The organism is Terriglobia bacterium, assembly GCA_020072785.1.
Lineage (GTDB): Bacteria > Acidobacteriota > Terriglobia > Acidiferrales > UBA7541 > Acidiferrum.
On the sequence record JAIQGG010000005.1, the window covers coordinates 1 to 57,541 of the forward strand.

The window sequence follows — 57,541 nt, forward strand, 5'->3', positions numbered from 1 at the left end:
GCCTGTACCCCGAGCACGACCTGTTCATCCAGCTCATGAAACTGAAGAATACCCTGCGCTGGATGATGGGCGCAGACCTCATCACCCACCTCGGCCAGGAATACTACGACTAGAACGCATCGCCAAGCGAAGAGAGATTTTTCACCCCGCAAGAGAATCCTGAGCGCAAAAACCGCGCTTCGCCAGGAATGACGGAATTAGATAGAGCAGGGGCGAACCTCCGCCCCTGCTCTCCTATCCGCACACTACCCGCGGCAATCTGGCGCTGACCCTACTTTGCCGGGCCGCCGGGTTCCGCGGCGTATTTCGCGATCATCTTGCCGGCGATGCGGCCACCTTCGTATTCCGGGATGATGACTTCGTTGGCGCCAGAGGTGCGCATGGCCGCGGCGTAGCGCTCATGTCCGGCGCGGGTGATGATGACCAGCCTGGGGTTCAAGGCTTTGGCGGTGATGGTGATGTAGAGGTTGTCGGCGTCGTTGTCGATGACCACGCAGATGCCGCGGGCGCGGCGGATGCCCGCCTCCTCGAGGACGCTGTGACGCTTGGCGTCGCCCTGGATCACCAGCACGCCCTCCTGCAGGAGCTGGCGGTACAAGCCATCGTTGGTTTCCAGAAGGACAAAGGGAATTTTGGAGCGCGTCAGTTCCTCGATCAGCGTGCGGCCCACCTGGCCGTAGCCGCAGATGATGAAGTGATCGCGGACCAGTTCGAGATTGAAGTCGTTCATCATGCTTTTCCACACCTCCCGCCCCTGATGGCCGAAAAAGGATAGAAGGATGCGCTCCGCGAACCAGATCTGGAAGGCGAAGACGCCACCGTAGACGAACAGCGAGAAGAGTTTGGTGCTATCGCGCGTCTGCCGGGGTTCAATGGCATGCGGATGAATGGTCCAGAAGAGGGCATCCACCCAGCGCAGATGCTCGAGGCGCACGTAGACCCACACACAGACCAGAAGAAAAGCCGCAAAAAGCAGCGCCGGTGTCAGCAGCCGGCGGAAGAGCAATCGGAGTGCACGATACATACTTTTTCAGACCTTACTTTTGCGGAGCCGCCTCGCCGGCGCTCGCCGGCTCCGGCAGAGCGAAGGTGAGCAGGGCGCTGCCTGCGGCGATGGCCACGTACTGCTTGCCATCCACGGAATAGGTCATCGGGGAGGCGTAGAGCGCCGCACCGGTGGGAAAATGCCACAACATCTTGCCGGCGCGGGCATCGAAGGCGATGAGGTTGCCTTCGACGTCGCCGGCGAAGACCAAGCCGCCCGCGGTCGCCAGGGTCCCGGCCCAGGGCGCGGAAAAATGATCGAACTGCCATCGTACTTCGCCGGTCTTGGGATCGATGGCCTGGAGCGCGCCGCGGTCTTTTTCGCCGCTCGCGGGAATGTACATGCTCCCGAGATAGGCGTGACCGGGGACTAGCGCCTGGGGTTCCGCGGTGAAGATATCGCACTGCTCGCGGGTGTTGACGTAGAGCAGCCCGGTCTGCGGGCTGTAGGACGGGGACATGAAGTTGGTCGCGCCGATCGCTCCGGGGCAGACGTGCACGCCCACCGCCGTGGGCTCCGCGCCAGGCGACTGGATCGCCCGCCCCTTGTCGTCGAGGCCTTTGGCCCAGGTGAGCTTCACGAATGGCTTACCGAGGATAAATTTACCGGTGGTGCGGTCCAGGACGTACAAAAAGCCGTTGCGGTTGGCGTGCACGAGGGTCTTGCGCAGCTGGCCGTTGAGTTCCATGTCCAGGAGCACGGGAATTTCCGTGGAGTCCCAGTCGTGCAGGTCGTGCGGGGTGAACTGGAAATGCCACTTCAGCGCGCCGGTGTCCGGGTCCAGAGCCAGCATGGAATTACTGTAGAGGTCGTCGCCGTGGCGCTGCGATCCGTCGTTGGACGGCGAAGGATTTCCCGTCGGCCAGTAGAGCAGGTTCAGTTCGGGATCATAGGAGCCGGTCAGCCAGGCGGGGGCGCCGCCGCGGGTCCAAGAATCGCCTTCCCAGGTTTCGTGGCCGGGCTCGCCCGGGCCAGGGATGGTGTAGAAGCGCCAGGCGCGCTTGCCGGTCTTGGCGTCGTAGGCGTCGATGAAGCCGCGCACGCCGTATTCGCCGCCGCTCACTCCAACGATGACTTTGTCCTGCACGGCCAGGGGGGCCAGGGTAAAGCTGTAGCCCTTGGAATAATCGCCGGCTTGCACATCCCACAGAACGTTGCCGGTCTTGGTGTCCAGGGCCAAGACGTGGGCATCGAGGGTGGCCAGGAACAGGCGGTCGCCGAGGATGGCAAATCCGCGGTTCACATGGCCGCAGCAGAGGCGGAGTTTTTCCGGGAGTGCGCGCTGGTAATGCCAGATGGTGCGGCCGGTGCGGGCATCGAGGGCGAAGGCGTGATTGTCCTGCGCGGTGACGTACATCACGCCGTCCACGACCAGAGGCGTGGTCTCGAATTTTCCCGGCGCGGGGCTCTGGAAGACCCACTGTGCCGCGAGGGTGGCCGCATTTGCGGCGGTGATCTGCTGCAGCGCGCTGAAGCGGCGCCCGTCGTAGCTTCCGGAGTAGGTCAGCCAATTCTGCGGCTCGCCGGCCGCACGTTCGATGCGCTCCGGGGTAACCTGCGCCGCGAGGCGTGCAGTGCCGGGGAAGGCCAGCAGCGCGAGTACAAGACTCTTCAGCATAGCGGTCTGCATGCTCTTCATCGCTGGCTCTCACTCTCCACGGAGGGTCTCGAGATACGCCAGAAGGCCGCGGAGTTTGGCATCGGGAAGCTCGGCCGGTCCGTAGGCCGGCATGAAGGACTTCCCTTCGTGCACCACACTCTTCAGGTCCTTCTTGAGAAGGAGATGAAGATTTTCGCGGCCGTCCATCAATTGGATGGAAAAGGAGTCTTCGTTCCTGGCGATGCCCGTGAGCTTGGCCCCGTCAGCCAGGGTCACGGTCACGATTTCATAGGTCATGGGAAAATCGCGGCCCGGCTCGCTGAGTCCCTCGGAGATCTGCCTGTCCGGCTCGCGGAGCGACTCGATGATGTATTCCTGAGAACGCGCTTCCGCGACGCGCGAGAGATCCGGCCCGACGCGCCCGCCGCGGCCGCGCACCATGTGGCAGGCGGAGCAGTAGCCCTCTCCGAAGAAGAACTTGCCCCCTTCCGCGGGGTCGCCGGTTGCGGCCGGGCGGGCTTTCGGCTGCAGGGTGCGCAGGTAAGAGATAATTTCCCAGGTTTCGTCGTCGGAGAGGTCGTTGGCAGGCATGAGCGTGCCCAGAATGCCGCGGAGAATGAGGTTGTAAAGGGCTTCGTCGGAAGAACCGTGGATGAGGCGCCCGGTCACCAGGCTGGGCCCGCGCAGACCGCCCGTGGCGGCGCTGCCGTGGCACATCGCGCAATTGATCCGGAAGTTTGCCCGGCCGTCGCGGATGGCCTCCGGCTTGCCTTGCACGGGATTGCGCTGGGCTTTCGCACCTTGCTCCTGGGCGGCACACCAGGTGTACCCGCTCAGCAGCCCCAATCCCAGCGTGACCACAAAGAATTTCCCGGCACGTTTCACTGGACACCCTCGCGCTTTGCCGTGCGCGAATGCTATGCGCCCTGAGCGCGGGAGTCAACCGGCGGCCGCAAAAACAAAAAGAACGGGCAGCCTTGCGCCCGGGGCGGCGCTCGGTGCGATTGTTCCGGTTCTAGGAGAGCTTGCGCAGGCGCTTGCGGTGCTCCGACAGAATGCAGGCGTCCATGATCACGATGATTCCCGCCGCGCGCGCCTTCTCCCCGGCCTCGCGATTCTGGATCCCCTCCTGCATCCAGACAACCTTCGCACCCTTCTGGATGGCTCCGTCCACCACCGGAGGCACGTCCTCGGCCTTGCGGAAGATGTCTACAATGTCGACCTGCTCGGGGATGTCTTCCACGCGGCTATAGCAGTGCAGTCCCTCCACTTCCTTCTCGTTGGGATTGACGGCGAAAACTTGGTAGCCCACACCGCGGAGATAGCCCGCAACGCCATTGCTGGGACGGAACTTCTTGGGGGAGATTCCGACCACGGCGACCTTCTGGCATTCCTTGAGAATGTCCAGCACCGGATCCGCGGAGGGTTCTTTGCCTGGGGGAAGCAGTACGATCATGGTCTCGTCAACTCTTTCTTCGGGGCTGGTCCTGATCCTGCCGCGGCATGCGGCGGCCACACCCGGGCCATGGTCGCCAGGAACGCTTCATTTTCCTCCGGAATGCCCACGGAAACGCGCACGGCCTCCGGAAAACCCATCCAGCCCAGCGGGCGCACGATGACTCCACTGTGCAGTAATTCTCCGCAGAATATCTCCGACTCCGGGCCAAGCTCGAGGAAAAGAAAATTTGTTTCCGAAGGCACCGGCCGCAACCCCAGCTTCTCGAGACCCGCCACGAGCCGCGCGCGCCCGGCGTGGTTCGTCTCCACCGAGCGCCGCACGTGCTCGGCATCGTCCAGCGCGGCCAGCGCCGCGGCCTGGGCCGGGCCCGAGACGTTGAAGGGCGTGCGCAGCTTATTCATCGCGCGGACAATCGGTTCCTGGCCGATGCCGTAGCCCAGGCGCAGCCCCGCAAGTCCATACACTTTCGAAAAGGTCCTCAGGATCAGCAGGTTGCTGTGCCGGCGGAACAAATCCTCCGAGCGCGGCATGTCCGCCCGGCTGGCGTAGTGGATATACGCCTCATCGAGCACGACCACCACGTCTCCGGGAACGCGCGAGAGAAATTGCTCCAGCTCTGCCATCCCGAACGCCGTTCCCGTGGGATTGTTCGGATTCGCCAGATATACGACGCGCGTTTCCGGCGTAATCGCCTCGGCGATGCCGCCCAATTCGTACGCGTACTCGCGGAGCGGCGTTTGCACCAGCGCAGCGCCGCTCGCGCGAATGGCGATGGAAAATGGCGCATACGTTCCTTGCGAGGTCCCTCCCTGCAGGCCCGGCCGGAGAAGTATGCGGGAAGCCAGGTCAATGATCTCGCTCGAGCCGAGCCCAATGAAGATCTCTTCTGGAGAGACATTGTGCCGCGCCGCCAATGCCTGGCGCAGTTGCTTGCTGCCGCCGTCGGGATAGCGGTTGGAGCCCGGAAGCGCGCGCAACACGGCTTCCATCGCTTTCGGCGAAGGTCCCAGGGGATTTTCGTTGGAGGCCAGCTTGATGGCGCGAATCTTTAGCTCGCGTTCGACTTCTTCGACAGGTCTTCCGGGAACGTAGACGGGTAGCCCCCGAATGTAAGCGGGAATCAGGTTTTCGATCGAGCGCGTCATCGGACTTCGACCGCTGCCGCGCGACGCTTCGGCCGGCGCGCGGGTTTTGCCGTGCTGCGGCTCAGCGTGCGGCGCAGCACGTCCAGTTCACCGGCGGTGAGCGGGCGGTACCTGCCCTGCGCCAGCCCCTCCAGCATAAGCGGTCCGATGGCAATGCGCTTCAGCTTCTCCACGGGATGTAACCGGCTGAACAATATGCGCCGGAGGAGGTCGCGGCGCGCTTCCGGCAGTGTGACCTCGTACCAGAAATTCAAGGCGTGGCCGCGGGTGGCGTCCGGCTGGCGGATGGGTTTTACCACCGCGCCGGTCTGCGCGGTGATGTCGCTCATCAGGGTGGAGGGCAGCTTCCCCTTCACTTTCACGTGATAGGACTGCAGCAGATTGCCCCATGCGCGGAGCATTTCCGCGGCCAGGTCGCCGTCGTTGGTGAGGAAGACCAGGCCCGAGGCATCGTAGTCCAGGCGGCCCACCGGGTAGACGCGCTCCGGCAACCCGCGCAGGCAATGGCGCAGAGTCTTGCGGCCCTCCGGGTCGGCCATGGTAGAGACGACCTCCGGGGGCTTGTGCAGGAGGAGATAGACCTTGCGCTCTTCGGCCTGGATCAGCCGGCCAGCGACTTCGATGCGGTCCTTCCCGGAGTCGGCCTTGGTGCCCAGTTCGGTCACCACCTGGGCGTTGACGCGCACCTGGCCGCTGACAATGAGCTGCTCGGCGTGACGCCGCGAAGCGATGCCCGCGCGGGCGATAATTTTCTGGAGTCGTTCTAGCATGGTCTCCGTGGGACAGAGATTCCTGTCTGTCCTCTTTCTTGGCGGCAAGGAAAGGCGGACAGGCAAGAATGCCTGTCGTGCCAGGATGCTTACTCTCCGGCTGCAGCCGTTTTGGATTCGTCGCCGTTGCCTGGATCAAGTTCCGCGGCCATCTCCGTGGCGGCTTCCGGCCTGGCGCTCAAGTCGTTTTCCGGGGCCATGGCCGCCGGTTCTTCCGCTGCAATGCCCTCGTCGCCACCCAGCGCCTCGCGCGCCAGGGCCTCGAACTCCTTCAGGCTCGGGAGCTCTTCCAGATCGCTGAGGCCGAAGCGCATCAGGAACTCTTTGGAGGTCTTGTAGAGAATCGGCCGCCCGATCACTTCCTTGCGCCCGGCGGTGGTGATGAGCCTCTTGTCTAGCAGGGTCTTGAGGACGCCGGACGTGTTTACGCCGCGGATCTCCTGGATCTCCGGGCCGGTCACGGGCTGCTTGTAGGCCACCACCGCCAGGGTCTCAAGCGCGGGCATGGTCAGGCGCAGCGGCGGGCGCAGGCTCTTGATGAAGCGACGCACGACCTCATGGTGCTGGGGCTTGGTGTACATCTTGTAGCCGCCGGCCACGGCGCGGATTTCTACGCCGCGCTCCTCGCCGGCGCAGCCCGCGACCATTTCGTCCAGGGCGGCCTGCACCGCGAGTTTTTCCTCGCCGAGCGCCTGAGCCAGCTGCTCGAGTGTCGCCGGCTCGTCCGCCGCGTAGATCATTGCTTCGAGTGCTGCTTTGCGTTCTTCGTTGGTCATTGTCTTTGTGAGACCGCTAAACGGTTATTGGTATTGCTCGTCAATCTGGCGGATTTCGCCCTTTTCGTCGAACACCGCGTCGAACATCTTGTGTTTGCGCACCACGATCTCGCCAAACTGCTTGTCCTGCGCCAGGGCCACGGCCTGCAGCTTGACCATCTCCAGGACCGCCAGGAAGGCCACGATCATGGCGTGGCGCGAGGGGCACTCCTCGAAAAAGCGGATGAGGTTGACCGCGCCATTTTCGCTGGCCACGATCTGGCCGCGCAGCTGGGTGATCATCTGGGCTACGGTGAACTGGTCGTGGCGCAGCTCGATACGCGAGACTTCCTTGCGGCGCTCCAGGACCTGCTGGAAGACCTTCACCAGATCCACCAGCGAGACCACCAGGTCCGCTTCCGTTTCTTCGCTCTCGTACAGCGTCTTGTCCGGCTTGGACCAGACGTGCTCTTCGATCTGCTGCTTCTGGTAGAGGAGCTGCGCGGCGTTCTTAAATTTCTCGTGCTCCACCAGGCGTTGCACCAGCTCCGCGCGCGGGTCCCCGGCCTGCTCCTCGGGGGAGGCCAGCGGATCGGGCGGGAGAAGCATCCTGGACTTGATGTAGATAAGCGTCGCGGCCATGTAGATGAAATCCGCGGAGACGTCAATGTTCAGCTCTTCCAGCTTGTGAATGTATTCGAGGTACTGCGCCGTGATCTTGGCGATGGGGATGTCGTGGATATTGATCTCCTGCTTCTTGATCAAGTCCAGAAGCAGGTCCAGCGGTCCCTCGTAGACCGCGATGTGAATTTTGTACGGCGACGCCATCAGCGCTTCCCTCTTCGTTCTGTCCTTACTTCCCTACTTCCGCGCGCTTCTTTTCCCAGCCGAATACGGCTTCGCGGACGCGGGCCATGGTCTCTTGAGCCACTTTACGCGCTTTTTTCGAGCCTGCATCCACAATTTCCAGCACCCGGCCGGGGTGCTTCTCGTATTCCTGGCGGCGGGCGCGCACCGGTTCGATCCAGCGAATGAGGTGGTCGGCCATCTTGGCCTTGCATTCGATGCAGCCGATCCCCGCAGTGCGGCAGCCCTCGGCGGCCCAAGCCAGCGTATCGGGCGGCGAGAAGAGCTTATGCCAGTCGTAGGCCGGGCACTTCTCCGGGTCGCCGACGTCGGTGCGGCGCTTGCGGGCCGGGTCGGTCATCATCGTCTTGGTTTTGGCGCGGATGCTCTCGTCGCTTTCGCTCAGGGAGATGAAGTTGCCGTAGCTCTTGGACATCTTGCGCCCGTCCGTGCCGGGGATGCGCGGCGTCTGTGTCAGCATCGCCTCCGGCTCCGAGAGGACATGGAGTCTTTCAAAAAAGACGGCATCTGCACCGATACGCGCGAGAAAATTTTGAATTCCCTCATCAGCCGCCGCTCTTCGAAGCCTCCCGAGGAAGTGCGAGTTCCAGTAATCGCCAACCAGGGTGTTAATGTCCACGCCCGCACCATAACTAACCCAACCACCAAGGCACCTTCCCAATGATGCCCGGTTACGCAACTCAAAGATTTCGGGTCGAACTCCAAGCCCATAGAATACGTCAAACCTTCTTACGATTTCGCGGCTCAACTCGACGTGCGAAACCTGGTCCTCTCCGACGGGCACGAAGAGCGGCGTGCCTTCCTCGCTGTAAATCACGATGTCCGCGCACTGCAGCACGGGATACCCGAGGAATCCATAGTTGTGCAGGTCTTTGTCCTTAATATTCTCCAGCGCCTCTTTATAAGTCGGCACGCGCTCCAACCACCCCAGCGGCGTCACCATGGACAACAACAAATGCAACTCCGCATGCTCCGGCACCAGCGACTGCAGGAAGATCACGCTCTTCTCCGGATCGAGCCCCGCCGCCAAGAAATCGATTGTGATCTGTATTGTGTTCTCGGCGATCGCACTTGTGTCCGCGTAATCGGTCGTCAGCGCGTGCCAGTCCGCGATGAAGTGGAACGAATCGTACGAAGGATCTTCCTGCAGCTTCACCCAGTTCTGCAGCGCACCGAAGTAATGGCCGATGTGCAGGCGGCCCGTGGGGCGCATGCCGCTGAGTACGCGCTTCCTTTTTTTCGTTTCTGCCAAGTCAGTTGCCCCTTGTTGCGTCGCTGTTTTCCGTACTCCGTGACTCCCGGGCCAACTATTTCTTCACGCGCTCTTGCCGAGCAACTCCCGGGCAATGATGATGCGCTGAATCTCGCTGGTGCCCTCGTAGATGGAGACCACGCGGGCGTCGCGGTACATGCGCTCGACGTCCATCTCGCGGGAATAGCCGGCGCTGCCGTGGACCTGCACGGCTTTGTAGACCACGCGGTTGACCATCTCGCTGGCGTAAAGCTTGGCCTTGCTGGCCTGCGCGCCCATGCGCCCGCCGGAATCCTTCAGCCAGGCGGCATAATGCACCAGGCCGCGCGCGGCTTCGATCTCCGTCTGCATGTCCGCGATCATCCACTGGATGGCCTGAAACTCGCTGATGGTCTTGCCGAAGGCGCGGCGCTGCTTGGCGTACTTCACGGCCTCGTCCAGCGCGCCCTGCGCCAGGCCCACGGCCAGCGCGCCGACGCCGATGCGGCCGCCGTCGAGCGCGCTGAGGGCGATCTTCAGACCCTGGCCTTCCTCGCCGAGAAGATTTTCCGCCGGGACGATGCAGTCGTTCAGGACGACTTCGGAGGAGGGCGACGCGCGCTGCCCCATCTTCTCTTCGTGGCGGGTGAGGCGGAATCCCGGAAAGCCCGGCTCGACGAGAAACGCGGAAATCCCTTTTCCGGCCGCGCCGGGATCGGTCTTGGCAAACACGATGTAGACGCCGGAAACGCCGCCGTTGGTCACCCAGGTTTTCGTGCCGTTCAGTTTATAGACGTTGGCGTCGCGCACCGCGCGGGCCTGGATAGCCGCAGCGTCCGAGCCGGCCTGGGGCTCCGTGAGGCAGAAAGCGCCGATGAATTCTCCGGAGGCCAAGCGGGTCAGGTATTTTTTCTTTTGCGCGGCGGTGCCGAAGGTGAGGATCGGCACGCTCACGGCGGAGTTGGTCACCCCCAGGGCCACGGCCGTGGCGGCATCCACACGGGCGACCTCCTCGAGCATCAGGACGTAGGACACGGCGTCCATGCCCGCGCCGCCCCACTCTTCGGGGACCAGCATGCCGCAGCAGCCCATTTCGCCGAGCTTGCGGATGGCCGCGGCGGGGAATGTCCCCTCGCGGTCATTCTGCTTGACGAGGGGGCGCAGCTCCGTCTCCACAAATTGGCGGACGGTGTCGCGGATCAGTTTTTGGTGGTCTTTGAGCGAGAAATCCATCGTGTCCGGTGTACACGAAGCCTGCGCGAAGTGTACACGGGATGCTAACACACCCGGCCGCATGTCTTGTAGCGGAGGGCTACAGCTTGAAGAGTTCGCGCAGACGCTTGGTCTGGGCGCGGCTGACGGGGATTTCGGTCTGCTTCTTGTCGCTCATTTTGAGCATGTAGCTGGATTTGAACCAGGGGACAACTTCCTTGATGTGATGAATGTTCACCAGGAAGGAGCGGTGGGGGCGCCAGAAGGCGTCGGAATCGAGGGCTTCGTCGAGCTCTTCGAGGGTGCGGTAGTTGGAGGTGCCCTCGACGTCGCGGCCGGCGACGGTGATGAGGCCGTCCTCGATGCCGGCATAGATGACGTCTTCGGAATCGACGAGCAGAAGGCGCTGCTGGGACTTGACCAGGAGCTTCACGGGCTGCGCAGCCTGCTTGCCCGCCCCCAGCTGGCTGACCAGCTGCTCGAGGCGCTCCGTGGGGCTGGAATGGGTCTCCACCGCCCGGCGCGCGCGCTGCACGGCCCTGGCGATGCGGCCCTTGTCGAAGGGCTTGAGGATGTAGTCCACGGCGTTGACTTCGAAGGCCTGCACCGCGTAGTTGTCGAAGGCGGTGGCGAAGACGATGTGCGGAACCTTGATTTTGCGCTCGACGAGCTTCTTGAGCACGCCGAAGCCGTCGAGTCCGGGCATCTGCACGTCCAGAAAGACCAGATCCGGGGCGTGCTCCTTGATCAGGGAGACGGCTTCCAGTCCGTTTTTTCCCTGCCCGATGACATTGATCTCGGGAAAACCTTTGAGCAGGAAGGCCAGCTCTTCCCGCGCGGGCTTTTCGTCATCCACGATGAGAGTGTTGATGGGCATTTGCGTGCCGCGGCAAGTATAGGCGCAGGGCGCGCAAGCTGGCAATTGCCTGCCGGTAGCACAGAGGGAAGCGTGCGTGTTGTGTTCGCGGCACGACCGAGTAGCACAGGCTGAAGCCTGCGCTATTAGGAGCCCCATCTTTCTGGGTATCATGTCTGTCGGCGGAGGGACCATGGACGCGAAAAGCTTTACCCGCGAAATCGAGACGCATATTCGGCCGGCGACGTTTCCCGTGGCGGTGAAGCTGCTCACGGTGGAGCAGGCGCTGCCGGAGAAAGCCAAGCGGCCGCAACGGGACATGAAGATCCAGATCGCGACCTGCCAGGCCATTGCCATGGCCCGGCGCTATGGCTGGAGCATCGCGCTCGGGGAGGAAGATCTTAACTGCCCGCTGACGAAGACGGCGTTTGGGTTTGCGCCGCTGACCAAGCACTACAGCGAAGGCCACTTGGCCTGCGGCATGTACGTGGAGACGCTGGAAGCGGGAGCGCGCAGCGAAGCCGCCACGGACACGCTGCCGCAAGGAAAATACAAGCACCTGGTGGTGGCGCCCGCCGCGCGGGCGGAGTTTGCTCCCGACGCACTGATCATCTACGGCAACGCAGCGCAGGTCATGCGCCTGGTCACGGGGGCGCTGTGGAAGCGCGGCGGGGCGCTCACCAGCTCGTTCACCGGGCGCGTGGACTGCTCCGACGAGGTGATCCGTACCATGCTCAGCGGGGACTACCAGGTCATACTCCCCTGTTATGGGGACCGCGTATTCGCGCACACGGAGGATGCGGAGATGGCTTTTTCGCTGCCCGGCGCGAAGATGGCGGAGCTTGTCGCGGGACTCGAGGGCACGCACAAGGGCGGGATCCGCTATCCGATCCCGGGCTTTCTTCGCTATGCGCCGCAGTTTCCCGAACACTACTACGAGCTCGAGCGCATCTGGGCCGCCGGGGAAGGAAAACAGGGATGAAGCACCGCAGCGGCTATCTGCAGAGCCCGTCAGGCAACCCAGCGCGCCATACGGCGCGCATCCTGCGCAGCAGCACCTTGCACCACGGGAAAGTCTTCGACCTGCGCCGCGACGTGGTGGCCGAGCCGGGCGGACTGCGCACCACGCGCGAAATCATCGTCCACCCCGGGTCCGTCGTCGTCCTTCCGGTTCTGCCCGACGGGCGCATCGTCCTGGTGCGGCAATATCGCCACGCCGCGGGGCGGTTCCTGTGGGAGCTGGTGGCCGGACGCAAGGAGCCCGGGGAGAGCCCGGTGCAGGGGGCGCGCCGCGAGCTGCTGGAAGAGACCGGCTATCGGGCGCGCCGCTACCGCGTATTTCTCGATGTGTATCCTGCCCCGGGCTTTCTCAGCGAGCGGATGTACATCCTCCTCGCGGAGGGGCTCACAGCCGGCGCGGCGCAGCCTGAAGACGACGAGAAAATCACTTCGCGTGCCTTTTCCGTGACCGAATTGCAGAAGATGATCCGCAGCCGCCGCTTGCGCGATGCTAAATCTGTCGCCGGCATTCTGTTCTATCTCCGTTTTCTGCGGCGGGGCTGAACCGGGCATTTCCGCTACGCTTGTCCGGAATTACTGCGCCCCATGCCACAACAGGCTTCTTGGCCTGCTTCGTGTGGACATAATTCTCTGAGAACAGGCCGAAGTTTGTTCTCTTGACTGCTTTTCCCGTTTTGGTACACTTCCCGCAACTTACACCACATATTGTGGTTACGGAGTCTTTCTCTGTCGCTGCAGGCTCGTTCGTGGTGGCGAATCGCAGGAGGAAAACAGGTGCAAGGGAAAGTAAAGTGGTTTAATAACTCCAAAGGGTATGGCTTTATCGGGCGCGAGGATGGTCCGGATGTGTTTGTGCACTATTCTGCCATCGTAGGGGATGGCTACCGCACCTTGCAGGAGGGAGATGCGGTCGAGTTCGAGATCGTAGAGGGCCCGAAGGGCCCGCAATCTGCCAACGTCACGAAAATGAGCTGATCCGATATCGGAGTTGCCCACGACGGGCAGAGGTCACATCTTTCTCGCCCGCCGTTGTCTTGCCCAGCGCCTTCACCGGAGCCTTCTCCGGGTGTACTCCCGGCTTCCCTGTCCGCACCATTCCCCCCGCTGCCGGCGCGCTGAATTCGCTCTATAATCTCCCCCATGGACAACCGACAGATCGCCCGCATCCTGCGCGAGACGGCGCAATTGCTGGAAATTGACGGCGCCATCATCGGGCGTTACCGCAGCTACGAGAAAGCCGCGGAGCTGGTCGAGACGCTCCCCGAATCCATCGCCGCCCTCGTCAACGAACCGGAGAAACTCAAGGAGCTGCCGGGGATCGGCGAGCGCCTGGCCGAGCACCTGAAGGAGATCGTGGAGACGGGCGACTACAGCCTGCGCAAGAAGCTGCTGAAGAAATATCCGGAGACCCTGCTGCAAGTGCTGGACGTGCAATCACTGGGGCCAAAGAAGGTGGCGCTGCTGTGGCGGACGTTCCATGTGGCCACGGTCGCGGACGTGGGAAAGCTGGCGCGCGAGGGCAAGCTGCGCGATCTGCCGGGGTTCGGGGAAAAAAGCGAACAGAACATCCTGAAGGCCGTGGAAGTCTTCCAGAAGTCGTCAGGGCGTTTTCACCTGCACGTCGCGGAGGCCGCGGCCGCCCGGCTCGTCGCCTATATCGAAAAGGCCGGCAAGGGGGTGGCCTCGGTCGTCCCCGCGGGTTCGCTGCGCCGTGGCAAGGAGACGGTGGGCGACCTGGACCTGCTGGTAACGCTGGGCGAGGGGCATAGCGCGAAGAAACAGGTGGATGCGCTGGCCGCGCACATTCTGAAATTTCCCGGGATCGAACAGACCCTGGCGCACGGGGAAAACAAGGTCAGCTTCAGACTGGACGACGGGATGCAGGTGGACGTGCGCCTGCTGCAAAAAGAGCATTTCGGCGCGGCCCTGCTGTACTTCACCGGGTCGAAAGAGCACAACGTGGCCTTGCGGGGCCGGGCCAACGACATGGGCTACACGCTGAACGAATACGCGCTAGCGACGCTGAAGGGCGAAAAGCCCGTTGCCAGCCGCAGCGAGGAAGAGATTTACACGAAGCTGCACTTGGACTTCATCCCTCCGGAGCTGCGCGAGAACACCGGAGAGATCGCCGCGGCGGAAAAGCATCATCTGCCGAAGCTGCTGCGCCTTGCGGATATCCAGGGCGATCTGCAGATGCACACGACGGCGAGCGACGGAAAAAACTCGATCGCGGAAATGGCCGGGGCGGCGCGGGCGCTGGGCTACGCGTACATTGCCATCACCGACCACAGCAAGGCCGTGACCGTCGCGAACGGGCTGGATGAAAAACGCATGGCCGCGCACATCAAGAAGATTCATGCGGCGGACGCCGAGGGGCTGGGCCTCCGCGTCCTGGCGGGCGCGGAGGTGGACATCCTGAAGGACGGCTCGCTCGACTACAGCGAGGATTTGCTGGCGCAACTCGACGTGGTGGTCTGCTCGGTACATAGCTACATGAACCTGGAGCGCGCGGCCATGACCGAGCGGATGCTGGCGGCGATCGAGAATCCCTACACGCAGATCATCGCGCACCCCACGGGGCGGCTGCTGCTGCGCCGCGACGCCTTCGACTACGACATGGAGAAGATCCTGGAGGCCTGCGCGAAGCACGGCGTGATCATGGAGTGCAACGCCTATCCCGACCGCCTGGACCTGAAGGATGTTTATCTGCGGATGTGCAAGGAGCGCGGGGTCAAAGTAGTGATCTCCACCGACGCGCACAGCACGCTGAACCTGCCCTACATGCGCTACGGGGTGACCATGGCCCGGCGCGGCTGGCTGGAGAAGGGCGACGTCATCAATACCCTCCCGCTGGAAAAGCTGTTGGCCGCGCTGCGCGGCAAACCCGGCGCCAAAGCCCATAAGCGTGCGGCCACCCGGGGCCGCCATTAAGGGACGGATTGCGGGGAACTTTCTGCCCCGGGAGGTCGTATCTGAGAACAGGAAGCCACTTTACGAGGTGGATTGACGATGAAACTCCCGGCACCCAAGATTTCTTCCCATGCCCATTCCCTGGCCGCCTATCTGAGTCTTGCCGCGGCAGTGCTGCTGGCCGTCAGCACGCTGGCGGCGCCGGCGCAGGCCGAGGAATGGACCAAATCGTATACCGTCTCCGGACGCCCGCAGGTGCGGGTGCAGACCAACGACGGCGCGGTGCGCGTCCTTACCGCCGACAGCAAGCAGGTGGAAATCCGCGTGGAATATCACGGCTATGAACTGAACAAGAATCTGCGGATTGACAGCCGGCAGGAGGGCGGCCGCGTGGAGCTGGAGGCCCGCCTGAGCAGCCGCTTCTGCATCTTCTGCGTGAACATCAACCGCGGGCTGCGCATCGAGGTACGCATGCCGCGTAATGCCGACTTGACGGTGGAGAGCGGCGACGGCTCGGTGGAGACGCAGGCCCTCGAGGGTCACCTGGACATTCGCACCAGCGATGGGCACATCACGGTGCAAGGGGCCAAGGGTGAGATTCGCCTGCGCACGGGCGACGGGGCCATCGAAGCGAGCGACGTGGACGGCTCGATGGAGGCCACCACCGGCGACGGACATATCCGCATGGAGGGCCGTTTCGACGCGCTGAGCCTCAGGACCGGCGACGGCAGCATTCAGGCCCGCATCAATGCGGGGTCGAAGATGGCCGCACCGTGGAACATCCACACCGGCGACGGCAGCGTGGACCTAACCCTTCCCGATGGTTTCCAGGCCAACTTGGAGGCTGATACCCGCGACGGGCGCATCAGCCTGGGCTTCCCCATCACCGTCGAGGGCGGCTTCAGCACCTCGCAAATCCACGGCAAGCTCAACGGCGGGGGGCAAGCGCTCACGATCCACACCGGCGACGGTTCGATCCGCCTCGGCCGGGCCTGAGGTTACTGCCGCGGAAAACGATTGCACCCACACGGGTGCGCACCTCCAGGTACGCCTGCCCTCTGCAATGACTTCAAGAAATGAGAGTAGGCCCGGAGGCCCGGCTGGAACCTGTCCCGAGGTAGTCGGAAGCGCGCAGGAGTTTTCTTGTATCGCGCACACCTGAAAATTTCCAAACACAAAGAAAAGGACCCCCTGCTTCGACTCCACGCACCCGAGGTCTGAAGATAAGGGCTCCAGCGGAGTGACGGACAAGGAGAGCCGGCGAGCGGCCGGGTGGCGGAGTTGTGTAGGTAGGTGTACTGGTGTACTGGTGAAATTGACAAGGGAATAAAATAGGGGTAAATATGGACAGAGCTGGCCTGGGAACCAGCCAGACGTCCCTCCCCTACCCTCGAGAGAGAGACCATTCAGCTTACCTGAACGCGGAGGATCATCATGATCAATCGAAGGACGAGCAGCACTGCTCTGCTGGTGGCCCTGCTGTTTTCCAGTTCGGCTATCGGCGCAGCACAGGAAAAGGAAAAAGTAATCAAGAAAACCCCGATCCAACACACATCGCCGGCAAAGGGCGAAGAGATGTACACGTCCTATTGCGCGGCCTGCCATGGGAAGGACGGCAAGGGGGCTGGCCCAGCCGCTTCCGCATTGAAAGTCCCGCCGCCCGACTTGACCACGCTGTCCCAGCGGCACGACGGGAAATATCCGAGCAGCCACGTCGCCACCATATTGCGCCACGGAACCGAAGCGCCGGCGCATGGCACCAGCGACATGCCGGTGTGGGGCCCGCTGTTCCGGTCGGTCAGCAAATCCGATGACGCAATCGTAATGATGCGCATCGCGAATCTGAACTCGTATCTGGAGTCCTTGCAGGCCAAGTGAACGAGGCGGCGTCGGCAGGCGCAGCGAATCGGGCTGCTCCTGCCCTGCACCGCAGGGCTTGTACAAACCACGAGAATCCGTGTGGCCAGGCTCGCAGGGCGAGCGAACAGCCCCTCGGAAGAATAGGGCTGCCTTCTGGGCCTGGCGCCGGAAACGGACAGGTGTCCGGTTCTGGCACGTTCTTTCCTGTTTGGAACTTCAGATCTCGTTGAAAAGAAGGCCTCGGCCATTGCCATCGTACTTGCCCCTGTGATTGCTGTTTGGGAGGTACTGGCATGGTCGTTTATGTGCTCAGCTTCGCCATCGTGATCCTCGTGGCTTTTACCTTCGCAAGTTCGATCTCCAAATCGAGAGGGCGCCGAAACTGACCCGCGCTCCGGCACAGACCGGCGCCTGCCCTACGCTCCCCTGTGGCCTAAAGACTCCGCAGATTCTTCTTCGCCTGCTGTCCGGCCTGTGGCGCCACGACGCGTTCCGGCCGCGATTCCCTGGGCGCCACGGCTGCTGAGTCCCAGACGGCGATGCGTGGCGCGGCAGGCGAAGGGATGTGCTAGAATCCCCGCGTGATGGCGGCACATTCTGCGGTAGAAATTGTACCTTCCATTCTGGCAGCGGATTTCTCGGCGCTCGGCGAGGCGGTGCGCGCCGTGGAGCGCGTCGGGGCCAAACTCATCCACGTGGATGTCATGGACGGGCACTTCGTGCCCAACATCTCCATCGGGGTACCGGTGGTGGCCTCCCTGCACAAAGCAACCCAACTCCCCCTGGACGTGCATCTCATGATTGAGAAACCCGAGCAGTACATCGGGGCGTTTGCGAAGGCTGGTGCCGCTTGGATCACGGTGCACCAGGAAGCGACGGCGCATCTGAACCGCACGATCTGCCAGATCCGCGAGCAGGGCTGCCGCGCGGGGGTGGCCGTCAATCCGGCGACCCCGGTGAGCACGCTGGCGGAGATTCTTCCGGACGTGGACCTGGTGCTGGTGATGTCGGTGAACCCGGGCTTCGGGGGGCAGCACTTTCTGCCTAGCGCGACGCGCAAAATCGCTGAACTGCGGGAACTGCGTTCACGCTATACTCTTAATTTCGTGATCGAGGTGGATGGGGGAATCGCGCCGGAGACCGTTCCGCAGGTGGTACAGGCGGGAGCGGAATTTCTGGTAGCGGGCACCTCGGTGTTTCACCAGCAGGATCCGGGCAAAGCGCTGCAGGAATTGCAGCGGCTGGCCTCGGATGCATTCCTGCAGCGGGCTTGAAGGCGGTTCCCCGGGCCGCTAGGTCCCCAACCGGGCCCCGCGACGGGGCCCCAGAACAAAATCGAGAGGTGATCGCTTGCGTCGTGGGTTACTGCTGCTGGTTGCTGCGCTGCTGGGCCTGAATTTGTTTGTCAACGCGGGCACCAGCTACGCGCAAAAGAGAAAGCACTCGAAGAAGACCGCGCCGACGACGGATAGCTCCGCTGAACCGGACAAGGTGCTCTACAACCGCGCCATGGACGACATCAAGCACGGGCGGCATGAGATCGGGCGGCTGACTCTGCAAACGCTGATCAACACCTACCCGGACAGCGAGTATCTGGCCAAGGCCAAGCTGGGTATTGCTGATTCCTTTTATAAGGAAGGCGGGACGGCCAACATGGCCCAGGCCATCGCCGGGTACAAGGATTTCATCGTGTTTTTCCCGTTCCTGCCGGAAGCCTCCTACGCGCAACTGCAGGTGGGCATGGCGCACTTCCGGCAGATGGAGAAGCCGGACCGCGACCGCACGCACGCCCGGGCCGCGGAAGACGAATTCCAGACGTTTTTGCAGAAATACGCAAACGATCCTCTGGCGCCGGCGGCCGAGCAGCGCCTGCGGGAAGTGCAGGAAATGCTGGCGGAGGGCGACTTCCGCATCGGCAATTACTACTATCTCAAGCAGTCCTACCGCGCGGCAGCCGCGCGGCTGCTCACGCTGACGAGCCGCTATCCCCTCTATAGCCGCGCGGACCGCGCGCTGTGGATGCTGGGAGTGATCTTCGAGCGCGGCGAACGCAAGGACATCGCCGCCAACTACTACGCCAAAATCGTACGCAATTATCCGCTCTCGGGCCTGGCGGATGATGCCAAGAAAAAACTGACGGCGCTGGATGCGCCCATCCCGCAGCCCGATCCGCAGGCCTTGGCACGCATGCAGCAGGAGCGCAGCATGGAGCGCGGGCATGCCAGCGTGCTGCACAAGGCCACCGGTATTTTTCGCTCCGGACCGGATGTGCGCAGCGCGGCGCGCGTGGGCAAGCCGAACCTGGAGCCGGAATCGAATTCGCTAGCGGGCATAGACATCCTCACGCCGGGCGGACAGAACCGCGTGGGTGGTGGCGCGGGAACCACCGCCGTAGTGGCCACGGTGACTCCGGGCTCCTCCGGCGGCAGCACCGCCACGGCGGGAGCGGAGTCCGCACCGGCGGCGGCAAGCACGGAAAGTGCCCCCGGGCCCGAAGCCGCTATCCCAGCGGCCACGGACACCGGAACCCCGGCGAACCCCGAGAAGACTGCGGGAGCGCCGGCGGAAAACGCCGCTGGGAATGACACTGCCGCCACTGATCCCGGGTCTGCGCCCCCGGCGAAGGTCGCGAATCCCTCCGGCTCATCCAGCGAGGCGGGCGCGGGAAAAACGCCTGTGGACAAAAAGAAAGAGTCCACCAGCAAGAAGAAAAAAGGTCTGCGAAAAATTATTCCCTGGTAACGGTACGGGGCTGAACCTGCCAGCACCCCCCTCCAGCCTGTCCAAAGGGGCAGGTTGCTATCCCCGGTGACTGCCATATCCCCTTCGGACACATAGCCCTAGCCTTTGCGTTGACGCTTTCTGGCACCGGTGCTCCAATAGCGGTTGTAGATTCGCAGATCGCGGATGGGATTCCGCGGAGGGCACCCGGTGACCAAGATTCTGGTTGCTGACGATAACAGCAACATTCAAAAGATGGTCGGCCTTGCTCTGAAAGACCAGGGCATTGACGTCATCGCTGTAGGCAATGGCGAAGCCGCGGTGCGCAAGATTTCCGAGTTGCGCCCGGACCTGGTGCTGGCCGACGTCTTCATGCCGGTGCGCAACGGCTATGAGGTGTGCGAGTACGTCAAGACCGACACTGCCCTGACGCACATTCCCGTGATTCTGCTGGTGGGCGCCTTCGATCCCCTGGATGAACAGGAAGCGCAGCGCGTGGGTGCTGACGGCGTCCTGAAGAAACCGTTTGTTCCGCCGGAACCGCTGATCTCCATGGTGAAGTCGGCACTGGCGCGCGCGGTAACCGCGGCGGTCGCAACCCCTCAGCCCGCAGCGCCGGTTCCGGCTCCCGCTGCGCCGGCGGTGCCCGCAGCCGCACCCGAAGAGCTTCCGGACATCTTTTCCCTGCAACCCGCTTCCGTAACCGTTCCGGAGGGATCGGGGGCGATGGCGTTTGGAAATCTGCTGGAAACGGAAACTCCTGCGGTGGCCGAAGCTGCGCTACCCGCAGAAGAACAGCACGTCTGGGGCAACGCGCCGGCGGCGAGTGCCGTGACCGAGGAAGTCGCCGAAGGAGCCGCGCCGGAATGGAACTGGCAGAGCAAGTCCCCCGAAGAGACTGCGGATGGACTTCCACCCGCGGGCGCGAAGGATTGGCGGGACAGCGAGCTAGCCATCGAACAGGCGACGACCAAGGAGCACGCGGAATCGCCCTCTGCCTACGCCGCAACCGGTATCGAAGAAGAAGCCGCCGCCGTACCCGAGGTTTCCGGCCACGCCTGGACAGAAGCAGCACCCGCGCCCGAGGAGACCCTGACTCCCCCGTGGGAGCGCGCCACTCCGGCAAGCAGCCCTTCGTCTTTTTTTCAGGAAGCAGAGCCGGCGACACAGATCGCCGCGCCAGCCAGCGCATGGGACACGGAAGCACAGAAGGCCGGACAGTTCGCGAAGTCCTGGGATTCGGCCCAGACAGAAACACCTGCCGCCGCGCATGAAATAGAAACCGAGGCGGCGGCCGAGAGCGAAGAAGCCGCAGCGCAGCACAACTTCTACGCGCCCGAGGCGTCCACCGAAGAACTCTTGCTGGCTCGCCAGGAAGAGCAGCCTGTTGCTTTCTCGGAAGAAGCGCCCGCGCAAGCGGTTTTCTGCGGCGCCCCGGCGGGAGAAGAACCACTTCCTGCGGCCGAGGAAGAAGCGGAAGTGGCAGGCGCGGAACCCGAGCCCGCGGCGATGGAATTCGCAGGCTCCCCCGCCCTTTCCAAGCTGGTGTCCGAAGCGGTGCCCAGTATTCCCGTCGGGGCGAGCGCGGCGGCATCCGCGCCGGATATGGACGCGATGGTGGCCAAGGTGCTGGAGAAAATGTCCCCCGAAGTGATTCAGGCCGTGACGCGGGAGATGGTGAAGCCGATGATCGAGGCCATCCTGCGCGGCGAACTCGACAAGAAGAAATAGCAGTTCCCCACTCTTCTCCCTTTTCTGCTAGTTACCGGCGGATTGACGCACGCGCATCCTCGCCCGTATAGTCAAGTTTTCGTCTCCACACCATTGCCGCGCGCGAGTCGCGCGATCTCGAGAAAAGGCAGGACGGAACCGTCGCATGGCGCGCGAAATCGCAAAGGCCTACGAACCACAACAGATCGAACCCCGCTGGGCGGAGGCCTGGGTGCAAGAAGCGCTGTTCCGCGCCGACGCCGCGGCCCCGGGCCCGGCCTTCTCCATCGTCATCCCGCCGCCCAACGTGACCGGATCGCTGCACATCGGCCACATGCTGGACCACACGGAGATCGACATCCTCACGCGCTGGCACCGCATGCGCGGGTACAACACGCTGTACCTGCCGGGCACGGACCATGCGGGCATCTCCACGCAGCGCGTCGTGGTGCGGCAGTTGGCCGAGCAGGGCGTGGATTACCGCAAGCTGGGGCGCGAGGAGTTCGAGAAGCGCGTGTGGAAGTGGAAGGAAGAGTCCGGGGGCACGATCACCGGACAGATGCGGCAGATCGGGGAGAGCTGCGACTGGTCGCGGGAGAAGTTCACACTGTCCCCGGAGTTGTCGCGGGTGGTGCGCGAAGTCTTCGTGCGGCTGTACGAAGAGGGGCTGATCTACCGCGCGCACTACCTGATCAACTGGTGCCCGAGCTGCCTGACGGCGCTGAGCGACCTGGAAACGGTGCACGAGGAGCGCCAGGGACATCTGTGGCACATCCGCTACCCGGTGATCGGGACGGAGGAGCACATCGTGGTGGCCACCACGCGGCCGGAAACCATGCTGGGAGACACGGCGGTAGCCGTGCATCCCAAAGACGAGCGCTACAAGCACTTGGTGGGGAAAAAGATCCTGCTGCCGCTGATGAACCGCGAGATTCCCCTGATCGCGGATGAAATGGTGGACCGGGAATTCGGCACGGGCGCGGTGAAAATCACCCCGGCGCACGACCCCAACGACTTCGAAGCCGGCCGGCGCCACAACCTGCCGGAAATCGATGTGATGACCGACAACGGACACATGAGCGCCGCCGCGGGGCCGTATGCCGGGCTGGACCGCTTTGCCGCGCGCAAGCGCGTGGTGGAGGACCTGAAGGCGCTGGGGCTGCTGGAAAAGATCACCGATCACACGCATGCCATCGCGCACTGCGAGCGCTGCAAGACGGTGGTGGAGCCGCGAGCCTCGACGCAGTGGTTCTGCAAGATGAAGCCGCTGGCGGAGCCGGCGTTGGCCGCCGTGGAGAGCGGCCAGATCCGCATGGTTCCGGAAAACCGGCGCGAGGAATATTTTAACTGGATGCGCAACATCCGCGACTGGTGCATCTCGCGGCAGTTGTGGTGGGGCCATCGCATCCCGGCGTGGCACTGCGCGGAATGCAAGGGCGTGACCGTGGCGCGGGAGACGCCGGCGAAGTGCGCGAAGTGCGGCGCGGAGAAGCTCGCGCAGGACCCCGACGTGCTGGACACCTGGTTCAGCTCGGCGCTGTGGCCGTTTTCGACGCTGGGCTGGCCGGAGAAGACGCCGGACTTCCAGAAATACTACCCCACGACCCTGCTGATCACCGGCTACGACATCATTTTCTTCTGGGTCGCGCGGATGATCATGATGGGCATGCATTTCACGGGACAAGTGCCCTTTCGCAACGTCTATTTTCATTCCCTGGTGCGCACGGCGGAAGGCGCAAAGATGTCCAAGTCCAAGGGCACCGGCCTGGATCCCGTGGCGCTCAACCAGCAGTACGGCACGGACGCGATGCGCTTCTGCCTGGCCTCCATGGCCGCGCCGGGGACGGATATCGTGCTCTCGGATGACCGCCTGCTCGGGGCTCGGGCTTTTGCCAACAAGATCTGGAACGCGGCGCGCTTCTTGTTTCTGAACCTGGACAAGTTCGAGCAGCAGGGCGGGGCGCAGATGGAAGAACTGGCCGCACCGCAAACGCGCGCCGGGGCGCCGTACCCCGTGGCCGGGAGCGTGCCGCTGGCCGATGCGTGGATCTTTTCGCGGCTGGCGCACACCGCGGCGATGATCGACGACGCGCTGGCCAACTACCGCTTCCACGAGGCCGCGCAGGGCGTGTACCAGTTTTTCTGGGGCGATTTCTGCGATTGGTACATTGAGTGGGTAAAGCCGGAGCTGACCGCTGCGGACCAGGCGCGCGCCACGGTGGCGTGGCAGAACCTGTTCGCGGCGTTCGAAGCGGCCCTGCGGCTGCTGCACCCGTTCATGCCCTTCCTGACCGAGGAGCTGTGGCACCAGTTGCCCCAGCGCGCGGGTTCCAAGTCCATCGCCATGGAGCCCTTCCCTGCCGCGAAAAAGGAATGGCTCAATGAGCCGGCCGACGAGGCCCTGGCGCTGATCCAGGAGATCATCGGGGCGTTGCGCAATGTCCGCGCGGAGATGAAGCTGGACCCCAGGAAGAAGATTGCGGCGGACTTTTCCAGCGGCGATGCGGCTGTCCGCGAACTTATCGCGCGCAATCGCGAGCCGATTCTGCGTTTGGCGATCCTTTCGGACCTGCGTATCTCGGCCGCGTCGCTGCCCACGGCGGGAGGCACGCTGCGTTCCACGGCGCGCTTTGATGTGCGCGTCGCGTTTGCCGAAGGCCTGGACGCGGCCTCCGAGATGGCCAAGCTGCGCAAGGAAAAAGAGCGGCTGGAGAAGGACATCGCTGGGAAGCAGGGACGCCTGGCCGATGAAACCTTTCGCAGCAAGGCGCCGGAACAAATCGTTCGAGGCCTGGAAGCCACGCTGGCCGAGCGGCGCATCGAATATGAGAAGGTGGCGCAACGGCTGGCGGAGCTGGAGCGCGGGGCGTGAGATAGGATGGACTGGAACTCCCAAGCGATTACGGAGCTGATTCGGCAGGCCCTGGCCGAGGATATCGGGACGGGCGACGCCACCTGCGCGGCTACGATTCCGGAGCGCGCGACGGCGCGCGCGCACATCCTCGCGCGGGAAGCGGTAGTGTGCGCGGGCTTGCCGCTGGCCGGGCGCATCTTTTGCGCTCTCGATCCGCAGATGAAGATCGAAGCGCTCCGCAAGGACGGCGAGAACGCCGAGGCGGGGAGCGACCTGTTGCGCCTGCAGGGCGGCGCGCGGGCGATCCTGACCGGCGAGCGCACGGCCCTGAATTTCCTGTGTCACCTTTCTGGAATCGCCACGCTGACCAGCGCCTTCGTCCGGCAGCTCGAGGGGACCAGGGCAAAGATCCGCGATACGCGCAAGACCACGCCGCTGCTGCGCGCCCTGGAAAAATACGCGGTGCGCATGGGCGGCGGAGTGAATCACCGCTTCGGGCTCTACGACGCCATTCTCCTCAAGGAAAACCACATCGCGCTGGCCGGCGGAGTGCACCGGGCGCTGGAGAAAGCCCGCGCCTATTCCGCCTCCCTGCCCATGCAAATCGAAGTGCGCGATCCTGCCGAACTGGGCGAGGCGCTGGCCGCCGGAGCCGACGCCGTCCTGCTCGACAACATGACGGTGGAAGAAGCCGCGCTGTGCGTTTCGCTGGCCCGGCAACTGCGCCCGCACTGCGCGGTGGAGATCTCCGGCGGCATCACGCTGGCCAATGCGCGCGCGTACGCACAGACCGGCGCGGACTACCTCTCGTCCGGCACGCTGACGCATTCCGCCCCGGCCGCCAACCTCAGCCTGCTTGTGGAATCGGTATCCGCCGGGTAAGCTTCGGCTGGAAAGCGGGGCCGGCAACAATGTCTGCCTCACCCTCACGTTGATGGCTACGGAAACAGTCTCGGGAACGACCGACCGGCGCATCGCCGCGCTGCTGACGCTGCTGGCGGACAACGCCACGATCGTGATCAGCGGCGCGCGCATCGCGGAGGAGATCGGCGTCTCGCGCTCGACGGTGTGGCGCTGGGTAGAGCGGCTGCGTGCCCTCGGGGTGCGCGTGAAGGGCGAGCCGCGCACCGGCTATTTCCTGGAAAAAGTTCCGGACATCCTCACGGCGGAGATGCTGCGCCGCGGCCTGCGCGGAAGTCTCTTCGGCCGTTCCATCCACCATTTCATCAAAACGGATTCGACCAACCGCGTGGCGCTGGAGCTGGGCCACGCCGGGGAGCCCGAAGGGGCGGTGGTGCTGGCCGAGGAGCAGACCGCGGGGCGCGGGCGCGCCGGCCGGACGTGGCATTCCTCGCGCGCTGCGGGAATCTACGTCACGCTGCTGCTGCGCCCGCGCCTCTCTCCCGTGGAAGCGCCGCTGCTGACCCTGCTCGCGGGCCTCTCCGCGCGAGCCGCGATCGAGGCGCAAGCGGGCGTGGCCCCGGACCTCAAATGGCCCAATGACCTGCTGCTGAAAGGGCGCAAGGCCGGCGGGATACTGACGGAGATGCATGCCGAGCCGGGCCTGGTGCGCTTTGTGATCGTGGGGCTGGGGCTGAACGTGAACCAGGCGCAATTCCCGGAAGAGCTGGCGGCGATCGCCACTTCCCTGCGCGTGGAGACCGGCCGGGAGCACTCCCGGCTGGAGCTGCTGCTGCGGTTGCTGCGGCAATTCGAGAGCGACTACAATCGTTTCCTGCAGGAAGGGCCCGGCTGGGTGCTGGAGCGCTTCTCCGCGGTCTCGAGCTTTGCGCGCGGCAAGCGCGTCAGCGTGAACGACGGCCGCGCGAGCTACACGGGAACCACGGCGGGACTGACCCCGGAGGGGCTGCTGCAGGTGAAACGGGACGATGGCCGGACGGTGACCGTGCTTTCCGGCGATGTCGCGGAGGCGCACTAAATGCTCCTGGTGATTGATGTCGGCAACACGAACACGGTGCTGGGCGTCTACCGCGGCGAAGAGCTGATCGCCAACTGGCGGCTGACCACGGCGCGGCAGCAGACCGTGGACGAATACGGGGTGCTGACGCGCAATCTTTTCACGCTCGGGAATCTGGACCGCGATGCAATCGGGGGGATCATCATCAGCTCGGTGGTGCCGCCGGTGAATCCGACGCTGGCGGAGATGTCGCGCCGCTATTTCGGGCTGAAAGCGCTGTTCGTCGAGCCGGGAGTCAAAACGGGCATGCCCGTGCACTACGACAACCCGCAGGAAGTGGGCGCGGATCGCATCGTCAACGGCGTGGCGGCGTTCAGCAAGTATGGCGGACCGTGTATCGTGGTGGATTTCGGGACGGCCGTCACCTTCGATGCCATCTCGGAACGCGGGGAATATCTCGGCGGGGTGATCGCACCGGGCCTGGGCATCTCCTCGGAGGCGCTGTTTTCGCACGCCGCCCGGCTGCCGCGCGTGGAGATCAAGGACCCGGGCAGGATCATCGGGACGAATACGGTCACCTCCATGCAGGCGGGGCTGTATTACGGTGCGGTGGACCTGGTGGACGGCATGCTCGCGCGGATGAAGGCGGCGCTGGGGCCGGACACCAAAGTCGTGGCCACGGGCGGGCAGGCGCCGCTGGTTGCGCGCGGCTCGCGGCACATCCAGCACACCGACGAATTCCTGACGCTCGAGGGCCTGCGCCTGATCTGGGAAAAGAACCTCCCCGCCGCGCGCGAGGCGCGCCCCGCGCCGGAACGAGCCGCGCGGCCCGCCAGCGCGAAGAAAACAAGCCGCTGAACGGCGCCGCATGGACGACTGGAACTACTTCAGCTACTACAGCGAAATCGAAGAGTACTTCTGGAAAAAACGCGGGGCGCACCTGCTCGTCTCCCCGCTGGACTGGGCGATCATGGAGACGTGGCAGAAGGCGGACGTGCCGCTCTCCGCGGTCCTCAAGGGGATCGACCGGGCCTTCGAAAGCTACCAGCGCTCGCGGCGCGGCGCCGGGCGTCCGCTGAAAAGCCTGGCCTACTGCACGGATGCCGTGCTGGAGGCCGCGGAAGAGGAAAAAGCGGCCGCGGCGGGCGCCGCGCCGCCGAAAAAGACCGCCGCCCGCGCGGAAGAGACCTTCTCACGCGACGCGCTGCGCGCGTACTTCGGGAGAAACCTCGAGCAACTGCGCAGCGCCGCGGAGCGGCTTGCGGCCGATTCGGGCGAACTGGCGGCGCGGGTGCGGGACGCGGCGCTGTCGCTCGAAGGCAGCCTCGCGCTCGTGGAGGCGCCCGGGATGCTCGACATCGAGGACCTGGAGCGGCGCTTGACCGTCCTCGACGACAAGCTGCAGGCGGCGCTCACCAGCCTCGCGAGCGAAGAGATGATGCTGGGCATCCGGCGCGAACTTGACCGCCAGCTCTCCGCTTACCGCAGCAAGATGAAGGCCGAGCAGCTCGCGCAGGTGGAGCGGCAGTTCATTCACAAGCGCCTGCTCGAGGAGTTCCGCTTGCCGCGCCTGAGCCTCTACTATTTCTGCTGACGGCGCCCGGGAACGCCGCCGCCTTTCCTTTGCGGGCAATGTGTCGCAGAATGGTAGCCCACTCCCATGCCTGAAGAATTGCACTTCAAAGTAGAAAAGCTGGTTTACGGCGGCGACGGCCTCGGCCACGCCGACGGCAACACCATCTTCGTGCCCTACGTGCTGCCCGGGGAAGAGGTGCGCGCCGAGATCGTCCTGAAGAAGAAAACGCTGATCCACGCGCGGCTGTTGGAGGTTCTGACGCCTGCGCCGGAGCGCGCCACGCCGGTCTGCGCTCACTTCGGCACGTGCGGCGGCTGCCATTACCAGCACATCCCGTACGACCTGCAGGTGCGCCTGAAGACGGAGATCCTGCGCGAGACGCTCTCCCGCCTCGGCGGCATCGCCTGGGACGGCCCGGTGGCTCATCACGCCTCGCCCGCCGCGGGCTACCGCAACCGCGCGCAGTGGGCGGTGCGCAGCTTGCCGCAGCCCGCGCTCGGCTATTTCCAGGCGGGCAGCTCCACGGTCTGCGAAATCAAGGAGTGCTCCGTTCTTTCTCCGGGTCTCGCGGAAGTGTTCGCGCAGTTGCAGACGCTGGTGACCTCCGGCGCCTTGCCGGGAAATCTGAAGGAGATCGAAGCCTTCGCGGATTCCTCCGACGAGAAGATCGCCGTCAACGCGGCCTTTGCGGCGTTTGCGAAATCCGGGGCCGAACTGGCCCGGATCCTGCAGCGCGGCGTGCCGCGCCTGGCGAGCGTGCTGCTGAACGACCAGTCCAGCCAGAAATTCGAGCTGGCCGGTCCGGGCTTCCTGACCCAGGAAGCGGGCGGCTTCCGCTACAAAGTCAGCCACCTCTCGTTTTTCCAGGTGAACCGCTTCCTCATCGAAGACCTGCTGGAGAGCGTGACGCGCGGCGCCACCGGCGCGCTGGCGCTCGATCTCTATGCGGGCGTGGGCTTCTTCTCGCTGCCGCTGACGCGCACGTTCAAAAAAGTGATCAGCGTGGACGCCAATCTGGCCGCCACGCACGACCTGCGCGCCAACGCCGCGGAAGCCAACGTAAAAATTCAGTGGCATCACGAGCAGGTGGACGCCTTTCTCCGCCGGCCGCATGCGCGGCCCGATTTCGTGGTGCTGGACCCCCCGCGCGCGGGACTCGGCGCGGAAGCCGCGGCCAACCTGGCCAAGCTGGGCGCGCCGGAGATCGTCTATCTTTCCTGCGACCCGGCGACGCTGGCGCGCGACCTGGCGGTGCTGACCGGGTCGCCCAAGAGCAAGCAACTGCTCAGCGGCACTTCCCCGCGCTATGAGATCGCCAGCGTGGCCCTCTTCGACCTCTTCCCGCAGACCTATCACCTGGAAACCCTGGTCCGGCTGAGGCTCGCCCCGTGAAGCTCCCTGCCGTCGCGATCGCCGCGGCCTTTGCGGGCGGTATCGTGCTCGGCGGGCAGAGTCTCTCCGCTGCGTCTGCTTCCCCGCCATTCGCATTGCACGCCCTGCTGCTGGGCGCATCGCTCGTGCTGCTTGCCGGCTTGTGGCTGGTGCGGAAGAACCATCTGCGCGCGGGCGCGGCGGCGGCCCTCGTCTTCTGGATGGCGCTCGGCACGATTTCCGCGCTTGTAGCAAATCAGCCCCTCCCTGCCGAACATGTCCTCTCGCTCCTCGATGCGCGCCGCCTGGACCTGGCCACGCCGCTGCGCTGGCAGGGGCGTCTGCGCGATGAGCCGCGCCGCCTGCCCTGGGGCCAGGGAATGGATGTGGACCTCACCCGGTTCGAGTTCAATGGCGCCGCGCTTCCCGTCACGGGGGGCATGCGCCTGACCTACGCCGCGGAAGCGGCTGCGGACGCGCCTTTGCCGGAGCTACACGCGGGCGACGAAGTTGCCTTCACCGCCAAAGCCCGGTTGCCCGCGCTCTTCCGCGACGACGGCGCCTTCGACCGCCGCGCCTATCTCGGACAGCAGAACATTCACCTGACGGCCAGTCTCCGCGCCGCGGAGCTCGTCGAACGCGTGGCGCCCGCTCCGGCGTCGCTGCGCTACGCGCTGGCGCGGGTGCGCGCGCATCTGCGCACGACGCTCGACGGACTCTTCCCCGCCGCGCCGGAGTCCGCGGCGATCCTGCGGGCCATGCTGCTGGGGGACCGCAGCTTCGTGGAGCGCGAGGAGTCGCAGAGCTTTCAGATTACAGGGACGTATCACGTGCTGGTGGTGGCCGGACTGCACGTGACGGCGCTGGCGGTGTTCCTGTTCTGGGCCGGGCGGGCGCTGCGGCTGCCGCGCACGGTGATTTCACTGCTGGCGCTGGCGCTGCTCCTCGCCTATGTGAGCGTGGTGGAGCAGCGCCCGCCGGTGCTGCGCGCGGCGCTGATGGCTGGCGTGGTGGTCCTGGGGCGCATGCTGTACCGGCGGCTGGACTTGCTGAACTCGGCGGCGCTGGCGGCGCTGCTGATCCTGGTGGCGCGGCCCCTGGAGGTGTCCGACCCCAGCTTCCAACTATCGTTTCTGGCGATGGGTTGCATCGGGGGGCTGGCGGTACCCTGGCTGGAGCGCTCCGTGGAACCCTACACGCGGGCGCTGCGCGGCTGGCGCGACGTGCCGCGCGACGCCGCGCACGAGCCGCGGCGGGCGCAGTTCCGGATCGATCTGCGTTCGCTGGACCGCTGGCTCGCGCAGCGGCTCCCGGAGAAAACTGCGCGCGGGGGTGGCGCCGCGGCCATCTCGCTGCTTTCGTTCTCGTTCCGCACCTGGGAGATCTTTGTGCTCTCCCTCGTCTTGCAGATCGGCATGCTGCCGCTGATGGCCTTGCAGTTCCACCGCATCGCGCTGTCGGGGCCGCTGGCCAATCTCTTCGCCGTGCCGCTGACCGGGATCCTGGTGCCGCTGGGATTCTTGACGCTGGGAACGGCGGTGCTGTTTCATCCGGTGGGGCGGGTGCTGGCGCTGCCGCTCGGCTGGCTCACGGCCCTGCTGACGCACGGTGCGGGGTGGTTCGCGCGCCTGCCGCACGGGAGCTACCGCATCCCGGGGCCGCCGTGGTGGCTGCTGCTGCTGTTTTTCGCGGCGTTCGTGGGGCTGGCGGCAGCGCTGCGGCGCGATGCGGGAGAGTTGACCGCTTCGCGGTCACAGTTGAAGTTGACCGCTTCGCGGTCGCACATAGCGACGACGCGGCGCAAGGCGCGGACGACTCCGGTGTTCGCGGCCGCGCTGCTGGCGTGCGGCGCGGTCATCGCCATCTATCCCTTCGCGCCGCGCACCTTCCCCGGGAAGCTGGAGGTGACGGCGCTGGACGTGGCCCAGGGCGATGCCCTGCTGGTGGTTTCCCCGCACGGGCGAACGATGCTCATCGACGGGGGCGGCGCGTTTGCCGGGTACGGGCCGCAGGAGCGGCGGGAGCGCAGCGATCCGGGCGAGGAAGCGGTCTCGCCGTATCTTTGGTCGCGGGGCGTCCAGCGGCTGGACATTGTGGCGCTGACGCACGCGCACCAGGACCACATCGGGGGGCTCGCGGCCATACTGGAAAATTTTCGCGTGGGGCGCCTGTGGATCGGCCGCGAAGTCGCTTCGCCGGCGCAGGCCGCGCTGGAAGAGCTGGCGCGGAACAAGGGTATCCCCATCGAGCACGAGCGGCGCGGGGACGCCTTGGACTGGGACGGGGTGCGGATGCGCGTGCTGTGGCCGGAAATCGCTCCGGAGAAAACCGCGCCGGGACCGCAGAACAACGATTCGCTGGTGCTGCGCCTGGCCTATGGGCGGCGCGTGATCCTGCTTCCGGGGGACATCGAAAAGCAGGCGGAGCAGGAGATCGCGGCGGAGACGCCGCAGGGCGGCTTGCGCGCGGACGTGCTGAAGGTCGGGCACCACGGGAGCAAGAACTCGACGATGGAGGAGTTTCTGGAGCGGGTGCGGCCGCAGATTGCGGTAATTTCCGCGGGCGCGGAAAATCCTTACGGACATCCGAGCCCGGAAGCGCTGGAGCGCCTGGAGCAGGCGGGGGTGCGGGTGCTGCGCACGGACCGCAGCGGGGCCATTCACATACTGACGGACGGGGAACGGGTGGAAGTCTATTGCTACACGAAGTGCGCGGCCGGGGAGCCGCAGCGGGCGTCAGGGGAGCCGCACGGCCCACAGCAGGACGAGCAATCCCAGAATTAAGATGAAGCCCAAGGCCGCCTGGTATTCGCGGTTCTTGCGGTACTGCGCCCAGGAAAATGCTGCGCCCTTTTCCGCCGCCATAGGTGCAGGGGTCAGCCGGGGCAGGAAGAGCGGAACGGCGCGCGCGTAGTCGTCAAAGACCGCGCCGAAGCGCCGGCGCAACTCCTGTTCCTCGTTGCGCATGACGATGGAGTAGAAAAGCGCGAAGTAGCCGAGCAGCAGGGCGGCGGAAATCCAGGAGTGCGCGGCGATAGCCAGGCCGGCGGTGAGAATGGCGCTGCCTAGATACAGGGGATTGCGGGTGTAAGCGTAGGGGCCGAAGACGGTGAGCATCTCCTGCTTGTGCAGGCAGCCCGCGGCGTAGGCCCGTACCAGCAGCCCGAGCGTGCCGATGCAGCCGCCGAGGAGAATCATGCGCGGCACGGGGCGTGCGAACCAGAAGACGGCCAGCGCGAGCAGGTAGCCGAGGCGCACGCGCCAGCGAGTGAAGAACGCCGGGGCGGCGCTCATCGCGGGGACTCCAGGCGGCGCTGCACGGCGTCCAGGACCGCATCCACGGTGAGTTCGAGCATGGCGGGATCGGGCGCGCTGCCGCGCTTGTAACTGGTGCGCGCAGCAGGGCTGCGCAGAACGATGTCCGCGGTGCGCGCGGCGCGGAAGGGGCCGTTGCGCACAGGATCGGTGGGACCGAAGAGCGCCACGGCGGGCGTGCCCAGGGCCACGGCCAGGTGCAGCGGGCCGGTGTCCCCGCCCACAATGAGATCGGCTTTGCGAAGAAGCGCCATGAGCGGTCCGAGCGGGCTATTGTCGAGAACCGGCTCGGCGCCACCGCTCGCCGCACGCACCGACTCCGCGAGTGCCTCTTCCCCCGGTCCGTAGTTTACGACACAGCGCAGGCCGAGTTCGCTGGAAATGCGGCGGCAGAGTTCCCCGAAGCGCTCCGCGGGCCAGCACTTGGATCCCCAGCCGCCGCCGGGCGAGAGCACGCAGTAGCGCGTGAGGCCGGCGGCGGCCATTATTGCCGCCCACTGCGCTTCTTCTTCCGGAGTCACGCGCAGGGTGAACGGGGCCACGCCGCTGCGCGCTCCCGCGCGCAGCGACAGCTCGCCGTTCTGCTCGGCGACGTGCGGAGATTTTGCGGCCACGCGGTCGGTGTACACCAGGGGGACGCCGAATTCGCGGATGCAGCTGGAATCAAAGCCGATGCGCCGCGGCACGCCGCCGAAAAAACCGAAAAGCGCCGACTTCCATAATCCCTGGTAATCCACCGCCGCGCTCCAGGATCGCCCGCGGATGCGGCGAACGGTCTCGCGTATGGACGCCCAGGAGCGCGTGTTGACGCTCCACACGGCGCCGGCCAGATCGCTGCGCTCCACCAGCAGGCGCCAGCGCTCATCGGTAAGCCAGACGATCTCGGAGCCGGGAAACGACGCGCGCAGGGCGGCCACGGCTGGGAAGGTGTGCGCGATGTCGCCGAGCGAGCCCAGCCGCAGGACGAGAAATCCCGGCTCAGGCATGCGGAACCTTGCGGATTTTTTCGAGCAGGTCGCGCGTGGAGTGCTCCTTGGGGTCGCCGACGATGGCCACGCGCACCCCGAGACGCGCGGCGGTCTCGCGCTCCGGCACGGTCTCTGCGGTGTAGTCGGTGCCCTTGGCGTGCACGTCCGGGCGCAGAGCGGCGAGCAGCGCCTCCACGTTGGGCTCGGAGAAGATCACTACGTAATCCACGGCCCGCAGCGCGGCAACGAGCTCCGCGCGCGCCGTCTCCGGCAGGACCGGGCGGTTCGGCCCCTTGAGCGGACCCACGCTGGCATCGGAGTTGACGCCGACGACGAGCACGTCGCCCTCGCGCCGCGCGCCTTCCAGGTAGCGCACGTGGCCCACATGCAGCATGTCGAAGCAGCCGTTGGCGAAGACGATGCGCTGGCCGCGGCGGCGGTGTTCCGCCAGGCGTGCGGCCAGCCCGTCTCGCGAAAGAATTTTGCCGGCGGCGCGCATGGCTCAGGAACCCGTCACCTCGCGGCGGATGGCGGCCAGCAGCTCTTCGTGGAGTACGGTAGCCGTGCCGCGCTTCATGACCACTATGCCGCCGGCGATGTTGGCAAGATGCGCGGCCTCGAGCGGGCTGGCGCCGCTGGCCAGCGCCAGCGTAAAGGCGGCGAGAACGGTGTCGCCCGCGCCGGTCACGTCCACGGCCTGATCGCTGCCGTGGATGGGGATGTGCACCGTGGGCTTCCCCGCCTCGAACAGCGCCATGCCGTGGCGGCCCCGGGTAACGAGCAGCGAGCGCAGCTTCATGGCCAGCAGAGCCGCGCGCCCGCTGCGCTCCAGCTCCGGCATGTTCTGCCCGATGCTGGTTTGCAGGAGCGCTTCGAGCTCGGACTCGTTGGGAGTTGCGGAGGTGATCCCGGTGCGGGCATACGCGGTCAGGTCGCGGCGGGCATCGAGCGTGGCAATGCATTCGCCCTTCTTGCGCTGCAGTGCGGCGCGCACGGACTCCGGCGTGGCTACGCCGAAGCCATAGTCGGAAACGGCCAGGACGTCCACGGCCTGCAGGCGCTCGCGCAGTTTTCGTTCGAGCTTGCCGCGGGCTTCGGCCGGAAGCTCGCCTTGCGGCTCGCGGTCCACGCGCAGAACCTGCTGGTGCGTGGTGTGCGGCCAGCCCGCCAGGAAGCGCGTCTTCACCGGCGTGGTCCAGCCCTTCACGCGCACCACCCCGGAGACGTCCACGCGCCGGGCGCGGAAGAATTGCACGAGCGCGTCGCCCGCGGCATCGTCGCCAACGGCGCTGACCGGCAGGACTTTGGCGCCGAGGTCCGCGAGGTTGTTGGCGGCATTGGCGCCGCCGCCGGGAACCATGTGCGTTTCGCGGTGCCGCAGGATGAGCACCGGCGCTTCCCTGGAAACCCGGGCGATCTCGCCGAACTGGAACTCATCGGCGACAAAATCGCCGAAGAGCACGGCCCTCCGGCCGGGAAAGCGTTCCACGAATTCGGAGAGCGCGGCGTAATCCACGGCGGGGCCCGCGGCAGGGGCGGTTATTTTCCGTTTCTTCATTCGCTGAGCCTCAAAATCCAGTCCACCGCTTGCGTCAGGTCTTCCGCGACGTAATCGGGCTGCGCCGGCCACTTGGCGGAGTCCGCTTCCAGCTCGCCGCGGCCGTAGCCCGTCTTGACCAGCACGCTGCGGGCGCCGGCGCGGCGCGCGAGGTCTACGTCCAGGTAGCGGTCGCCCACGACCACTGAGCGCCGCAGATCCAGGTGCTGCTCGCGCGCGGCGCGCTCCAGCAGCCCCGCCTTCGGCTTGCGGCACTCGCAGCCGTCTTCGGGGCGGTGCGGGCAATAGTAGATGCCGTCCAGCTTCGCGCCCGCGGCGGCCAGCTGCCGGTTCATCTCCGCGTGCACTTCGCCGATCAGCGACTCCGCAAAGAGCCCGCGGGCCACCCCGGACTGATTGGTCACCACAAAAACGGGCCAGCCCGCGGCATTCAGCCGCCGGATGGCCTCCCCCGCGAACTCAAACATACGGAAGCGGCTGAGATGATTCAAGTAGCCGACCTCCTCGGAGATGGTGCCGTCGCGGTCGAGAAAGACCGCGGGGCGCAGGGCGGCCGGCTCAGGCATGCGAGGCATTCCTCGCTTCCAGCCAGGAGCTCGCCGCGGCGGCCACGGCTTCCGGGGCGATGCGCGTCATGCAGCGGTGATCGATGGGGCAGCGGCGAAGAAAGCACGGGCTGCAGTGCGGCTTTTCCTGCACCACGGTACAGCGCGGCGTCACCGGAGCGGTGCCCTGCGGGTCGGTGGGGCCGAAGACAGCCACCACGGGGAGGCCCACCGCCGCAGCCACGTGCATCGCTCCCGAATCGTTGCCGATGAAGAGGTGGCACTGCGCAAGCAGCGCGGGCAGATCGGCGATGGCCGTCTGGCCAGTCAGATCAATGGGAAGGCGCTTCATTTCAGCGATGATGGCCTGCGAGACGCGGGCTTCCGAAGCCGTGCCGAACAGTATCACATCGCAATCGAACCGGTCCTGCAGCGCCCCGGCCAGCGCCGCAAAGTGCGCCGGCGGCCAGCATTTGGCCGAGCCGTAGGAAGCCCCCTCGCCAATGGCCACCCGCAGGGCTTGCGGGCGCGCGCCGGCTCTTCGAAGAGTCTCAGCGGCTTGCCGGCGTTGCGCTTCGGAGACAGACAGCGGGATATGCTCCTCCCCTTTCAGGGCGTCGAGCCAGCCGGCGCGGCGCAGCAACTCCAGATAGTAAAACTGCTCGTGGGCGGGGATCTCCCCGGGACGCGGCACGGGGATGGCGCGGGTCAGGAGCAGGCTGCGGCCATCCCGGGCATAGCCGACGCGCTGGGGGATTCCGGCGCGCCAGGCGAGCCAGGCGGCGTCAAAAGCGTTCTGCAACAGGACGGCGAGATCGAAGCGCTGGCCGCGCAACTCCTCCACCAGGCGTTCCCGCCCGCGCCAGCCGCGGTGCTCGCCGCGCACGTCGTAGGGGAGAAGACGGTCCGCCACCTGCTGCCCGCGGTAGATGTCCGCAACATAGGGCCGCGCCAAAACGCTGATTTCGGCCTCCGGCCATTTGCCGCGCAAGGCGCGCAGCGCGGGCAGCGCCAGGATGGCGTCGCCCACCCAGTTCGTGGCGCGGACCAGTATCTTCATGCGCCCGCCCCGCGGCGCACGCGGATCTTTTGCTCGAGGGCCGCCAGAAAGTCGTCCTCGCCGAACAGTTCCATCTCGATCACGCAGACGTAGACGGGCAAGGAGGAAAAGCGCGCGGCGCCCAGATTGTAGGAATCCTTCTCGGTGGTGATGAAGGCGGCGGCGCCGGCCTTGCGCGCGGCGTGTTCCAGATCGTGCGCGTCCGCCTGGGTGTAGGCATGATGATCGCGGAAGGCGCGGGTGCCCGCGAGACGTGCGCCCCAGTGCCGCAGATCGTGGAAGAAGGCCAGCGGATTGCCGATGCCGCAGAAAGCGAAATACGGCCCCGCGGCGATTTCGCTCAGGAACTGCAGCCCGCCGTCTCCGCCCAGGCGGCGAAAGCCGGCCAGATGCGTCTTGGCGTAGAAGATGGACTGCGGCAGTCCGCGGGCGGCGAGCTCCTCGTCGGCGTCCATGCGCGTGAAGACGCAGAAGTCGGCGCGGCGCAGCGCGCTCCGCGGCTCGCGCAGGCGGCCCGCGGGGAGCAGCCACTCGCCCTCCAGGTCGCGCATGCCGTCGATCATGACGATATCCAGATCGCGGGCGAGCCGCAGGTGCTGGAATCCGTCGTCCAGCAGGAAAATGTCGATGCCCTGCGCTTCCAGGCGCTTGCCCTGGGCGTAGCGGTCGCTGCCGACGCCGAAAGCCACGCGGCCCTGCAAGCGCTCCTTCAGCAGGGCCACTTCGTCGCTGGTGCCGCCGGCGCCGCGGTAGCCGCGGGTGAGAATAGCCACGCGCTTGCCCTGCGCCAGAAACTTTTCCGCCAGCCACAGCACCATGGGTGTTTTACCCGTGCCGCCCACGGTGAGATTGCCGACGCTGATCACCGCCGCGCCAAGCCGTTTCTGCCCCAGCACGCCGCTGGTATACCACCACGCGCGCAGCCGCACGACGGCCCCGTAGGCCACCGAGAACGGCCACAGCAGCATGCGCAAAGCCAGCGGCAAGTTCATCTCCCCTTTCCGCCCCCCAGCACCCGCGTGATTTCCGCCAGGGCCCGCGCGGTCGCCCCGCGGCTCTCTTCCACCAGGCGCTTGGCCTTCGCACCCATCTCCTGCATGCGCGCGGGATTCTTCAGCAGGTCGATCCACGCCACACCCACATCCTCGGGGCTCTCCACGCGAATAGCCGCGCCCGCCTCCACGAAACGCGCGGTCATTTCCGCAAAATTTTCCGTGTGCGGCCCGAAGACCGGAATCTTGCCGAACGCCGCGGGCTCCAGAATGTTGTGCCCGCCCGAGGGCACCAGCGAGCCGCCCACGAAGACCACATCGGCGGCGCGATAGAGCGAAGCCAGCTCCCCGATGCTGTCGAGCAGCAGCACGGTGACGTCGTCGGGTATCACCGGGGAAACGCCGGACGCGGGCAGGCCCTGCCCGAAGGGGCCGGGAATGGCCAATTGCGAGCGCCGCAGGAATTTCCAGTGGGCCTCCCGGATGAACTCCGCGGCGGCCTCGAAACGCTCCGGCTTGCGCGGTGCGAGGACCAGCAGCGCGCGCGGATGCTCGCCCCGGGCCGTGCCGAAGGCGATCAGCGTAAGCGGCTCTTCATTGGCCACCACGCTGCCGGCCACCACCAGCGGCCGCCGGCTCCGCGCGTTGACTTCCTTCTCCAGCCAGGCGCAAAGCGCCGAATCGGCCGGCAGCTCCTGATCGTATTTGAGGTTGCCGCTGACGAAGACGCGGCCGGGGGGCGCGCCCAGCGCGCGGATGCGCGCGGCATCGTCCGCGGTCTGCATCAGAAAAGCCGCGGGCAGGGCCAGCATGCGGGCCAGAAACGGCCGCAGAAAAAGGCCTAGCGCCCCGAGCCAGCGCTGGTAGCGCGCAAACGACCGCGGAGAGAGCCGTCCGCTGACGACAACCACGGGCACGCTGCGCCGCGCCGCCTCACGCAGGAAGTTCGGCCACAGCTCCGTCTCCAGGATCACGACGATCTCCGGCTGCACGGCGCGGAAGGCGCGGCGCACGGCGAAACCCCAGTCGAGGGGAAAATAGACCACCGCATCGGCAAAGGGCATGCGCTCGCGGGCCAGGGTCTGCCCGGTGAGCGTCGTGGTGGAGACGATGAGCGGGCGGCCGGGATTCTGCTCTTTCAAGCGCCGCGCCAGGCCCAGCCCGGCCAGGGCCTCGCCGACCGACACGGCGTGCACCCAGATGGCCCCCGGGCGCTGCCTGGGGAGCTTCTCCAGTGTTGGATACGCCAGGCCGAGCCGCTGCCCCAGATTCGAGAAATATTTGCCGTGGCGCAGCCCCTGAACCACCCAGTAGGGCAGAAGCAGGATGGCGGCCAGCGCCGTAAACGCGCTATAGAGAAAATACAAGCGTGAACCTCAGTTATTTCCCCGCCGCCAACCGGACAGCGGACCGCTTCCGGCGATTGAGCTGGCAACCCGCCCCGGCCCCGCAGAATCGAATCCTTAGGGTAGCGGCCACCAAGCGGCAGACAATAGTGCAAACCCGGTATTATAAACCGATGCGCCTGCGAACCATCGTACTCCTTGGAATGATTGTCGCCGCCGGCGCCTGGGGCCTGGCTGCCGGTCGGAGCCGCGCCCAGAGCGTCGTGCCATCGGCCGCAGCCGCCGAAAGCCACGAGGGCGTGACCATTACCGCCCAGCCCTGGACCGAACCCGCCGACTATAAACCGCGCTTCCCCAAGAAAACTCCGCTGACGGCAGGGCTGGTGGGCGTCCAGCTCACCATCCAGAACGATTCTGCGGCGGCAGTGCGCGTAAACCTCGAGCGCATTCGCCTGATCGTCACCTTGGACGAGGAGTCGCGCCAGAATCTCGCCCCATTGTCCGCCGAGGATGTCGCGGAATTGATCCTGAAGGGCGGCTCCAGCGACCCCACGGCCACGCGCAAGCGCATTCCCCTGCCCATGGGAATACCGAAGACCGGCCGCAGCAAGGAATGGACGCAGATCGAGGATGCCGCGCGCGCTGCCGGAGTTCCGGGCAGCGTAATCCCGCCGCACGGCAAGGTGCAGGGGCTGCTGTACTTCGATCTCGCCCGACAATACGACCTGCTGCACAGCGCACGGCTGTACATTCCGGAAGTCACGAACATCGAAAAAGGCCGCTCGCTTCTTTATTTCGAGTTGGAATTCTCCAAGGCCGCGGCACGTTGAGCGTACTTGCTGCACGAAGCGCTGTTTTTGCGCCTGCCCTCGCGGGGCATCGCACATTTTTCCGGAGCCGCTGCAGGTTGACCGCTTCGCGGTCACAGAAATATTGGACCGGCGCGGCGCGATTTGCCGCGCGGACTTTCCTCGGCTACCATGAACGAGCACGCACAGACCTGGGACCTGCCAACGAATGAGAACTTTTCTCGACGATTTGAATCCGGAACAGCGCCTCGCCGCCGAAACCACGGATGGGCCCGTGCTCATCCTGGCCGGTGCGGGTACCGGTAAGACCCGCGCCATTACCTACCGCATGGCCCACCTGCTGGCGCAGGGCGCCCCGCCGGACGCCATCCTGGCCGTCACCTTCACCAACAAGGCCGCGGAGCAGATGCAGGAGCGCCTGGGGAATCTGCAGCGCCAGGCGGGCCTGCTGCCGGCGGCGCCGTGGATCTCCACGTTTCACTCGCTCTGCGCGCGCTTGCTGCGCCGCGAAGCGCCGAGCGCCGGCCTGCCGCGCGATTTCTCCATTTTCGACGACGATGACCAGATCGCCGCCGTCAAGCTCATCCTTGGCCGCCTGGCCCTCACCGAGGAGAAGATCTCCCCCCGCGGCATTCTGAGCAAGATCAGCTACGCCAAAAATCACGGGCAGACGGCCCAGCAGCTCGCCGCCGAAGCCATCGCCGAGGACGGGCGGCGCGTCGCGCGCGTCTTCGAAGCCTACGAGAAGGTGCTGGCGCAGAGCCACGCGCTCGATTTCGACGACCTGCTGCTGCGCGCGGCCCGCGTCCTGCGCGACGTCCGCGACGTGCGCCAGCGCTGGCAGGCGCGTTTCCGCTACATCCACGTGGACGAGTATCAGGACACCAACCGCGTGCAGTATGACCTGCTGCGCCTGCTCACCGGGCCGGAGGAGAACGTCTGCGTGGTGGGCGACGAGGACCAGGCCATCTACCGCTGGCGCGGCGCGGATGTCGGCATCCTGCTGCGCTTTTCCCAGGATTTTCCGGCGGCCCGGGTGATCCGTCTGGAGCGCAACTACCGCTCCACGCAGAAAATTCTCGATGCCGCGGGCGCCGTGGTGGCCAACAACTCGCAGCGCCTCGGCAAAACGCTCGCTTCCGAACAAGGCGGCGGCAAGAACCTGCGCTTCTACGAAGCGCGCGACCCGCAATCCGAGGCGGAATTCGTGGCCGGCGAAGTGTCCAAGATTTTGGTGGACGATTCCTCGCAGGCTTGCGCCGTGGAATACCGCACCAACGCGCAGTCCCGCGCCTTTGAAGAGGTCTTCCGGCGGCTCGGCGTGCGCTACCGCCTGGTGGGCGGCTTCAGTTTTTACGACCGCGCGGAAGTGAAGGATGCGCTGGCCTATGTGCGCCTGACCATGCATCCCGAAGACGACATCGCGTTGCTGCGCGTGCTCAATGTGCCGCCGCGCGGCATCGGCAAGACCACCGTGGATGCGCTGCGCGAGGCCACGCGGGTTGACCGCATTGCGGTCACCAAGAACGAAGACGGTATCCCCATGTGGCAAGCGATCGAGCAATTCATCGCCAGCGCTGCGGCCGGACGCGCCGTGGCCCCGCTGCGCGCCTTTCAGGAGATGATCCGCGAGTTGCAGGCCAGCCTGGAAAACAGCAGCCCCGCTGCCTTCCTGCACGGCTTGCTGGACCGCACGGGGTACATGGACATGCTGCGCGAGCGCAATACCCCCGACGATGTCTCGCGCATGGAGAATCTGGAAGAGTTGGTGCGCGCCGTCGCGGAATCCACCGATGCCGGCGAGACCTTTACGGATTTTCTGGACCACGCCGCGCTGGTCAGTGACGCCGATTCCGCCGACGAAAAGCCCGGCGTCACGCTCATCACCCTGCACAGCACCAAGGGCCTGGAGTTCGACCACGTCTATCTCACCGGCCTGGAAGAGGGCATCTGCCCGCACAGCCTCTCGGCCACCGATGAAAACGGCGTCGAGGAAGAGCGCCGCCTGGTCTATGTGGGTATGACCCGCGCGCGCACGTCGCTGACCCTGACCCGCGCTGTCTACCGCCGCATCTTCGGCGACGAGCAGCGCCTGCGCGCCTCGCTGCCCTCACGCTTCCTCGCGGAAATTCCCGGTGACCTGATGGACACCGTGCGCGGCTCGCTGACGGAGTTCGGTGAGTCCCGGCGCTATGATCCCGACCCGGAATACTCCTACTCGCCCGAAGATTTCATGCGCCGCGTGCGTGGCGGCCCCGCCCGGACGGTGAGCCAGCCGCGCCAGGGCCGCAGCAGCGGTGATTTCGAGCGGCCGGCGCGGCAGCGCGACACCTTCGGGCGCAGCGGCCGGGGCGAAAACCCGCTTCTCGGCCGCAAAGTCCGCCACCCCAGCTTCGGCGTGGGCACCATCGTGGCCGTCGAGGGCGACGAGGAGGACCGTCGCCTCTCGGTGACCTTTCCCGGGCGGGGCACGAAGAAGTTCATCGAGCGCTACGCGCAGCTCGAGCCGGCCTGAACTCTGCCCCTTGCGGTTGCGCCCCGGCGCTGGCTCGCGGTAAAGTGTCCCGCGCAATCATTCGTTAGAATTATCCGGTATTTCCACGCCCCCGGCGGATCCGGGGCGAACGGAGTGGACGGGTGGGATCACAACTTTTCCGCACCAAGAACATCGATCAGCTGATATCCGACTCCGAAAACCCGGAGAAACGCTTGAAAAAAACGTTGGGCTGGATCAGCCTGACGGCTCTCGGCATCGGCGCGATCATCGGCACGGGCATCTTTGTTTTGACCGGGACCGCCGCGGCCGGCGAGGAGGTGCAATACCCCTCCCTGCTGAAGGCGCCCCTTCTGGACGTGCTCTTGCACGGCGTGCACGCCACCGGAATCACCGGGCGGCCAGGCGCGGGTCCGGCCATTGCCATTTCGTTCTTCCTGGTGGCCGTGGTCTGCGGCTTTGCCGGACTGTGTTACGCGGAACTCGCCTCGATGATCCCCATCGCCGGCAGCGCCTACACCTACACCTACGCCACGCTGGGAGAACTGGTGGCGTGGATCATCGGCTGGGACCTGATCCTCGAATACGCGGTTTCCAACATGGCCGTGGCCGTCGGCTTCTCCGCGTACATTGACAGCCTGCTGCAATCGTTCGGGATTCATCTGCCCGCGGCCTTGAGCCAGCCCGCCTATGCGCCCTCGACCGGCTGGTTGCTGCACTTCAACCTGGTCGGTTTTCTCATCGTGATGCTCCTGACGGTGGTGCTGGTGCGCGGCATCCGCGAATCAGCCGGAGCCAACAGCATCATGGTGGGCATCAAGCTGGTGGCCATCTTCGTATTCATCGCTTTCGCCTCCAAGCACATCCAGCCCACCAACTGGCACCCCTTCATGCCCAACGGCTGGCAGGGGGTTCTCACCGGCGGCGCCATCGTCTTCTTCACCTACATCGGCTTCGATTCGGTCTCCACCGCCGCGGAGGAGTGCAAGAATCCCAAGCGCGACCTCCCCCTGGGCATCATGGCTTCGCTGCTGGTTTGCGCCACACTGTACGTGGCGGTGGCCATCGTGCTCACGGGCATCCAGCCCTTCTCGATCTTCAAGGGCGACGCCGCCCCGGTAGCCACGGCCCTGCACAACATCGGCATGGACCGCCTGCAGCAGTGGGTGACCATGGGCGCGCTGATGGGCATGATCTCCTCCCTGCTCGTTTACCAGCTCGGGCAGGCCCGCGTGTGGTTCGCCATGTCCCGCGACGGCCTGCTCCCCGCTTCCTTTTCCAAAGTGCATCCGCGCTTCCGCACCCCGCATGTGGCCACCTGGGTGGCGGGAATCGTCGTGGGCATCCCCGCGGGGATTTTCGACATCGGTACTCTGGCGGACCTTTCGAACATCGGCACGCTGTTTGCCTTCGTGCTGGTGGCCATCGCCGTGCTCATCCTGCGCAAGACGCAGCCGGACCGGCCACGGAGCTTCCGCGTGCCCTTTGTGCCCGTGGTACCAGTTTTGGCGGTGCTATTTTGCGTGGTGCTGATGGCCAGCCTGACGGTGGAGAACTGGATCCGCTTTTTTGTGTGGCTTGCGATCGGCATGGTAATCTACTTCACGTACAGCCGCAAACGGAGCACGCTCAACGCGTCAGCAGCGGAATAGAGAGGAGCCGGATGCCGCAGTTAGCCTCCGCAAGGGTCCGCGGGATGTTCCTGGCGCTGGCCGCCGGGGCCGTACTGGGCCTGTTTCTCGCGCCCGCTGCGCGCGCCTGGGGCGAAAAGGGCAACAAGCTGGTCGTGGATAAGGCGTTCGAGACCCTGCCCCCGGAATTGCGGCCCTTTTTCGAAGCCAACCGCGGATTTCTCCTGCAGCATGTCACCGATCCTCTGGAAGCCAGCCAGAGAAGCCCGGCGGAGCGCAAGAACCGCTACCTCTATCTCGACCGCTACGGCCGCTTCCCCTTTGAAGCCCTGCCGCGCAGCTACAAGGCTGCGGTCCGGAAGTACACCAAGGCCAAGTTGGAATCCAACGGCCTGCTCCCCTGGCAGATCGGCGTATACAGCGAAAGGCTGACCAATGCAATGAAGGCGGGCAAGTGGGACGAGGTCCGGCTGAACGCGGCGCTCCTGGCCAGCTACGTCGCCGAAGCCCACGACCCCTTCAACACCACCGAAAACTACGATGGCCAGCTCACCGGGCAGGCGGGCGTCAGCACACGCTTCGGCGCCAACCTCATCGACCGCTTTTCCTCCTTCTTTCCGGTGCGCCCCAACGATGCCTTCTTTGTCAGCGACCCGACCGACCACGGCTTCGAGGCCTGCCTCAGCGCGCACAGCTGGCTCGAAACCATTCTTCTCGCCGACCGCAACGCCCGCCGCGGTCTGCCCTCCTACACCGACGAATATTTCGACCGTTTCTACAACCAGGCCGCGGCCATTCTCATCCGCCAGCTCTCCGACGCCTCTACCGACGTCGGCTCCTACTGGTACACGGCGTGGGTGAACGCCGGCCGCCCGGCTCTGCCACAGCGCTAGTTTTCCTCGGATGAGCCTTTCTTCCCTGCCCGCGCACTTCCTTTCCCTCCCCAAGGCGGAGCTGCACCTGCATCTGGAAGGCTCGATCGAGCCGGCCACCGTCTGCGCGCTGGCCGCGCGCCATGGCCAGCAACTTAGCGAGCAAGAGGCCCGCCGCCGCTACCTCTACGCCGACTTCGCGGAATTCATCGAGGCCTTCAAGTGGGTCACCTCCTACCTGCGCGACCCGCAGGACTATGCGCTCATCGCCCGGGAACTCGGTGCACGCCTCCTGGCGCAGAATGTCGTCTATGCCGAGTTGACGCTCTCGGTCGGGGTCATGCTCCTGCGCCAACAGAAGCCGCAAGCCAATTTCGAAGCCATGTGCCGGGCCAGCGAGGAACTGCGCAAGCAGGGCCTGCGGCTGCAGTGGATCTTCGACGCAGTGCGCCAGTTCGGCGCGGAGGCGGCGATGGAGGTGGCGCGCATCGCGCCGCAATACCGGAACGAGGGTGTCGTGGCCTTCGGCCTGGGCGGTGACGAACTCTCGCTCCCCACGGCGGATTTTCGCGGGGTCTACGACTATGTCGCGGAGCAGGGCCTGCACCGCCTGATCCATGCGGGGGAGACCGGCGGACCCCAATTGGTGCGCGAAGCCGTGGAGATCCTCGGCGCGGAACGCATCGGCCATGGCATCGGTGCCATGCACGACCCGGCGCTTCTCGAGATGCTGGCCGAACGCCGCATTCCGCTGGAGATTTGTCCGACCAGCAATATCTGCACCGGTGCGCTGGCGCGGCAACTGACCCGCGACTTCGCGCAGGTCGCCGAGCATCCTCTGCCGGATCTTCTCCGCCAGGGCCTCGCGGTCGTGCTTTCGACCGACGATCCGGCCATGTTCCACACCTCTCTGCTCGCGGAATATGCGCACACCGCCGCCATGGGCCTCACGGACGACGAGCGCAGCCGCCTTGCCGCCCTGAGCTTCGAACACGCCTTCTTGCCCGCCCAGGAAAAGCGCGCCCTGGCCGCCGTACGCCATGGCGTGCGGCCCTAGCGGTCTACGCCGGGGCCCAAGCTTTGCTATAATTCCCGCATGAAAGCACACGTCTGGGTGATGCCGAAGTCCACGGTCCTCGATCCGCAGGGAAAAACCATCCAGCATGCCCTGGCTTCGCTGGGTTATGCCGCGGTGAAGGACGTTCGCCAGGGAAAATTTTTCGTTCTGGAGCTGGATGGCTGGAGCCGCGACGAAGCACAGAAGCACCTCGAGCGCCTCTCCCGCGAAGTCCTGACCAATCCGGTCATCGAAGAGTACCGCTTCGAAATCGTCGACTGAGCTTCCGCGGCCGGCGCTCCCACCCGGGATGCTGCCGTCGCGCGGCGCGGCGGGCGCAATTCGGCACAGCCGCCCCGGAAACCCGGCGCGCCGCCGCGCGGCCATGTTACCCTGCTGCAAGCAACCGGAGGAGCCTGCCGTATGTGCGGGATTGTCGGATACATCGGCCCGAAAAAAGTCGTTCCGCTGATTCTCGAGGGCCTGAAGCGCCTCGAATACCGCGGCTATGATTCCGCCGGAATTGCTGTGGTCGGCGCCAACGGCAAAATGGAGATCCGCCGCGCCTCTGGCAAACTGCGCAATCTCGAGGAAGTAGTCGCCAAGTCCCCGATCGAAGGCACCTACGGCATCGGGCACACGCGCTGGGCCACCCACGGACGCCCCACCGAAGAAAACGCTCACCCCCACCGCGACTGCACCGGCGATATCGTGGTCGTGCACAACGGCATCATCGAGAACTACCTCGAGCTCAAGGAGCAGTTGCAGCGCGAAGGCCACAAGTTCGTCACCGAGACGGACACGGAAGTGGTCGCGCACCTGGTCGAGAAGAACAGCAAAGGCGTCCCGCTCGAGGAGGCTGTGCGCCGCTCCCTGAAGGAGTTGCGCGGAATCTACGCCCTGGTTTTCCTTTCGGCCAAGGACCCGCAGAAGATCGTGGCCGCGCGCATGGGCCCCCCGTCGGTGGTGGGCATCGGCGAAGGCGAATACTTCGTGGCCAGCGATATTCCGGCGCTGCTGCAGCACACCCGCGAAATCTTCTTCCTGGCGGATGGCGACATCGCCGTGCTCACCGCGCAGGGCGTGCGCGTGATGGACCACGAGGGCAAGGCCATCAGCCGCCCCACCCAGCACGTCACCTGGGACCCCATCATGGCCGAAAAGGGCGGCTACAAGCATTTCATGCAGAAGGAGATCTTCGAGCAGCCGCGCGCCGTCCGCGACACCATGCTCGGGCGCATCTCCCAGGACACCGGGAAGATCTACCTCGAGGAGATGCAGATCACCGAGCAGCAGTTCCGCGAATTCCAGCAGGTGCGCGTCGTGGCCTGCGGCACCAGCTGGCACGCCGGGCTCGCCGGAAAGTTCATGATCGAGCGCCTGGCGCGCCTCCCCGCGGAGGTGGATTACGGCAGCGAATTCCGTTACCGCGACCCCATCCTCGACTCCCGCACCCTCACGGTGTGCATCAGCCAGTCCGGCGAGACCGCGGACACCCTGGCAGCGCAGCGCGAAGCCAAGCAGAAGGGCTCGCCGACGCTGGCCATCTGCAACGTTATGGGCTCGATGATTACCCGCGAGGCCGCGGGGACCATCCTCACGCATGCCGGTCCGGAGATTGGCGTCGCTTCCACCAAGGCGTTCACCGCGCAGCTCGCCGCGCTGGTGCTGCTGGCCATGCGCCTCGGCCAGGCCCGCGGCACGCTCTCCGGCGAAACCGCCAAGGCCCTGCTGCAGGAGTTCACCCGCATCCCCCACAAGATCGAAACCATCCTGCAGGGGGATGAGGCCGGAATCTACGAATCGCTCGCGCGACTCTTCTTCCGCCACACCGATTTTCTCTATCTCGGCCGCGGCATCCATTACCCCATCGCCCTCGAAGGCGCGCTCAAGCTCAAAGAGATCTCCTACATCCACGCCGAAGGCTACCCGGCGGGTGAGATGAAACACGGGCCCAACGCCCTGATCGACGAAAATCTTCCCGTGGTGGTGCTGGCCACGCGCGATGAGACCGACCGCGACTCCATGACCCTCTATGAGAAGAGCGTCTCGAACATCCAGGAAGTGAAGGCGCGCGACGGCATCGTCATCTCCATCGTCACCGCCGGCGACCATCTCGCGCGCTCCGCTTCCGACCACCTGATCGAGATTCCTCCGGCGCCGGAGCTGCTTTCGCCCATTCTGGAGATCATCCCCTTGCAACTGCTGGCCTATCACATCGCGGTGCGCCGGGGCTGCGACGTGGACCAACCCCGCAACCTCGCCAAATCCGTCACCGTGGAATAACCGGGCGCAGGCAGGCGGTTCCTGCCCTGCCGGCAGCCTCTGCTCCCGGTAAAGAAAAACACCTCGCTTCCCCGCAAGTTTCGTAGAATCAAAGTCACCATGCTACGCCGCGCGCGCATCTCGCTCCGGCTGTGCGGCTTGCTGCTGCTTCTGGCGGCAGTCCCGCTGCGCGCGGCCAATCCCCAGGAAGCCGCCAAGGCCATCCTCTCGAAAATCACTCTCACGGGACTGCAGACGCTGTCCGCGGAGCAGCTTCTCCCTGAAACCGGATTGAAGATCGGGGACCTCGCCGGGCGCGAGGACCTGCAGGAGGCCGCCAACCGCCTGCTGCAACTGGGCCTGTTCACGAAGGTCAGCTACGAATTCCGCACTCTTCCCGAGGGCCTCACGGTCAATTTCCGCGCCGAAGAGGCGCCGCGCGTCCCGGTCTTCTTCGACAATGTGCCGTGGTTCGCCGATAGCGAGCTCACCGAGGCCATCCGCAAGGCCCTTCCCTTCTACGACGGCACCGCGCCGGAGGACGGAACCGTGGTCGAGCGCATCGCCGGCGCGCTGCGCCAGCTTCTGGAGGCGCACCAACTGCACGTCGCCGTGGAGCACCAGTTGCTGGCCAGCCCCCTGGGCGACGGCAGGGTGCAGGAGCTGCGCATCAGCGGAACGTCTCTGCAGATCGCGCGCATCGATTTTTCTGATCCGGAAGCGGCTGCGTCGCCCGCTCTGCAGCAGCACATCTCCGAACTTCTCGGCAAGCCCTACTCGCGCCTGGCCATCGACCTCTTCCTCGCCGAGCAGGTGCGCCCGGCCTACCTGCGCAAGGGTTTTCTGCGCGTGCAGCTGGGCCCGCCGGAGATTCGCCTGAGCGGGCCGCCGGCCCAGACGCTGCCCCAGTCGGTGCCCGTGTACGTTCCGGTGACGCCCGGTCCGGTATACCGCTGGCAGGGCGCGCAATGGTCGGGGAATACAGCGCTGTCCGCGGCGGCGCTGCAGGACCGCCTCGGGCTCGAACCCGGCGACATTGCCGACGGGCTGGCCATCGAGGCGGGATGGGACCGTGTCCGCGAGGAGTACGGCCACCGCGGCTACCTGGACGTGCGCCTCAACCTCCTGCCGGTCTTCGACGACCAGGCCCACACGCTTTCCTACCGCCTCACGGTCACGGAAGGCCCGCAATACCGCTACGGCAAGCTGGTCCTAACCGGCGTGTCGCTGGCCGCGGAAAAGCGCATCCGCGCCGCCTGGCCGATTCCAGAGAGAGAGATTTTCGACAAGCTCAAGTTCGAAGAATTTCTCGGCAAGTTGCAGCGCCACGGCGAAGAGATCTTCGGCGACCTGCCCGTGCATTACGGCGAAGTGGGACACTGGCTGCGCACGGACGCCGAATCCCGGATTGTGGACGTTCTTCTCGATTTCAAGTAGCCCCGGCGATAGCTTGAAATTGTCCTGCCCGCGGCGTACCCCGGGAAAACCAATGCGTTATACTAAGCGGCGATGACTGCCTACGTGCACATCCGCGCCAACGCAGCGGCCGGCGGTCCGGCCGAGGAAAAAGAACGGCTGCTGCTCGAGCAGCTCGCCGCGACTGGCTCGCTTCTGGTGGCTCTTTCCGGCGGCGCCGATTCCGCCTACCTCGCGTGGGCCGCGCAGCGTGCTCTGGGTCCGCGCGTGCTGGCCATTACCGCGCTCTCCGCGAGCTATTCGGCTTACGACCGCCAGCGTGTCGAGGAGTTCCTCCGCGCCGTGCCCATCGCCCACGAATTCATCCACACGCGCGAACTGGAAATCCCCGCCTACCTGGCCAACCAGCCCGACCGCTGCTACTACTGCAAGGATGAACTTTTCTCCGCCATGGACGCCCTGGCCTCCGCGCGCGCCTTCGCCGCCGTCGCCTATGGCGTGAACGCCGACGACACTCTCGATTTCCGCCCCGGGCACCGCGCCGCCGCGGAGCACCGCGTCCTGGCCCCGCTGCTCGACGCCGGCCTGCGCAAGGCCGAGATCCGCCTCCTCTCGAAGCGCGCCGGCTTGCCCACCTGGGACCGTCCGGCCTCGGCTTGTCTGGCTTCGCGGCTGCCCTACGGCACGCAGGTGACCCCCGAAAGGCTCGCTCTGGTGGAACAGGGCGAGGCGGTGCTGCGCGATCTGGGCTTCCGGCAGTTCCGCGTGCGCCTGCACGAGCAGATGGCCCGCGTCGAAATCGCGCCGGACGAGCTGCCGCGGGCTCTCGCGCCCGAGGTAGCCGCCTTACTGGCAACGCGCCTGAAGAAGCTGGGTTTCACCTATGTGACCCTGGACCTCGAAGGCTATCGTCAGGGGTCGCTCAACGAATCGCTGCCGGACGCCCCAGGATAGGAGTCTCCGCAGCCGGGGCCAGGGAACCTGGCAACGTGGATTTGCGTATCTCCCTGTGCAGGGGGCCCGCGATACCCCGTGCTGGGTCCTGAGGAGGAAGCATGCCGCTGCTGCGAAAAATCCATCTGGGTGCTGCCCTGCTCGCCCTGCCTCTCCTTCTTGCGGGATGTGGAGCCTCCGCGTCGGAACAGGGCACTTTTGAGCGCACCCTGACCGTCAGCGGACCCGTGCACCTCGGACTGGCCAACGGCGCCGGCGCCGTCGAGATCCGCGCCGGAGAGCCCGGCAAGGTGCACATCCACGCGGAAGTGCAGGTCGGCGGCTTCCCCTTCGGCGACCCGCGGAAGCGCCTGGACGAAATCCTCGCCCATCCCCCCATCGAACAGAGCGGCGACACCATCCGCATCGGCAAGGACTCCCGCACCTGGCGCAACATCACTATCCGTTATGTGATCGAGACGCCGCTGGACAGCGAAGTGGAATCGACCGTCGGCTCGGGCGCGCAGGAGGTTCGCAATATTCGCGGCCCCGTGGAGTTGCGCACGGGTTCCGGCGAGATTCACGCCAGCCACATCGCCCGCGAAGCGCAGTTCACCACCGGCAGCGGCAGCATCGAAGCCAGTGACCTCGGCGACGACGTGCGCGCCTTGACCGGCTCCGGTTCGATCACTCTCGCCGGGGTGAAAGGCGCGGTCCGCGCGAAGACCGGCTCCGGCGCCATCACCCTCTCCGCGGCGCAAGGCCGCGCGGAGTTGCACGCCGCCAGCGGCAGCATCACCGTGCGCGACGCCGCCGGCGATCTCGAGGTGCACACCGCCTCGGGCAGCATTTCCATCGAAGGCAATCCTGCGCCCCACTCCAATTGGGAATTGCACGCGGTGTCCAGTTCGGTGCAACTTAGCGTCCCCCGCGATGCCAGTTTCCTGTTCTCCGCCCATTCCCTCTCCGGCAGCATCCAGACCGACATTCCCATCGTCGTCGAGGAACAGTCGCGGCATGAACTGCGCGCGCGCCTGGGGAGCGGTGCTGCGCGCGTGGAAGTGCATACGGTTTCCGGCAGCATCCGCGTCCGTGGCCAGTCCTAGCCCCGGTGCGGAGGCGCGGAAGTCGCTGCCTTCCGCCCAAACGGGTACAATAAGCGGCCATGCGGCGGCTTCCCTCCACGGCTGCACTCGCCCTCCTTGCCGCTCTTTGTGTGCTTCCTGCGCGCACTGCCGGGCAGGCTCCGGCGCAAAACGCGCCGGGACCAGAGGCCACTCCTTCCGCGAAGAAGGCACCCACACCTCCCCCGGCGCAAACTCCCGAGGAAGACCTGCAGCGTGCCATTGATGATGCGGGCAACGACCGCGCCGCGCTGGTGCGCAATTTCGAAGCCTACCTGAAGAAATATCCCGATAGCCGGCGCAAGACGGAGATCTACCGCGCGCTGGTGGAAGCCAGCCTGCAACTGCGGGACGCTCCCCGCGCCGCCGCTTATGCCGAGCACATCGTCGCGCTTGCGCCGGAAGACATGTCCATGACGCTGGTGACCATCGAACTTTTGGAACGCGCCGGCGACGCCGAGGGACTGAAGCGCGCCACCAGCTACGCCTCGCGCCTCCTGGACTACCTGCAGCGCGACGCTTCCGCCGAAAAGTCGCCGCGGGTTTCCCCGCAGGAGTGGGAGAACGAGCGGCGGCGCCTGCGCATGACCGTGCTGCTGCTGCGCGGAAGGCTGCATCTCAAACAGGGCGCTCGCGCCGAGGCCGCGCGCGATTTCGGAGAGAGTTACGCGCTGCTGCCCAATGCCGCGGCTGCGGAGAAGCTGGGCGAGATCGCCGAGCTGCAAAAAGACCTGGACGGCGCCGTCACGCACTATGCGCGCGCGTTCGCTCTCGCGGATGCGGGAGACGGCGAAGATCACCGCCAGGCCCTGCGCCGCAAGCTCGGCAACGCCTGGCGGCAGGGGCACGCCTCGGAAGACGGCTTGGGCGCATACCTGCTGCGCACCTATGACGAAACGGTGCAGGCGGCGCGCAGCGCTCCGCCAAAGCGCAATCCCGGCGCGCGCGAGCCCTATGATTTCACGCTGCGCAGCCTTCCGGATGGCCCGCCCCTGGCGCTCGCCAGCGCCCGCGGCAAGATCGTGGTGCTGAGCTTCTGGACCACTTGGTGCGGCCCCTGCCGGGCCCTTGAGCCGCATTTCGCCCGCGTCGCCGCGGAATTCCGCGGCGATGACGGAGTGCTTTTCCTCTCCGCCAACTGCGACGAGGACGAAACCCTCGTACGGCCCTATCTGGTTGCGGAAAAGATGCGGACGCCCGCGGTCTTTGCCGACGGCCTCGACCTCCTGCTGGGGGTGGACTCCTTTCCCACGGTGATCGTCCTGGACCGCTCGGGACGCATCGCCTACCGCGCCGAGGGCTACGCCGAAGACGAGTTCGAAAGCTCCCTCGCCGTCGCCATCCGCAACGCCCTCGCGGCCCCGCTCGCGGCCAACTGACGGCCCGCGGCGCTTCCGGAGGCGCTGGGCGCGCGGCAGTTTTCCAAAAGTACGGAGGAAGAATCGGGAATTCAGCAGTTTCCCGCGGCGGAAGCGGAGGGAAACGCCGCGGCCACCTCACGTGCCGCGAGAATGGTATTCACGTGGATGCGCACGGTATCTTCCACGCGGCGCGCATAGCCGCCGGCCAGTGCGCTGGCCACGGCCACGCCACGCCTGCGGGCCTCTTCGAAAACCATGCGGTCGCGCTCGCGCAGCCCCTCCTGGGTGAGCGCAAGGCCGCCCAACTGGTCCTCGCAAAACGGGTCGGCGCCACCCAGATAAAAAACGAGCTGCGGCTGGAACTCATCGAGGGCCTTGCGCACGGCGGGCAGCAGCGCGCCGAGATACTCGTCATCGCCGGCGCCATCGGGCAGGTGCAGGTCCACCGACGAGGGCGGCTTGTGCGCCGGGTAGTTGTTGTGCTGGTGGATGGAGAGCGTGAACACGCTCGGATCGTCGCGGAAGATCGCCGCGGTGCCGTTGCCATGGTGCACGTCGGTGTCCACCACCATGGCCTTGGTGATGCGCCGGTCGGCCTGCAGCCGCCGGATGGCCACGGCCACGTCATGGATGGGGCAGAAACCCTCGCCGTGGTCGGGATAGGCGTGATGGAACCCCCCGCCGAGGTTCGCGGCAAAGCCATCACGCAGCGCGCGCTCTCCCGCCAGGATCGAGCCGCCAGCCGCCAGCCACGCCGCCTCCACCATCTCCGGAGAATAGGGAATCTCCAGGCGCATCTCTTCGGAGCGGGTGAGGGTGCCCTCCTTCAGCTTCCAGACCCAGTCCTTGCTGTGCACGCGCAGGATGTCCTCATCGCGCGCCGCTTCGGGCTGCAGGAAATCGTCCTGCGCGGCGAGCTTGTCGTGGAGGAGAAACTCGGCGATGAGGCGGAATTTCTGGGAGGGAAAGACGTGCGCGCCGAGGTTCAGATCGTAGCGTGGGTGATAGATGAGCTTGAACGGCAGCATGGCACCCCGCCGGGTCAGCCTTCTTAATTCTCGCGTTCGAGGATGAAATCCGGAACGGCCAGCAGCGCGCGCCCGTATTCGCTTTCCTCCCCGCCGTGCAGGCAGGCTTTTGCGCGCTGCGCGTACTCGCGGGCCAGCTTGCGCGCGCGGTCGAGCGCGCCGGAATCGCGCACCAGCGCCACCAGCGTCTCCGGTTGCACGCTGTGGAACTCTTTTTCGGCAAGCACCCGCGCGACCATCTCCCGCGCCTCGCCTTTCCCGTTTTCCATGGCGTAGATCAGCGGCAGCGTCACTTTGCCCTCTTTCAGGTCGCTCAACACCGGCTTGCCCAGCTGTTTCGCCGAAGCCGTGAAGTCCAGCAGATCGTCCACCAACTGGAAGGCCAGCCCGGCGCAGCGCCCGTACTCCGCGAGCTTCTCTTCCTCCGCCTCGCTCACTCCTCCCAGCACCGCGCCCAGCCGCGCGCAGCCGCTGAACAGGCACGCCGTCTTGTACGCGGCCAGCTCCAGCGCATCCTGCTCGGTCACCTCTATGCACCCGATCTTGGCCAGCTGCAGCAGCTCGCCCTCGACCATCTTCTGCGTCAGGTCGATCAGAATATCCAGGATGCGGAAGTTGCGCTCGGCCAACGCCATCTGAAACGCCTGCATATACAGCCAGTCGCCGGCGAGCACGCTGCGGTGATTGCCCCAGCGGGAATTCGCGGATGGCCGGCCCCGGCGCGTGTCGGCGCTGTCGATCACGTCGTCGTGAATCAGCGTCGCGGTGTGGATCAGCTCGACGACGGCGGCCATGCGGATCACGCCGCGTCCCCGGTAACCCGCGTGGCCCGCGGCCAGCAGCATCAGCGCCGGGCGCAGCCGCTTCCCGCCCCCGCCCAGCAGATAGCCGCTGATTTCGGAGACCGGCTCGAACGCCGCCGCGCTCTCCTGCGCGAGCTCCCGCTCGACAAGGGCCAGGTCGTCCCGCACCAGATCGAAAATCTCTTTTGCCGCAAGCAGCCTGATGGCCGCCTCCTCGTTCTCCGCCGTGTTCTACGGTCCGCCGGCCCCAGGCAAATTCGGCCGTTCCTGGGCGCCCTCCAAACGAAACAACCGCCGGAAGTTCTCCGCCGTAGCCGTGGCTGCCGATTCGAGTGGCAAGTTTCTCACACTCGCAAGCGTGCGCGCCACCTCCGTGACGTAGGCCGGCTCGTTGCGCTTCCCGCGGTAGGGCTGCGGCGCCAGGTACGGCGCGTCCGTCTCGATCAGCAGGCGGTCCAGCGGCAGCGCCCGCGCCACCTCGCGCAGCTCCGGCGCTTTCGGATAGGTCACGTTCCCGGCAAAGGAAACGTAGAAGCCCATGTCCAGGCCGCGCTGCGCCTCTTCCTGCGTCCCCGTGAAGCAATGGAAGATTCCGCCGAACCCGGACGAGCGCCACTCCTCGTCGAGCACGCCCAGGCAATCCGGCCAGGCTTCGCGGCAGTGGATGATGATCGGCAGCTTGGCCTGCCGCGCCAGCGCCAGCTGCTCGCGGAAAACGCGCTGTTGCGTCTCGCGCGGCGAGTGGTCGTAGTGGTAGTCCAGGCCGATCTCGCCCCAGGCGATGACTTTGCGGTGCCGCGCGAGCCCCGCCAGCCGGTCCAGATGCTCCGGCGTGACCTCTTTGGCCTCGTGCGGGTGGATGCCCACGCTCGTGTAGATCCAGTCGTGCGCTTCCGCATAGGGCAGTGCCGCGTCCAGCTTCTGCGGCCCCGGCCCGGTGCCGATGGCCAGCAGCGTGCTGATCCCCGCCGCGCGGGCGCGCTCCAGCATCTCCGCGCGGTCCTCGTCGAACTGCGGAAAATCGATGTGCGCGTGTGAGTCGATGAGTTCCATGGGACGTGGCTGCTGACCGCTATCCCCGGTCACACCAAGCCGGTCTCGTTTCCCTTTAGCGCAGCCGCGACCCGACTTCCACATCCTCGAGGAAACCCGCGAGGACCGGACGCCCCTCCGGCCCGACTGCCGCGGCCACGATCATCCCGTTGGACTCCACACCGCGCAGCTTGCGCGGCGCTAGGTTCACCACCACCACGACCTTGCGGCCCACCAGCGCCTCCGGTTCGTAGTGCTGCGCGATGCCCGCGCAGATCTGCCGGGTCTCCGTCCCGATGTCCACGGTGATCTTCAGCAGCTTGTCCGCGCCCGCGATGCGCTCCGCGGTCTTGATCTGCCCCACGCGCATCTCCACCTTCGTGAAATCCTCGATGGCGATCTTCTCGCTCACCGCCGGCGCCGCGGCCGCGCCGGGTGCCGCCGCTGGAGCGGCCGCCGCTGCGGGCGCCGCCGGCTTCTGCAGTTCGTTTTCCATGGCTTCGATCCTCTCTATCGCTTCGGTTTTATCGACGCGCGGAAAGAGCGCTTCGGTCTTGCCCAGGCGCGTGCCCGGCGCCAGTTGGCCCCAGCGCAACGCGTCCCAATCCTGATTCCCCGGCGTGCCGCTCTGCCCCAGCGTGGCCCACACCTTGTTCGTGCTCGCCGGCAAGACCGGGTGCGCCAGCAGGCACACGATGCGCAGCGCCTCCGCCGAGGTCCACAGTATCGTGCCCCGGCGCTTCTGCTCGTCCGGCGAACCGCCCAGCGCCCAGGGCTGCTCCGAGGTCAGGTACTTGTCCGCGGCGGCGATCAGCGCCCAGATGGCCTCCAGCGCGCGCGAAAACGCGAACGCCTCGTAGTGCTTCTGCGCCTCCGCCATCGCCGTCTGCGCTTCCCCGGCCAGGGCTTTCTCCGCGGGCGTCTCCTCGCCCGGCTTGGGCACGCGCCCTTCGAAGTTCTTCTCGATCATGGTCAGCGTGCGGCTGGCCAGGTTGCCCAGCCCGTTGGCCAGATCGCTGTTGTAGCGCGCCACCAGCGCTTCGCGGCTGAAATTGCCGTCCTGCCCGAAGACGATCTCCCGCAGCAGGAAATAGCGCAGCGCATCCGCGCCCAAAACCCGCGCGATGGGCTGCGCCGACTGGATGTTCCCGCGCGACTTGGACATCTTCTCTTCCTGAAACAGCAGGTGCCCGTGCGCGAAGATTTTCTTCGGCAGCGGCAGCCCCGCGGCCATCAGGAATGCCGGCCAGTACACCGCGTGGAAGCGGATGATCTCTTTCCCCACCAGGTGCACGTCCGCCGGCCACAGCCGCTCGAATTCCTCCTTCTTCAGCGGATAGCCCGCGGCGGTGAGGTAGTTGGTCAGCGCGTCCGACCACACGTAAAAAACGTGCTTTTCGTCGCCCGGCCACGGGATGCCCCATTTCAGCGTGGTGCGGCTGATGGAAAGGTCGCGCAGCCCCCCGCTCACGAAGGAGATCACCTCGTTGCGCCGCGCTTCCGGCTCGAGGAATTCCGGATGCTCCTGGTAGTAGTTCAGCAGCGGCTTTTCGAATTTCCCGAGCTTGAAGAAATAGTTCTCTTCCTTGACCACCTCGGTCGGCCGGTGGCATTCGGGGCACAGCGCGCCCGGCGTGGGATCTTCCACGTACATCTCGTCGTGCACGCAGTAGTTGCCTTCGTAATAGCCCTTCTCCACGTAGCCGTTGCGCTGAATCTCCCGGAAGAGATGCTGCACCGCGTGCGCGTGCCGCGTTTCCGTGGTGCGGATGAAGCGGTCCACGCGGAAGCCCAGCTCCTGCCACAGCCCATGGTATTCCGCCGCCACGCGGTCCACGAAATCGATGGGCGAAATCCCTTCCTTCTTCGCCGAGCGCTCCACCTTCTGTCCGTGCTCGTCCGTGCCGGTGAGGAAGGTCACGTCGTAACCGCGCATCTGCTTGTAGCGCGCGATGGTGTCCGCGGCCAGCGTCGTGTACGTGTGCCCGATGTGCGGACGCGCGTTCACGTAGTAGATCGGCGTCGTGATGTAGTATTTCGGCTTGGTGGCTGC

The 57,541-nt window shown here is 65.7% G+C and carries 50 protein-coding genes (1 of these 50 cut by a window edge); 27 read left to right on the forward strand and 23 right to left on the reverse strand.

Annotation, left to right across the window (positions count from 1 at the left end; translation table 11 throughout):
• Window positions 1-271: 271 nt before the first annotated feature.
• From LAN61_12845 to LAN61_12895, 11 genes are all read right to left on the reverse strand, one after another.
• The gene (locus LAN61_12845) at window positions 272-1,024 is read right to left on the reverse strand and encodes an NAD-binding protein (GenBank protein ID MBZ5541396.1); all 753 of its coding nucleotides are present in this window, start codon (window positions 1,022-1,024) and stop codon (window positions 272-274) included.
• A 13-nt stretch (window positions 1,025-1,037) separates the two neighbouring features.
• On the reverse strand, window positions 1,038-2,663 hold the full coding sequence (locus LAN61_12850) for a PQQ-dependent dehydrogenase, methanol/ethanol family (GenBank protein ID MBZ5541397.1): 1,626 nt from the start codon (window positions 2,661-2,663) through the stop codon (window positions 1,038-1,040).
• Between the two features lie 30 nt (window positions 2,664-2,693).
• The gene (locus LAN61_12855) at window positions 2,694-3,530 is read right to left on the reverse strand and encodes a c-type cytochrome (GenBank protein MBZ5541398.1); all 837 of its coding nucleotides are present in this window, start codon (window positions 3,528-3,530) and stop codon (window positions 2,694-2,696) included.
• A 130-nt stretch (window positions 3,531-3,660) separates the two neighbouring features.
• Window positions 3,661-4,101, reverse strand: coding sequence for a CoA-binding protein (locus LAN61_12860; GenBank protein ID MBZ5541399.1), 441 nt, complete (start codon window positions 4,099-4,101; stop codon window positions 3,661-3,663).
• Window positions 4,098-5,249: a histidinol-phosphate transaminase gene (gene hisC / locus LAN61_12865; protein MBZ5541400.1), complete on the reverse strand. Its 1,152-nt coding sequence runs from the start codon at window positions 5,247-5,249 to the stop codon at window positions 4,098-4,100. The genes LAN61_12860 and hisC overlap by 4 nt, the downstream gene beginning before the upstream one ends.
• On the reverse strand, window positions 5,246-6,019 hold the full coding sequence (locus LAN61_12870) for a pseudouridine synthase (protein MBZ5541401.1): 774 nt from the start codon (window positions 6,017-6,019) through the stop codon (window positions 5,246-5,248). Before LAN61_12870 ends, hisC begins: the two co-directional genes overlap by 4 nt.
• A gap of 89 nt (window positions 6,020-6,108) precedes the next feature.
• Entirely contained in the window at window positions 6,109-6,795 is a 687-nt protein-coding gene (gene scpB, locus LAN61_12875; protein MBZ5541402.1) for an SMC-Scp complex subunit ScpB, read from the reverse strand.
• 24 nt (window positions 6,796-6,819) lie between these two features.
• The gene (locus tag LAN61_12880; GenBank protein ID MBZ5541403.1) at window positions 6,820-7,605 is read right to left on the reverse strand and encodes a segregation/condensation protein A; all 786 of its coding nucleotides are present in this window, start codon (window positions 7,603-7,605) and stop codon (window positions 6,820-6,822) included.
• A gap of 22 nt (window positions 7,606-7,627) precedes the next feature.
• Window positions 7,628-8,854 (reverse strand): tryptophan--tRNA ligase, encoded by a 1,227-nt coding sequence (locus tag LAN61_12885; GenBank protein MBZ5541404.1) that lies wholly within the window; start codon window positions 8,852-8,854, stop codon window positions 7,628-7,630.
• A 102-nt stretch (window positions 8,855-8,956) separates the two neighbouring features.
• Entirely contained in the window at window positions 8,957-10,105 is a 1,149-nt protein-coding gene (locus tag LAN61_12890) for an acyl-CoA dehydrogenase family protein (GenBank protein ID MBZ5541405.1), read from the reverse strand.
• Window positions 10,106-10,184: 79 nt separating this feature from the next.
• Window positions 10,185-10,961 (reverse strand): LytTR family DNA-binding domain-containing protein, encoded by a 777-nt coding sequence (locus LAN61_12895; protein ID MBZ5541406.1) that lies wholly within the window; start codon window positions 10,959-10,961, stop codon window positions 10,185-10,187.
• Window positions 10,962-11,133: 172 nt separating this feature from the next.
• Between LAN61_12895 and LAN61_12900 the strand changes: the two genes are divergently transcribed.
• The 16 genes from LAN61_12900 to LAN61_12975 all read left to right on the forward strand — a co-directional run bounded on the left by LAN61_12900 (window position 11,134) and on the right by LAN61_12975 (window position 31,663).
• Entirely contained in the window at window positions 11,134-11,922 is a 789-nt protein-coding gene (locus tag LAN61_12900; GenBank protein MBZ5541407.1) for a DUF169 domain-containing protein, read from the forward strand.
• 155 nt (window positions 11,923-12,077) lie between these two features.
• The gene (locus tag LAN61_12905) at window positions 12,078-12,503 is read left to right on the forward strand and encodes an NUDIX hydrolase (GenBank protein MBZ5541408.1); all 426 of its coding nucleotides are present in this window, start codon (window positions 12,078-12,080) and stop codon (window positions 12,501-12,503) included.
• A gap of 231 nt (window positions 12,504-12,734) precedes the next feature.
• Window positions 12,735-12,935 (forward strand): cold shock domain-containing protein, encoded by a 201-nt coding sequence (locus LAN61_12910; GenBank protein MBZ5541409.1) that lies wholly within the window; start codon window positions 12,735-12,737, stop codon window positions 12,933-12,935.
• A gap of 165 nt (window positions 12,936-13,100) precedes the next feature.
• On the forward strand, window positions 13,101-14,891 hold the full coding sequence (gene polX / locus LAN61_12915) for a DNA polymerase/3'-5' exonuclease PolX (GenBank protein ID MBZ5541410.1): 1,791 nt from the start codon (window positions 13,101-13,103) through the stop codon (window positions 14,889-14,891).
• A 78-nt stretch (window positions 14,892-14,969) separates the two neighbouring features.
• A complete protein-coding gene (locus tag LAN61_12920) occupies window positions 14,970-15,866 on the forward strand; it encodes a DUF4097 domain-containing protein (GenBank protein ID MBZ5541411.1) in 897 nt (298 codons plus the stop codon).
• Window positions 15,867-16,304: 438 nt separating this feature from the next.
• Complete coding sequence (locus LAN61_12925; protein ID MBZ5541412.1) at window positions 16,305-16,748, forward strand: cytochrome c; 444 nt, start codon at window positions 16,305-16,307, stop codon at window positions 16,746-16,748.
• Window positions 16,749-17,314: 566 nt separating this feature from the next.
• Window positions 17,315-18,004 (forward strand): ribulose-phosphate 3-epimerase, encoded by a 690-nt coding sequence (rpe, locus tag LAN61_12930; protein ID MBZ5541413.1) that lies wholly within the window; start codon window positions 17,315-17,317, stop codon window positions 18,002-18,004.
• Window positions 18,005-18,080: 76 nt separating this feature from the next.
• Window positions 18,081-19,472: an outer membrane protein assembly factor BamD gene (bamD, locus tag LAN61_12935; GenBank protein ID MBZ5541414.1), complete on the forward strand. Its 1,392-nt coding sequence runs from the start codon at window positions 18,081-18,083 to the stop codon at window positions 19,470-19,472.
• Between the two features lie 189 nt (window positions 19,473-19,661).
• Window positions 19,662-21,182, forward strand: coding sequence for a response regulator (locus tag LAN61_12940; protein MBZ5541415.1), 1,521 nt, complete (start codon window positions 19,662-19,664; stop codon window positions 21,180-21,182).
• A gap of 145 nt (window positions 21,183-21,327) precedes the next feature.
• A complete protein-coding gene (locus LAN61_12945) occupies window positions 21,328-24,033 on the forward strand; it encodes a valine--tRNA ligase (GenBank protein MBZ5541416.1) in 2,706 nt (901 codons plus the stop codon).
• A gap of 6 nt (window positions 24,034-24,039) precedes the next feature.
• Complete coding sequence (gene nadC, locus LAN61_12950) at window positions 24,040-24,897, forward strand: carboxylating nicotinate-nucleotide diphosphorylase (GenBank protein MBZ5541417.1); 858 nt, start codon at window positions 24,040-24,042, stop codon at window positions 24,895-24,897.
• 52 nt (window positions 24,898-24,949) lie between these two features.
• On the forward strand, window positions 24,950-25,954 hold the full coding sequence (locus tag LAN61_12955; GenBank protein MBZ5541418.1) for a biotin--[acetyl-CoA-carboxylase] ligase: 1,005 nt from the start codon (window positions 24,950-24,952) through the stop codon (window positions 25,952-25,954).
• Window positions 25,955-26,791 (forward strand): type III pantothenate kinase, encoded by an 837-nt coding sequence (locus tag LAN61_12960; protein MBZ5541419.1) that lies wholly within the window; start codon window positions 25,955-25,957, stop codon window positions 26,789-26,791. It abuts the gene before it with no gap.
• 10 nt (window positions 26,792-26,801) lie between these two features.
• Window positions 26,802-27,527 (forward strand): hypothetical protein, encoded by a 726-nt coding sequence (locus tag LAN61_12965; protein ID MBZ5541420.1) that lies wholly within the window; start codon window positions 26,802-26,804, stop codon window positions 27,525-27,527.
• A 66-nt stretch (window positions 27,528-27,593) separates the two neighbouring features.
• Window positions 27,594-28,901, forward strand: coding sequence for a 23S rRNA (uracil(1939)-C(5))-methyltransferase RlmD (gene rlmD, locus LAN61_12970; GenBank protein MBZ5541421.1), 1,308 nt, complete (start codon window positions 27,594-27,596; stop codon window positions 28,899-28,901).
• Entirely contained in the window at window positions 28,898-31,663 is a 2,766-nt protein-coding gene (locus tag LAN61_12975) for a DNA internalization-related competence protein ComEC/Rec2 (GenBank protein MBZ5541422.1), read from the forward strand. Before rlmD ends, LAN61_12975 begins: the two co-directional genes overlap by 4 nt.
• On the opposite strand, the gene LAN61_12980 is transcribed toward LAN61_12975, so the two are convergent.
• The 8 genes from LAN61_12980 to LAN61_13015 are packed head-to-tail and all read right to left on the reverse strand — an operon-like array spanning window position 31,616 to window position 38,684.
• A complete protein-coding gene (locus LAN61_12980; GenBank protein MBZ5541423.1) occupies window positions 31,616-32,173 on the reverse strand; it encodes an isoprenylcysteine carboxylmethyltransferase family protein in 558 nt (185 codons plus the stop codon). The two genes, LAN61_12975 and LAN61_12980, sit on opposite strands and share 48 nt — an antisense overlap.
• Window positions 32,170-33,180, reverse strand: a complete 1,011-nt coding sequence (locus LAN61_12985; protein MBZ5541424.1) for a glycosyltransferase family 9 protein — start codon at window positions 33,178-33,180, stop codon at window positions 32,170-32,172. The genes LAN61_12980 and LAN61_12985 overlap by 4 nt, the downstream gene beginning before the upstream one ends.
• Window positions 33,173-33,661, reverse strand: coding sequence for an adenylyltransferase/cytidyltransferase family protein (locus LAN61_12990; protein MBZ5541425.1), 489 nt, complete (start codon window positions 33,659-33,661; stop codon window positions 33,173-33,175). Before LAN61_12990 ends, LAN61_12985 begins: the two co-directional genes overlap by 8 nt.
• 3 nt (window positions 33,662-33,664) lie before the next feature.
• Window positions 33,665-34,720, reverse strand: a complete 1,056-nt coding sequence (locus LAN61_12995) for a sugar kinase (protein MBZ5541426.1) — start codon at window positions 34,718-34,720, stop codon at window positions 33,665-33,667.
• Window positions 34,717-35,286 carry an HAD family hydrolase gene (locus LAN61_13000; protein ID MBZ5541427.1) on the reverse strand — a complete coding sequence of 190 codons (570 nt, stop codon included), beginning with the start codon at window positions 35,284-35,286 and terminating at the stop codon, window positions 34,717-34,719. Before LAN61_13000 ends, LAN61_12995 begins: the two co-directional genes overlap by 4 nt.
• Window positions 35,279-36,325, reverse strand: a complete 1,047-nt coding sequence (gene waaF / locus LAN61_13005; protein MBZ5541428.1) for a lipopolysaccharide heptosyltransferase II — start codon at window positions 36,323-36,325, stop codon at window positions 35,279-35,281. The genes LAN61_13000 and waaF overlap by 8 nt, the downstream gene beginning before the upstream one ends.
• Window positions 36,322-37,317: a tetraacyldisaccharide 4'-kinase gene (gene lpxK, locus LAN61_13010; protein ID MBZ5541429.1), complete on the reverse strand. Its 996-nt coding sequence runs from the start codon at window positions 37,315-37,317 to the stop codon at window positions 36,322-36,324. Before lpxK ends, waaF begins: the two co-directional genes overlap by 4 nt.
• Window positions 37,314-38,684 (reverse strand): 3-deoxy-D-manno-octulosonic acid transferase, encoded by a 1,371-nt coding sequence (locus tag LAN61_13015; GenBank protein MBZ5541430.1) that lies wholly within the window; start codon window positions 38,682-38,684, stop codon window positions 37,314-37,316. The genes lpxK and LAN61_13015 overlap by 4 nt, the downstream gene beginning before the upstream one ends.
• A gap of 152 nt (window positions 38,685-38,836) precedes the next feature.
• On the opposite strand from LAN61_13015, the gene LAN61_13020 reads away from it, so the two are divergent.
• From LAN61_13020 to LAN61_13070, 11 genes are all read left to right on the forward strand, one after another.
• The gene (locus LAN61_13020) at window positions 38,837-39,493 is read left to right on the forward strand and encodes a hypothetical protein (GenBank protein MBZ5541431.1); all 657 of its coding nucleotides are present in this window, start codon (window positions 38,837-38,839) and stop codon (window positions 39,491-39,493) included.
• Window positions 39,494-39,680: 187 nt separating this feature from the next.
• Entirely contained in the window at window positions 39,681-41,987 is a 2,307-nt protein-coding gene (locus LAN61_13025) for a UvrD-helicase domain-containing protein (protein MBZ5541432.1), read from the forward strand.
• Window positions 41,988-42,109: 122 nt separating this feature from the next.
• Window positions 42,110-43,618 (forward strand): amino acid permease, encoded by a 1,509-nt coding sequence (locus LAN61_13030; GenBank protein ID MBZ5541433.1) that lies wholly within the window; start codon window positions 42,110-42,112, stop codon window positions 43,616-43,618.
• An 11-nt stretch (window positions 43,619-43,629) separates the two neighbouring features.
• On the forward strand, window positions 43,630-44,490 hold the full coding sequence (locus tag LAN61_13035) for a hypothetical protein (GenBank protein MBZ5541434.1): 861 nt from the start codon (window positions 43,630-43,632) through the stop codon (window positions 44,488-44,490).
• Window positions 44,491-44,500: 10 nt separating this feature from the next.
• Entirely contained in the window at window positions 44,501-45,526 is a 1,026-nt protein-coding gene (add, locus tag LAN61_13040) for an adenosine deaminase (GenBank protein ID MBZ5541435.1), read from the forward strand.
• A gap of 39 nt (window positions 45,527-45,565) precedes the next feature.
• Window positions 45,566-45,808, forward strand: coding sequence for a phosphoribosylformylglycinamidine synthase subunit PurS (gene purS, locus LAN61_13045; GenBank protein ID MBZ5541436.1), 243 nt, complete (start codon window positions 45,566-45,568; stop codon window positions 45,806-45,808).
• Window positions 45,809-45,949: 141 nt separating this feature from the next.
• Window positions 45,950-47,812 (forward strand): glutamine--fructose-6-phosphate transaminase (isomerizing), encoded by a 1,863-nt coding sequence (gene glmS / locus LAN61_13050; protein MBZ5541437.1) that lies wholly within the window; start codon window positions 45,950-45,952, stop codon window positions 47,810-47,812.
• A gap of 99 nt (window positions 47,813-47,911) precedes the next feature.
• A complete protein-coding gene (locus LAN61_13055) occupies window positions 47,912-49,228 on the forward strand; it encodes a hypothetical protein (protein MBZ5541438.1) in 1,317 nt (438 codons plus the stop codon).
• A 72-nt stretch (window positions 49,229-49,300) separates the two neighbouring features.
• Window positions 49,301-50,161, forward strand: a complete 861-nt coding sequence (larE, locus tag LAN61_13060) for an ATP-dependent sacrificial sulfur transferase LarE (protein MBZ5541439.1) — start codon at window positions 49,301-49,303, stop codon at window positions 50,159-50,161.
• A gap of 101 nt (window positions 50,162-50,262) precedes the next feature.
• Window positions 50,263-51,246: a DUF4097 domain-containing protein gene (locus LAN61_13065; GenBank protein ID MBZ5541440.1), complete on the forward strand. Its 984-nt coding sequence runs from the start codon at window positions 50,263-50,265 to the stop codon at window positions 51,244-51,246.
• Between the two features lie 59 nt (window positions 51,247-51,305).
• Window positions 51,306-52,643: a TlpA family protein disulfide reductase gene (locus LAN61_13070; protein MBZ5541441.1), complete on the forward strand. Its 1,338-nt coding sequence runs from the start codon at window positions 51,306-51,308 to the stop codon at window positions 52,641-52,643.
• 71 nt (window positions 52,644-52,714) lie between these two features.
• Here LAN61_13070 and LAN61_13075 read toward each other — a convergent pair whose 3' ends face one another.
• The 4 genes in view from LAN61_13075 to metG are tightly spaced (at most 55 nt apart) and all read right to left on the reverse strand, a layout consistent with a single transcriptional unit that may run on beyond the window.
• Window positions 52,715-53,653, reverse strand: a complete 939-nt coding sequence (locus LAN61_13075) for a histone deacetylase (GenBank protein ID MBZ5541442.1) — start codon at window positions 53,651-53,653, stop codon at window positions 52,715-52,717.
• Window positions 53,654-53,676: 23 nt separating this feature from the next.
• Entirely contained in the window at window positions 53,677-54,636 is a 960-nt protein-coding gene (locus LAN61_13080; protein MBZ5541443.1) for a polyprenyl synthetase family protein, read from the reverse strand.
• A gap of 51 nt (window positions 54,637-54,687) precedes the next feature.
• On the reverse strand, window positions 54,688-55,509 hold the full coding sequence (locus LAN61_13085; protein MBZ5541444.1) for a TatD family hydrolase: 822 nt from the start codon (window positions 55,507-55,509) through the stop codon (window positions 54,688-54,690).
• Between the two features lie 55 nt (window positions 55,510-55,564).
• Window positions 55,565-57,541, reverse strand: partial view of a methionine--tRNA ligase gene (metG, locus tag LAN61_13090; GenBank protein MBZ5541445.1) — the 3' portion only. Its footprint extends 3 nt past the window's final position; the window shows 1,977 of its 1,980 coding nt (coding positions 4-1,980); its start codon lies beyond the right edge, outside the window; its stop codon occupies window positions 55,565-55,567.

Excerpts from the sequence above, each read along its gene's own strand:
- LAN61_12845 (MBZ5541396.1), bottom strand. The coding sequence starts at position 1,024 with ATGTATCGTGCACTCCGATTGCTCTTCCGCCGGCTGCTGACACCGGCG.
- LAN61_12850 (MBZ5541397.1), bottom strand. The coding sequence starts at position 2,663 with ATGCTGAAGAGTCTTGTACTCGCGCTGCTGGCCTTCCCCGGCACTGCA.
- LAN61_12860 (MBZ5541399.1), bottom strand. The coding sequence starts at position 4,101 with ATGATCGTACTGCTTCCCCCAGGCAAAGAACCCTCCGCGGATCCGGTG.
- hisC (MBZ5541400.1), bottom strand. The coding sequence starts at position 5,249 with ATGACGCGCTCGATCGAAAACCTGATTCCCGCTTACATTCGGGGGCTA.
- LAN61_12870 (MBZ5541401.1), bottom strand. The coding sequence starts at position 6,019 with ATGCTAGAACGACTCCAGAAAATTATCGCCCGCGCGGGCATCGCTTCG.
- scpB (MBZ5541402.1), bottom strand. The coding sequence starts at position 6,795 with ATGACCAACGAAGAACGCAAAGCAGCACTCGAAGCAATGATCTACGCG.
- LAN61_12885 (MBZ5541404.1), bottom strand. The coding sequence starts at position 8,854 with ATGCGCCCCACGGGCCGCCTGCACATCGGCCATTACTTCGGTGCGCTG.
- LAN61_12890 (MBZ5541405.1), bottom strand. The coding sequence starts at position 10,105 with ATGGATTTCTCGCTCAAAGACCACCAAAAACTGATCCGCGACACCGTC.
- LAN61_12895 (MBZ5541406.1), bottom strand. The coding sequence starts at position 10,961 with ATGCCCATCAACACTCTCATCGTGGATGACGAAAAGCCCGCGCGGGAA.
- LAN61_12900 (MBZ5541407.1), top strand. The coding sequence starts at position 11,134 with ATGGACGCGAAAAGCTTTACCCGCGAAATCGAGACGCATATTCGGCCG.
- polX (MBZ5541410.1), top strand. The coding sequence starts at position 13,101 with ATGGACAACCGACAGATCGCCCGCATCCTGCGCGAGACGGCGCAATTG.
- LAN61_12920 (MBZ5541411.1), top strand. The coding sequence starts at position 14,970 with ATGAAACTCCCGGCACCCAAGATTTCTTCCCATGCCCATTCCCTGGCC.
- LAN61_12925 (MBZ5541412.1), top strand. The coding sequence starts at position 16,305 with ATGATCAATCGAAGGACGAGCAGCACTGCTCTGCTGGTGGCCCTGCTG.
- rpe (MBZ5541413.1), top strand. The coding sequence starts at position 17,315 with ATGGCGGCACATTCTGCGGTAGAAATTGTACCTTCCATTCTGGCAGCG.
- LAN61_12945 (MBZ5541416.1), top strand. The coding sequence starts at position 21,328 with ATGGCGCGCGAAATCGCAAAGGCCTACGAACCACAACAGATCGAACCC.
- nadC (MBZ5541417.1), top strand. The coding sequence starts at position 24,040 with ATGGACTGGAACTCCCAAGCGATTACGGAGCTGATTCGGCAGGCCCTG.
- LAN61_12955 (MBZ5541418.1), top strand. The coding sequence starts at position 24,950 with ATGGCTACGGAAACAGTCTCGGGAACGACCGACCGGCGCATCGCCGCG.
- LAN61_12960 (MBZ5541419.1), top strand. The coding sequence starts at position 25,955 with ATGCTCCTGGTGATTGATGTCGGCAACACGAACACGGTGCTGGGCGTC.
- LAN61_12965 (MBZ5541420.1), top strand. The coding sequence starts at position 26,802 with ATGGACGACTGGAACTACTTCAGCTACTACAGCGAAATCGAAGAGTAC.
- rlmD (MBZ5541421.1), top strand. The coding sequence starts at position 27,594 with ATGCCTGAAGAATTGCACTTCAAAGTAGAAAAGCTGGTTTACGGCGGC.
- LAN61_12980 (MBZ5541423.1), bottom strand. The coding sequence starts at position 32,173 with ATGAGCGCCGCCCCGGCGTTCTTCACTCGCTGGCGCGTGCGCCTCGGC.
- LAN61_12985 (MBZ5541424.1), bottom strand. The coding sequence starts at position 33,180 with ATGCCTGAGCCGGGATTTCTCGTCCTGCGGCTGGGCTCGCTCGGCGAC.
- LAN61_12990 (MBZ5541425.1), bottom strand. The coding sequence starts at position 33,661 with ATGCGCGCCGCCGGCAAAATTCTTTCGCGAGACGGGCTGGCCGCACGC.
- LAN61_12995 (MBZ5541426.1), bottom strand. The coding sequence starts at position 34,720 with ATGAAGAAACGGAAAATAACCGCCCCTGCCGCGGGCCCCGCCGTGGAT.
- LAN61_13000 (MBZ5541427.1), bottom strand. The coding sequence starts at position 35,286 with ATGCCTGAGCCGGCCGCCCTGCGCCCCGCGGTCTTTCTCGACCGCGAC.
- waaF (MBZ5541428.1), bottom strand. The coding sequence starts at position 36,325 with ATGAAGATACTGGTCCGCGCCACGAACTGGGTGGGCGACGCCATCCTG.
- lpxK (MBZ5541429.1), bottom strand. The coding sequence starts at position 37,317 with ATGAACTTGCCGCTGGCTTTGCGCATGCTGCTGTGGCCGTTCTCGGTG.
- LAN61_13020 (MBZ5541431.1), top strand. The coding sequence starts at position 38,837 with ATGCGCCTGCGAACCATCGTACTCCTTGGAATGATTGTCGCCGCCGGC.
- LAN61_13025 (MBZ5541432.1), top strand. The coding sequence starts at position 39,681 with ATGAGAACTTTTCTCGACGATTTGAATCCGGAACAGCGCCTCGCCGCC.
- LAN61_13035 (MBZ5541434.1), top strand. The coding sequence starts at position 43,630 with ATGCCGCAGTTAGCCTCCGCAAGGGTCCGCGGGATGTTCCTGGCGCTG.
- add (MBZ5541435.1), top strand. The coding sequence starts at position 44,501 with ATGAGCCTTTCTTCCCTGCCCGCGCACTTCCTTTCCCTCCCCAAGGCG.
- purS (MBZ5541436.1), top strand. The coding sequence starts at position 45,566 with ATGAAAGCACACGTCTGGGTGATGCCGAAGTCCACGGTCCTCGATCCG.
- glmS (MBZ5541437.1), top strand. The coding sequence starts at position 45,950 with ATGTGCGGGATTGTCGGATACATCGGCCCGAAAAAAGTCGTTCCGCTG.
- LAN61_13055 (MBZ5541438.1), top strand. The coding sequence starts at position 47,912 with ATGCTACGCCGCGCGCGCATCTCGCTCCGGCTGTGCGGCTTGCTGCTG.
- larE (MBZ5541439.1), top strand. The coding sequence starts at position 49,301 with ATGACTGCCTACGTGCACATCCGCGCCAACGCAGCGGCCGGCGGTCCG.
- LAN61_13065 (MBZ5541440.1), top strand. The coding sequence starts at position 50,263 with ATGCCGCTGCTGCGAAAAATCCATCTGGGTGCTGCCCTGCTCGCCCTG.
- LAN61_13070 (MBZ5541441.1), top strand. The coding sequence starts at position 51,306 with ATGCGGCGGCTTCCCTCCACGGCTGCACTCGCCCTCCTTGCCGCTCTT.
- LAN61_13075 (MBZ5541442.1), bottom strand. The coding sequence starts at position 53,653 with ATGCTGCCGTTCAAGCTCATCTATCACCCACGCTACGATCTGAACCTC.
- LAN61_13085 (MBZ5541444.1), bottom strand. The coding sequence starts at position 55,509 with ATGGAACTCATCGACTCACACGCGCACATCGATTTTCCGCAGTTCGAC.